Genomic DNA, 57,671 nt, shown 5'->3' on the forward strand with positions numbered 1-57,671 from the left:
ACTACCACAGAAAAAAAGATGAAGGCAAGCATAGTATGGCTGTACTGAATGCAGTCAGGAACAAAATAATACTTAGAGTAGCTGCTGTTGTAAAAAGCCGAATGCCTTTTAAAAATAATTATAAAATAGTAGCATAAAAGTTGTTTTGATCATAACAATCATCTCGACCGAAGCGCAGCGTAGTGGAGAGATCTTTTCCGATCATTTTACATCGTTCAAAGATTTCTCGGCTTTGCTCGAAATGACGATGGATTTAGGCTATCATGCTAAAGATTTGTTCCTTGCCTTTCCTTCAGCCAAAGCACGACCATCATTCACTCAATCAAAGCGTTGCTGCTTCATCCGGCAAGCTCCCACGGCCCGTCATTCCTACCGTAGCGTAGTGGAAAGATCTTTTTCATTTGTTTATATCATTCAAAGATTTCTTTATTCCACAATAATAAAAACAAAGAAGCACTTTATCTCGCATTTAATTTCTCGTTTTCAAGCTTGCGAAGGCCAATTATTCTGAATGTTATAAAAAAGTTAAAATTTCTTTAGGAAAAAATTAAACTTTTAGGCACTGATATATAAAAGGCAAACAACAATGGTTGATAGAAGTAAATTCAACGCAGAAGATTTCCTTGTCGATTCTACATTTCAGCAATATTGCGCTGGAACCGACAAACTTTGTGTTGGATATTGGGAGAAGTACATTAATGCCCACCCGGAGCAGGCGAAAGTAATTGCCGAAGCGATGAAATTATATGTGATTTTGAGTGGAAATAAACGCCAGTTAAATTCACAAGTAGAATCTTTTAAGCAAGAGATGTTTCCACAACAGGTGATAAGTACTAAAATAAGGTCTTTTTTATGGCTAAAAATTGCAGCGGCAATTGTGGTAGTTTTAGGGGCCACTTTACTTTATTTAAGCTATCGTAATCTTAAGAGCGGCGAATCCACACAGGAAGTGTTCACCTGGGCAACAAAAAGCGGCGAAAGAAAAAAAATCAAGCTACAGGATGGAACGGTGGTTCTGCTAAATGCAAAAAGTACACTTTCAATTCTTAAAGGATTTAATCATGATAGAAGAGAAGTAACCCTAATCGGGGAAGCTTTTTTTGATGTCGTTCATAATAAAGAAAAACCTTTTAAAGTACATACTTCCGATTTTGATATCAATGTTTTGGGTACAGCATTTAACGTTAAATCTTATCCAGATGAAATCACTTCCGAAGCGACTTTGATCCGCGGTTTAATTACAATGGAAGCCGCAAATGGCAATGGAGGTACAATTACTTTGAAACCAAGCCAGAAGGTAACGTTTTACAAAACCCAACCATCGATTGAAAAAACCAAGTTATCAAAGCCGTCGCTGGCACGGCCAGAAATCGCAATAAACCATTATACCGTTATAAAAGACAGCACAATTGTAGAAACCGCCTGGACTAAAAATCGCCTTGAAATTTACGATCAGGATTTTGACGAAATCAAAACTGTTTTGGAAAAATGGTACAATGTCAAAATCAAGTTTACCAACAGCGAAATTGAAAAGTATCGTTTCACTGCTACATTCAGCAACGAGACCATCGAACAAGTTCTTTCAGCATTACAAAACGTAGAATATTTTAAATATGAGATAAAAGGAAATGAGGTGATCATCTCAAAATAAGAATAAAAAAAGGACGGTGTTGGAGCACCGCCCTTAATATTTCTTCTTTGATTAATTAATGGCAGTTTATGCGCAAACAGATTGCTGCCAATAACTTATGCAACCAAAAAAACAAAAATATGATTAATTATTACTTACTGCAAGGGCATCCGCTTCGACGGAAGCTCTTAAAATTCATTTTGCTAATGAAATTGGCCTGTATTATGGTTTTCATTACTTGCCTGAATGTTTCTGCATCGGTGTTTTCTCAGGAAAAAATATCCCTTGATGTAAAGAAAACGAAATTAGGTAAGGTTTTACAGATTATCGAACAGCAGAGCAGCTACCATTTTGTGTATAGCGCCTCTTATGTCCCGGTAAATAAAGATGTAAGCATCACCGTAACCAATACTTTGGTTACTGATGTTTTAGCCGCTATTTTAAACAGAACAAACCTAAAATATTCTGTTTCTGATGGCGGTTTAATCGTCATTAGCAGGAATAAAGAAGTACCCATTACCGGTACAATCAAAGATGCTTCAGGAGGTGCATTGCCAGGTGCAAGCGTTCGCGTTAAAGGAACAGGAATTGGAACCTCTACCGATATTAATGGCAAATTTACTTTAAATGCTCCAGAAAATGCTCTTTTAGTCGTTTCTTATGCGGGGTTTCAAACTAAAGAAGTTGCTATCGGAAGCCAAACGACAATCAGTATCACATTGGTTGAAGATACCAAACAACTTACTGATGTAGTGGTAACTGCATTGGGTATTAAGAAAGAAAGAAGGGCACTTGGTTATTCGGTTACGCAGCTTTCTGGCGAAACTTTAACGCAAGCCAGAGAAAATAACATCACCAATTCGTTAGTAGGTAAAGTTGCGGGTTTAGATATTGCCGGAACTTCGGGAGGAGCGGGAGCGGCTACCAATGTCACTATTCGTGGTGTTTCGAGCATGGGTCCTTCAAGTCAGCCCCTTTATGTGGTGAACGGGATACCGATGGAAAACTCTCCGGTAGGATATAAAAGCACCATTGGCATTGGAAACAACGGCGGGCAATACGATAATGCACCAGATTTGGGAGATGCCATTAGCAACATCAATCCTGATGATATCGAGAGCATTTCAGTATTAAAAGGAGCTGCAGCATCAGCGTTATATGGTAACCGGGCTAAAGCAGGTGTAATCTTGATCACCACAAAAAGTGGTAAAGGAAACAGCATTGAGTTTAGCAGTAATTATGTTGCAGAGCAGGTAATGGACAGAACCAACTGGCAATATGTTTACGGGCAGGGGGTAAACGGACAGAAACCCACCACACAATTGGCTGCGGCTTCTACAGGAAGCTCAAGCTGGGGTGCGCCTCTTGACGGATCAAGCGTCATTCAGTTTGACGGGGTAAGCAGGCCGTATTCAGCGCAACAGGATAATATCGAAGACTTTTACAGAACTGGTGGCAGCTGGACAAACACTTTGGCTTTGAACAAATCGTTTACAGGTGGAATAATTCGTTTATCTGCAAGTGATTTAACGAATCGTTCGGTGGTGCCAAATTCAGGTTTAAACAGACAGAACTTTACGTTGTCGAGCACATTCGATCCGATTAAAAACCTGGTGATTGATGCCCGTGTAAACTACATTTTAGAGCAGGCAAAAAACCGTCCGATGTTATCAGATGGGGCAGGTAATGCCAATTACAATGCAGCATTTTTGCCAACCAGTGTAAACATCGCCACATTACAACCAGGCAAAAAGCCCGATGGAAATGAACTTTCTTACAATACAGGCAATCCGTATGCTACAAATCCTTGGTTCGCTGCAAACGATTTTATACATGATACCAATAGGGAACGTTTGTTAAGTTCGGTAAGTGCGAAATATACTTTTGATAATGGATTGTTTTTGCAAGCCAGAGCCGGAAGAGATTCTTATAAAGATACCTACATTGCAGTTACGCCATCTGGCACCGCTTATGATGTTGATGGAGGATATACCGAACAAAACAGTAAATTTTCTGATATCAACGTGGATGGTTTAATTGGTAAATCATTCAAAATTGATGACATCTCTATCACGCCCAATATTGGCGCCAGCTACCGCAGAACGCATAGTGAAGGGATAACCAATAGTGGTGCGAATTTCCAGCTTTTCGGAATTTATACTTTGGCCAATACGGGTGGAAAATCTGTTTCTGCCTATAAACAAGATCAGGAAACACAATCCATCTATGGTACGCTGGAAGTTACTTATAAAGATATCTTATACTTAACAGGAAGTGCCCGCAGTGATTGGTTTTCTACATTGGCAACTCCTGGAAGAGACAATAAACTAAACACCGTTTACCCGGCTGTTAGTGGATCATTTGTTTTTTCGGAATTATGGAAACCATCTTTCTTAAGCTTTGGTAAATTAAGAGCAGGTTATGCGATGGTTGGTCAGGCTACCAGTCCTTTTCAAACGCAATTGTATTACAATTTACGGAGCGAGTCCATCAACAATAATCCGCTGGGTAATATTGTTAACGGCGCAATTCCGAACGCTTCTTTATTTGCATCAAGTGCAACCGAGTTAGAAATTGGAACGGAGTTGAGATTTTTCGGAGATCGTTTAAATGTTGATTTCACCTGGTATAACAAAAAATCAAAAGATGAAATTATCGATGTGCCAACTTCGACCACAACAGGATACAATGGTGCGGTGTTAAATATTGGTCAACTAAGAAATCGGGGTATTGAAGCATTGGTTTCTGGAATAATATTAAAAAATCAGGATTTTAGCTGGACATCAAGCATCAACGGATCTCGTAATAATAATATGGTACTTACGCTTGCTCCTGGAACGGCATCGCAGCCCTTGGCAACGTCACGCAGTAACGTTGGTTTTCTTCAAAATTTAGAAGGTAAGCCTATTGCACAAATTATGGCTTACGATTTTCAGTACGATGCAAACGGAAATATTGTAAGAGATACGAATGGTGTTCCACAACGTGGAGAATTAAAAGACTATGGTTCGGCATATCATAAATGGACTGCTGGCTGGAATAACGAATTTAATTATAAAGGCGTAAATCTCTCTTTCTTAATTGATGGGAAATGGGGCGGTAAAATCTTCTCAGCAACAGATTATTATGGCTATGTTTTTGGTTTACACCAAGCTACCTTAGAAAGCCGTGATCAATTAGGTGTTGGTGCAGCAAATTATTACGGCACTTATGCCAACAATGTTTCTAAACAGTTTGTGCAAGATGCCAGTTTCATCAAGTTCCGTCAATTTATATTGGGATATAACTTTCCAGCAAAGGTTTTTAATAACAAAATTAAAGGCTTAAACGTAAGTTTTGTAGGGCGTAATCTGTTCATCTTAATGAAGAAAACCGATAATATCGATCCCGAATCCAGCTATAACGCAACCATTCCTGGGATGGAACTGGGTGGCGTTCCACCAGTGCGTACCTATGGTTTAAATTTAAGTGTTAAGTTATAATCTTTAAAAAGAATTGAAAATGAGAACGATCATAAAATTATACGTACCACTTCTATTATCAGGCCTGGCGCTAATAACAAGCTGTACTAAAAACTTCGAAAAAATTAACACCGATCCTTTATCGGTAAATCAAGAACAATTTAACCCAAATTATTTATTATCAACAGCCCAATTGAATTATACTGGCAGTGTAGATTTTGCTTATGAAACCTGGCGTGGTAACCTGATTTATGCCTCAACAATGATGCAGGGCATGTCATCAGTAATTGGCTATTGGGCTGGTGATAAATACATGCTGAATGAGGGCTACACCGCCGCCTATTGGGAAAAAGCTTATCCTGATCAAATAAAATATGCAGCAGATTTGGTTGAGTTTACCAAAGGGAAAGCGCAGTATAATAATGTACACCAAATTGGTAGAATCTGGAAAGCGCTAATGTTTCAACGGTTGACGGATTTGTATGGCGATATTCCGTATTTCGATGCTGGTAAAGGATATTACACAGGAAATTTATATCCAAAATATGATGCACAACAGGCCATTTATGCGGATCTCCTGAAGGAAGTTGATGAAGCAGGAACAGCGCTTACAGCTGGTGGTGATGCAGTAACGGGCGATTTGATCTATGGTGGTGATGTAAACAAATGGAAGCGTTTTGCTGCCAGTTTAATGTTGCGCATGGCAATGAGATTAACGAAAGCTGATGCAACTTTAGCACAAAGTTATATTACAAAAGCTGTTGGTAAAACCATGACTGGCGATGCCGATAATGCCCTATTTAAACATGATGCAAATGGCGGCAGGGTTACCCAAAACAGAGCCGCACAGGTGTTATTGGGCGATGGTGGTCAGGAGAATTTTTATACCCGATGGAGCAGTACTTTCATCAATTATTTAAAAGCCAATAACGATCCGCGTTTGGGTAAAGTTGCAGTAACGAAGCTTTATTTAACAGATGTAACAAAAGCGCAAAACTCTGCTTTTATTACAACTGCATCTGTTCAAAAAGGGATGCCAAATGGTAAAGATTTAAGTGGTATTGCAGGCAGAGATGTCCGTCAGGATGCTTCTTATACTGATTTTACCGATTATTCTTCTCCTAATCCAGGCATGTTAAAAAGAGATGGAAATACCATTATTCTTACCTATGCAGAAACTGAATTACTTTGGGCAGAAGCCGCACAACGCTTCAATATTGGTGGCTCGGCAGCTGCACACTATAATGCCGGCGTTACCGCCGCTATGACTTATCTATCTCAGTTTGATCCATCCATGGCTTTAAATGCCGGCGATGCTGCTGCCTATTTAACTGCTCATCCCTATGTTGCAGCTAATGGTTTAGAAATGATTTCTACGCAATATTGGGCGCACACCATTACCATGTTGGATTTTTACGAAACGTGGTCGAACTGGAGAAGAACCGGATTACCTGCACTGGTTCCAATTGTTTACCCAAATACCAATACAGGCGGCTCAATTCCGCGGAGGTTCCCTTATCCTTTAATAGAAGGCGTATCTAACGCTGCAAATTACAAAACAGCGTCAGCAGCGGTTCCGGGTGGCGATAAATTGGTTGGAAGAGTTTGGTGGGATAAATAAACAGCTTTGAAAGCTTTTAAAACCGGTGTCATTTATTTTGGCACCGGTTTTTTTTGAGTAACATTTCTAATGAGGTTTTTGATTAACGGCAGTTTAACTTGATATTTATGAACCAAACTCAACTAAATGAAATCCAGATTTTTACTAAGCATTTTTTTACTTTCAGGCATAGCTACTTATGCTCAGCAAAGCCCGAAAAGAAACCAGTCAAAAGAAACTGTTACCTCAACTCAGGTTACAGTAAAAGAAGAGCCTAAATCAATAGCTAATGAACGGACTATAAAGGTCGAAAGTTCGGTGATTACCAATCATTCTGTAAATATCGATGGCAAAGCAGTTCCTTACAAAGCAACTACTGGTACCCTTCCCGTTTGGGATGAGGATGGAAAACCCATAGCAGGGTTATTTTATACCTATTACGAAAGAAGTGATGTTTCTAACCGCGATAAAAGACCGTTGGTAATCTCTTTCAATGGTGGCCCCGGCTCTGCCTCAGTTTGGATGCACATCGCTTATACTGGTCCGGTGGTGTTAAACATTGATGATGAAGGTTACCCGGTTCAGCCATATGGCTACAAAGAAAACCCTTACTCTATTCTGGATGTTGCGGATATCGTTTACATCGATCCGGTAAACACGGGTTATTCTCGGGCAGTAAGTAAAGATATTCCAACCAATAAATTTTTTGGTGTAAAAGCCGATATTAAATATCTGGCAGAATGGATCAACACCTTTGTAACCAGAAACAACCGCTGGGCATCGCCGAAATTTTTAATTGGTGAAAGCTACGGAACCACCCGTGTTTCAGGTTTGGCTTTAGAGCTTCAGAATAACCAGTGGATGTATTTAAATGGGGTAGTTTTAGTTTCGCCAACAGAACTGGGAATAGAGCGTGGCGGGCCAGTTGAAGCGGCTTTACGTTTGCCTTATTTTGCCGCAACTGCATGGTATCACAAATTGTTGCCTCAGGATTTGCAATCTAAAGATTTAACGGCAATGTTGCCTGATGTGGAAAATTTCACTATCAATGAGGTGATTCCCGCAATTTCTCAAGGCAGCATGTTGAGTGCTGAAAAAAAGAAAGCTATTGCAGCGAAAATGGCCCGTTATTCTGGCTTATCAGAAAAAGTAATAATAGACTATAACTTGAATGTGCCAACAAATTTTTTCTGGAAAGAACTGATGAGAGACAAGGGATTTACTGTTGGCCGTTTAGATTCCCGCTATCGCGGAATCGATAAAATGAGTGCTGGTGAGGGGCCGGATTATAATGCAGAGCTTACTTCATGGCTGCATTCTTTTACGCCAGCCATTAACATGTACATCCGGACCGAGCTTAACTACAAAACCGATTTAAAGTATAACATGTTTGGCTCGGTTTATCCCTGGGATCGAAGTGGCGACCAAACCGGTGATAACCTTCGCCAGGCGATGGCGCAAAACCCTTATTTACATTTATTGGTGCAATCGGGTTACTACGATGGTGCTTGCGACTACTTCAATGCAAAATACAGCATGTGGCAATTAGATGCTGCGGGTAAATTTCAAGATCGCATGAGTTGGGAAGGCTACCGTAGCGGGCACATGATGTACCTGCGTAAAGAAGATTTGAAAAATTCCAATAATCATATCAGGGAGTTTATCAAAAAAGCATTGCCAAAAGCAGGTGAAGCGGCGAAGTTTTAACCAGGATTTTTAGGTTTTAGGGATTTTAAGATCATACGCAGATCAAGTATGAATTCTCAATCGCTATATGCAAAGTTAGTCTTCGAGATAACATTATTTGAAGCGCAAAGTCAGTACAACTATTTATGTTGGTCCTGCTTTGCGCTTCAATCTTTTTTGTGTAATTGTTGTGGAAAATCGAACAGAAACCATCAAAAAAGTATTTTCGCTTCAATCAGGGCTAGTAAAGTTTGGCCAGTTAATGTCGAGCTTTCAGGGATATTATTCAGCGAAATTAACAGTTAACCTTACCATATGCTTCGAAAGCAAATAACCAATTCACTTTTCCTTGTAAGGGTAAGTAAGTGAACATCAGATAACTGTTTCTTGCTACCTTCTCGTCCCAGCGGGACGTTTCCTCGGTAGCAAAATTAGGTGTGATAATTATTTTGTTCCGTAGGAACGTTTCATGGTCTTCGTCGATCTTTATCCAGGTGTTGCCACCTAAACCTGATCGGCCGGATACCGATTCTTCATCGGTAGGAGATAGAGCAGGGCGGGACCAAGACGATTATTTACTGTCATTGCTTTCCAAATCATAATCAAAATGCAATTCATCATCGCGTTATTTAGCTAGCAGGAGCGAAACAAAAAACTGTTGACCGCAAACTAAAAATAATTACTTATTTTTGTGGTTCAATTATGCAGCAAATAAAAACATCATTCGATTTTGAGAAACCTATTGCAGATTTAGTTCAGCAGATAGAAAAGGTTAAACAAGTTGCCGATAAAACAAAGGTAGATATGTCTGCCACGTTAGACGAGCTTGATGGCAAATTAGAAGAAACCACCAACAATTTATATAAAAATTTAACTGGCTGGAATAAGGTTCAAATGAGCCGTCATCCCGATCGTCCGCAAACACTCGATTACATCAGCATGATTTGTGATGATTTTATTGAGCTACATGGCGATAGGACAGTTAAAGATGATAAGGCAATTATCGGCGGTTTTGCTACCATAAACGGTCAAACGGTAATGGTTATCGGGCACCAAAAAGGTAAAAACACCAAAGAACGCCAGTTTCGTAATTTCGGTATGGCCAACCCTGAAGGCTACCGCAAAGCTTTACGTTTAATGCGTTTGGCAGAGAAGTTTAACAAACCGGTGGTTTCTTTTATCGATACAATGGGTGCGTACCCTGGTTTGGAAGCTGAAGAACGTGGTCAGGGTGAGGCAATTGCCCGCAACTTATTAGAAATGTCGGTGCTTCGTGTGCCCATTATTTGTATTGTTGTTGGTGAAGGTGCATCTGGCGGCGCTTTAGGTATTGGTATCGGCGATAAAGTTTATATGCTTGAGCATACTTGGTATTCGGTTATTTCACCAGAGTCTTGCTCTTCAATTCTTTGGAGAAGCTGGGATTTTAAAGAGAAAGCTGCTGAATGTTTGAAGTTAACTTCTGATGATATGTTTGGCAACAAATTAATCGACGGTATTATTCCAGAACCACTTGGAGGAGCTCATCAAGATCCTGAATTAATGGGTCAAACGCTGAAAGAATACCTTATAAAGGATTTGGCTGCTTTAGGTAAGCTGAAAACGGATAAAATGATTGAGCAAAGAATTGAAAAGTTCTGTGAAATGGGCGTTGTAAATGAATAATCATTAAAAATAATTTTTGAATCCCGTTTAGCATCGCTAAACGGGATTTTTTTTTGGATTATTGGTTTCATGGATACCTTCGTTTTGTTGCCATGCCCACACACGCTCACGCTCTTTTCCAAACGAGTGTGTAAATAGGCAATCGTATATTACGATGGAATCGTAAAGCTATAATGCGCTCGTTAGAAACGAGCGCAGGCGCTAAAAGATAAGAATGCTACCTTTTGGGTGCCCACGCTCGTATCCAAACAAGCGTGTAAATAGGCAATCGTATATTACGATGGAATCGTAAAGCTATAATGCGCTCGTTAGAAACGAGCGCAGGCGCTAAAAGATAAGAGGGCTAGTCTTCATTTGCCCACGCTCGTTTCCAAAGGAGTGTGTAAATAGCTAATCGTATTCTACGATGGAGAGTGCTCGTTTCCAAATGAGCACAAGCACAGGATAAATGGAAGTCGATTAATAGACTTCTAATAACTCAATATCAATAATTCCACTTAACCCTGAATAATTTGAGGCTGAACTGTATATATAATGTTCCGGCTCTGAAACTATTCCAGCTTTAACCGGATTTTGGTGAATATAGTTAAGCTTTTGATAGGTGAAATCATTCGACGTCAATTCAACAGCATGGTATCCATCCTGCCAAACTTTGTAATTTTCAATCCGCTCTAAGTATTTGCCTGCAAACTCAAACTTGTTTAACAACCATTTCTTACGACTTTCTTCCCCATTTTCTATTTCCTTAATAAGTGCTCGACTAGTAAATTTTTTAAAGTCCCTTATAATTGCAAATAATTTATCTTTTCCTGATGTTGACGCAATAAGATGGATATGATTTGTCATTAAACAGAATGCGAACAGCCTCAATCCTTTATATGATTGACAATACCTCAAAGAATCCATTATGATTTCTTTATAAGATTGTCGTGTAAAAATATCAACCCAATCTACAATGGTAAAGGTCAAGAAATAAATCCCGTCAGGATCTCGAGCAGTATATTGATCAGACATATACTTAAATCTATAAATTTTTACGATAAAATTTTAAAACAAAATATAGCTCCATGCCCACGCTTTTTTCAAACGAGCGTGTATATAGATAATCGTATTCTACGATAGAATCGTAAAGCTAGAATGCCCTCGTTAGAAATGAGCGCAAGTGCCTAGAACGTAATTTTTACCGTGCACGCCCACGCTCGTTTCCAAATTAGTGTGTAAATAGCTAATCGTATTCTACGATAGAATCGTAAAGCTAGAATGCGCTCGTTAGAAATGAGCGCAAGCGCCTAGAACGTAATTTTTAAAGTGCACGGCCACGCTCGTTTCCAAACGAGCGTGTAAATAGCTAATCGTATTCTACGATAGAATCGTAAAGCTAGAATGCGCTCGTTAAAAATGAGCGCAGACCTAATAACCACTCGACAATCCATAAAAAAAGCAGCTACAATTAAATGCAGCTGCTTGAAAGTATTTTGAGAACTAATTTACTGTGGCGCTTGTTGCGAATAGTAAGCTGAGAATTTCGCCTCTAAACCAGTGAATATCTTCTCCAGCTGTGTGCTCACTTTGGTTTGTCCATTTGCTTTAGCTGTCCTAATCATTCTATCCAGATAGTATAACCCAGTTTGCACATTTTGTGATCCTGTTAAACCTTTCGATGCGGAAAGATCCGCTAGATAGGTTAACTCTTTATTGATATAATCGCCAGATTGAGTTAAGATTTCTTTGGCCCTTGCGGTTTCACCAAGCTTGTACAAGTTTTCGGCCATGTAAAATTTAACAACAACTGTACGAATGCCATAAAATTTCTGAGGCATTACTTCATAATACTTATCTACCACTTTTTTAGCTTCGGCGGTTTTACCTTCCTTAATCAAACTTCCAGCTAGGTTACTGAAAATATTAGTAAAGATAAAGGTATCGTCAGATGATTGTGGATCTAAATAAGTAGCATTTTTCATGTTACCCCATTTAAATTTAGTCATTACGTTGTTATACAATACAGGTGTATTCAATTGTTCTGCTCTCTCTTCCGCTGTTGTTGTATCAGGTTGTAAAGGCATTAAACGTAATGCTAAACCTTCACTATACAAATATTTATCTAAACCATTGTATTGTTCTGAAGGAACGGTCGAAGCAAAATAAATTGGACGTTTCCAATCGTTATGCGCCAAAATATCAAGCATCGCCAGTGTACCTTTTGTAACGTAACCTTTGTTGAAAGTCCAGGTCATTTCAGGAACAATTTTCGAAGCGTTGGCTGCGCTAACTGTACCTGTGCTTAACACTTGTTTAGGATCAATTGTAATTTTGAAGTTTTTAGTAGGCAAGAAATTTGATTTAGTGCCATCCTGCATCGCAACCTTATCATTATCATCATTTGATAATAAGAGATCCACAATGTTTTTCAATTCTACCGCACCAGCAATTTTATAATCATCGTAAGGCATTACATCACGCTCACCCTGAACATATTGCTCTGGTTTCATTGTAATTGGTAGCGGTGCAGATTCATTTTGTTTTTTTCTGGCGCCATTGATGTACCAATCGGTATCAAACAAACTTAGGTTTACTATACGAATATCAGGACGCACATTTTCTACTTCCTGGATATACCAGAGCGGATAAGTGTCATTATCGCCATAAGTAAACAGGATGGCATTTGGGGCACAAGATTCTAAGTAATCTAAGGCAATATCATGCGGAACCATTTTGGTAGAACGATCGTGATCATCCCAACCTTGTTGAGCCATAATTACGGGAGCGGCCAATAAACCAATTACGGTTGCCGCCACAGCGCCATTTGTTGCTGACAGCTTTTTAAATACCCATTCTTTTATGGCCAAAGCACCGAGACCGATCCAAATGGCAAAAGCATAAAAAGATCCTACGTAAGCGTAATCACGTTCACGAGGTTCTAAAGGCTTTTGATTTAGATATAAAACAATGGCAATACCTGTAAAGAAGAACAATAATGCCACAACGCCAGCATCCTTTTGGTTGCGTTTGAAGTGCCATAATGCCCCAATAATCCCCATAATTAATGGCAAAAAGAAGAAACGGTTATATGCATTGTTATCCACCGTAGATGGCGGTAAATTAGTTTGATCGCCCCTTAACATGGCATCAATTGGCTTAATCCCGCTAATCCAGGTTCCTTCGTGGCCACTGCCCTGGCCTTGTTCGTCGTTCTGGCGACCAGCGAAATTCCACATGAAATAACGCATATACATATAACCAATTTGATAACTGAATAAAAAGCCTACGTTATCAACCAAGTTTGGAACTTTAGCATCATCTAAACGCATCCATTCTTTATAAAAGGCAGCATGTCTGGCGTCATCGCTATACATACGCGGCAATAAAGTGTTGTTATTGTACTCATAATCGGTTTTTACACCAGCTTTCTCGTATTTTTCGTTTCCTTTTCTCCAAATTGTTTTTCCGCCTTCTTTAATTCCAGTTCGTTCCGAATTATAATTTGGACCATAAGCTAAAGGTCTATCGCCATATTGCTCACGATTTAAATAACTCAAAAAGGAGAATGCATCTTTCGGAGCACTGTTATTTAAGTTCGGGTCTGCTTTTGCTCTGATGATAATCATTGAGAAAGAAGCATAGCCGAAAATGATTAATACCGTAGAAATTAAGCCTAAGTTTAATAACTTTTTTTGGTGTTTGATGGAGTAACGAATCCCCCAAACCAAGGCCGAAATCACTAAAATAGCGAAAAATAGAACACCAGTTCCGAAGCCTAATCCTAAAGTATTCACAAAGAATAAATCGAAGTAAGCACCAAATGAAACCAGGTACTGGATAATTCCGTATTGGATCACCGCCAAAATTAAAATCCCAACTACCAGAGTTTTTATAATTCCAGAAGTTGTGGCTTTGCCTGTTCTTTTAAAGTAATAAATAAAAGCTAAGGCTGGTATGGTAAGTAAGTTTAATAAGTGAATTCCGATTGATAAACCCATAATATAGGCTATGAAAAGCAGCCAACGGTCGGCTTTTGGCTCATCCGCATGAGCTTCCCACTTCAAGATTGCCCAAAAAACGATTGCTGTAAACAATGAAGATTGCGCATAAACTTCAGATTCAACTGCCGAAAACCAAAAACTATCAGAAAATGTATAGGCTAAGGCACCTACAGCACCAGCACCCATAATACTGATCAGTTTTCCAGTGGTCAGTTCATCTCCTGCTTTTAAAACTGTTTTCTTGGCCAAAGCGGTGATGGTCCAGAATAAGAATAGGATGGTGGCGGCACTACAAATAGCCGAGCCAATATTCATCCAGTAAGCAATTCTGGTTAAATCGCCTGCGGCGAAAACAGAAAAGAAGCGTTGAATCATCAAAAATAATGGTGCTCCTGGTTGGTGAACAACCTGCATTCTAAATGCTGAGGCGATAAATTCACCGCAATCCCAGAAACTTGCTGATGGTTCAAGAGTTAAAACGTAAGTTATTGTGGCAATTAAAAAGCAGATCCAGCCGACTATATTATTGACTTTTGAATAATTCATTGGGTTGTTTGATGATATTAAAAAATGTTTTCACATAAAAATGCTGCCGAAATTAACTATTCTAGTCGATAAAACAGGTAAATTATTGGATTGATTTAACAAATTTTAACGGCTTAGCTATCATTTGCATTCACTATATTAATCTACTTTTAATTTAAATAAATACAAAAACCCATAAACTGGATTGAATATCTCGTTTACGGGTTCAGTTTTGAAAGATGAGAACCTAACTTGAAGCAAATGGACTAAAACGACCGATTAGATTATTATATTGATTTTCTAGTTTTTTGCTTAATTCCTTTTGTTTAAATGTTTCTGTCAACCGCACCATCTGTGCAAGATAGGTAAGGTAAATGCGAACATCTTGCTCAGATACGAGTTGGCTTTTGCTTTCAGAGACATCAGCTAAATAAGCGAGTTCCTTATTAATGTGGCTTGCTGATTTATTGATCATCTGATTTGCTCTGTTCAAATCGTTCAATCTATAAAGGCTTTCCGTAATATAAAATGAACTTACTACCTGGCGCATGGTATAAAATTTTTCAGGAATGACCTCAAAATATTTGTTCGCCACCTGGGTGCCTTCGATGGTTTTGCCTTGATTAATCAGGGTGCTTAACAAGCCACCAAACATATTCGAAACATAAGTAACATCATCTGCCGATTGTCTATCCAGGTGGTTGGCGTGTTTAATGTTACCATAGCTATAAACGCTTATCAAATTATCAAACATTGGCTTTGGATTGATTAATTCATCATTTTCGGTTTCCAAACGCTTTGGTTTTAATGGAAGCAATCGCTTATTAAGCCCTTCGGTGTAAAGGTATTTGTCTAAACCAATGTATTGATCTTTCGGCATGGCAGTTGTAAAATAGATCGGCCGTTCCCAATTGTTATGCGTTAAAAGATCGAATAAAGCCAAAGTTCCTTTACTTACATAATTACCCTCATAAGTCCACTCCATGGCGCTTGCAATTCTACCCGCATCTTCTTTTGGCACTGTTCCGGTATCTAAAACCTGCTTCGGATTAACAGTGAGTTTTAAGTTTTTAGTTGGCAATATATTGTATTTCGAGCCATCACTCATGGTTGCCTTGTCATGGTCATTATCAGAAAGCAAAACTTCCAAAATATCTTTTAGTTCTACCGGGTTTGCAATTTTATAGTCTTGGTAATACATTACATCCCGTGTTCCGGCTACATACTGTTCAGGTTTTATAGTTAACGGCAGCGGTGCAGATTGGTTCTGCTTCCGTTTCATTCCATCTATATACCAATCGGCAGTAAACAAACTTAAGTTTACTACCCGTACATCGGGACGAACATTTTCTACCTCTTGTGCATACCAAACCGGATAGGTATCGTTATCGCCATAGGTAAAAAGAATAGCGTTTGGCGCACAAGATTTTAAGTAATTCACAGCCATATCATGTGCTACGTGGCTTTCAGAACGGTCGTGGTCGTCCCAGCCTTGCGAGGCCATGAGTACAGGAACGGATAAAAGGGCAATTAAAGAAGCGAAAATGCTTGCCTTGGTTGGCGAAAGCTTCTGGAAAACCCAATCTTTCAAACCAAATACGCCGAGTCCGATCCAAATTGCGAAAGCGTAGAATGAGCCTACATAAGCATAATCTCTTTCACGTGGTTCGATAGGCACCGAGTTGAGGTAAATTACAATGGCCACGCCTGTGAAAACGAAAAGCAATCCAATAATGCCAGCGTCTTTCTGGTTTCGTTTAAAATGCCAAATGGCCCCGATTAAACCAATAATCAATGGTAAAAAGAAGAACCTGTTGTAAGCTTTGTTTTCAGTAATTGAAGGGGGCAAATTGGTTTGATCACCCAATCTTAATGCATCAAGCGGTTTAACCCCGCTTAACCAGGCACCATTTCTCCCGCCCAACTGCCCATCTTGATTATCTTGTCTACCCACAAAATTCCACATAAAATAGCGCATGTACATTTGGCCGGTTTGAAAAGAGAACATATAACTTAAATTATCGCTCAAAGTTGGCTTATAGGAATCATCAAAACCCATGTAGTTTTTGTAGAAGTTAGCATGTTCTGCTTTATCGCTATACATCCGCGGAGCCAATGTTTTATCAGCAAAAACATATTCTGATTTAGTGCCGGCAGATTCATATTTATCTTTCCCTTTTCTGTAGAGCTGCCCGGTTTCTTTGATGTCGATTTTCTCAGAGTTGTAATTTTCGCCGTAAAGTAATGGGCGATCACCATATTGAGATCGGTTTACATAACTCAAAAAGTTAAAAGCATTTTCTGGATTGGTATTGTTAAGGTTTGGTTTCGCATGTGCTCTAATGATTAAAATGGCAAATGAACTGTAGCCAAAAATCAACAGCGTGGTAAAAAGCATTATTAAGTTCATTGCTCTTTTTTGCTTGCGGATAGCGTAAATTATCCCATAGCTTAAACTACCAATAACTAAAATAGCAAAGAAAAAGATACCGGTGCCGAAACTTAAACCGAGGTTGTTCACAAAGAAATAATCGAAGTTTGCCGCAGAGGAGATCAGGTATTGGATAATTCCAAATTGAACAAAGGCCAATGCGCAGATTGATATTATCAAAACTTTAATGATGCCTTGCCAGCTTGGCTTTGGATATTTCTTGATGTAATATACTAAGATTAAAGCAGGAATGGCTAAGAGATTTAACAAGTGTACACCAATAGAAAGCCCCATGATATACGCCACGAACAGCAACCACCTGTCTGCTTTTGCGTCCTGGGCTTGCGATTCCCATTTCAGAATTCCCCAAAAAACTATCGCTGTGCATAGCGATGACATGGCATAAACCTCAGCCTCTACTGCCGAAAACCAAAAACTATCTGAAAATGCATAGGCTAAAGCACCAACCAAACCAGCGCCAATAATGCTGATGGTTTTTGATGTAGTGATTTCTTCGCCGTTTTTGATGATAGTTTTTTTAGCCAAGGCAGTAATTGTCCAGAATAAAAATAAAATGGTGCCGGCACTTGCCAATGCAGATGCTAAATTCATGAAATATGCAACCATCGTTTTATCGCCGAAAGCGAGGGTAGAAAATAGACGTTGAATCATGGAAACGATGGGGGCGCCAGGTTGATGAACCACTTGCATCCGGAAGGCAGAGGCGATGAATTCGCCACAATCCCAAAAGCTTACCGATTGATCTAAAGTTAGAATATAGGCTGTAGCGGCAACTAAAAAGCATAGCCAACCCGTGATGGTGTTAATTTTAGCGTAGTTCATAGTAAAATTTAGTCTTTGATAATAAATGATTTAAGTGGTTCTCACTTAAAAAAGTCGTAGAAAAAAATAAAATGTTGCATGCGATATGATGATTTTTTTATCTTTGCAACGCAAGAAGGAACAGTAGGAGAGAAATTAAAAATATTTTAAAATCACTCTTGCAAAATTAAAATAAGGTTCCTACATTTGCATTCCCTTTCGAGGATTCGTTCTCGAGAAAGATTGTCCGATAGTATAAGGGTAGTACAACGGTTTTTGGTACCGTTTGTCTTGGTTCGAATCCAGGTCGGACAACGAAAATTTTAATGTCGGATCGTGTTTGTAAAATGACATGATCCGATTTTTTTTAACCGTAAACTACACGGATCATGCCATTGCAGTTTAACCCGGTAAAGTTATTTTCCGGAACAGGTTCAAGAGGACTATCACTTAAAATTGCTGAAAGTTACGGCAAACCACTTGGTGATGTTACCATTCACAAATTCAGTGATGGCGAATTTCAACCTTCTTTTGATGAATCTATCCGCGGCTGCGATGTTTTTTTAATCCAATCTACTTATCAGCCCAGCGATAATTTAATGGAACTTTTGCTAATGGTTGATGCCGCTAAAAGAGCTTCAGCACATTATATTACTGCAGTTGTTCCTTATTATGGTTTAGCCCGTCAGGATAGAAAAGATAAACCTCGTGTAGCAATCGGTGCGAAATTGGTAGCTAACTTATTAAAATCTGCAGGTATCCACCGCATCATGACGATGGATTTACATGCAGCACAAATACAAGGCTTCTTTGATATTCCGGTGGATCACTTAGATGGATCGGTAATTTTTGTTCCTTATATCAAAAGTTTAAATCTACCTAATTTAACTATTGCATCTCCAGATATGGGTGGTTCATACCGGGCCCGTACTTTTGCGAAATTTTTTAATGCAGAGGTAATTATTTGCGATAAACGACGTAAACGTGCCAACGAGATCGAATCAATGTCGATTATTGGAGATGTAACCGGGCAAGATGTAGTGTTGATTGATGATATTTGCGATACAGCCGGAACCTTATCAAAAGCTGCTGCTTTGATTATGGAAAATGGTGCCGCAAGTGTGAGAGCGGTTTGTACGCATGCAGTACTTTCTGGTAAAGCAGTTGAAACGGTTGAAAATTCGGTGTTAACTGAATTAATTGTTACGGATACTATTCCTTTAAGAATTGAAAGTCCGAAAATTAGAGTGCTAAGTACAGCAAGTTTATTTGCAAGAGCAATTGCTAATGTAAACGAACATGGCTCGATTAGCGACTTGTTTAGAGTTTAGCGTTGCGGTAAGCGTGAAAACGCCAAGCGGCATGCGCCAAACAATAGAAAGAGTTTAATAAATAAATATAAATAAAATGAAAACAATCGCAATTAGCGGTTCTCCAAGAGAGAACGTAGGGAAACGCGATGCCAAGGAACTTCGCTACGAAGGTAAGGTTCCGGCGGTATTGTATGGTGGAAAAGAGCAACAACACTTAGCTGTAGTTATTGCTGATTTAAGAGATGTTATTTATACCCCGGAAGTAAATTTTGTGGAAATTGATGTGAACGGTGCTAAAACTAAAGCTATCGTTAAAGATACTCAATATCACCCACTTACTGACGTGTTAATGCACATCGATTTTCTTCAGTTATTCGACGAGAAAGAAATCGTGATGGAAATTCCAGTTAAATTAACGGGAACTTCTCCAGGTGTTAAAATGGGGGGTAAATTAATTCAGAAATTACGTAAACTTCGCGTTAAAGCTTTACCAGCTAACATGCCACAAAACGTTGAAGTAAGCTTAGATAAATTAGAAGTTGGAAGTTTATTCCGTGTTCGCGACTTAAAAGTTGACGGATTCGTAATTACTAACACTCCTGAAGATACTATCGTTTCTGTTGCAATGTCTAGAGCATTAAAACAAGCAGAAACTGAAGCTGCTAAAGGTAAAAAATAATCAAGTTCTCTTGATTTTAGGAAACGGCTCGATGCAAATCGAGCCGTTTTTTTTTGCCAGATTTTTTATGTGATCGAAATGCATCTTGCTGAGGGTTAATTTATCTCGTGAAATTAATATAGATGCCTTTAAGAACGGTCTTCATTGCCTACCTGCAGCAGGCAGGCGAGGTACGACGCAATCTCATTCGATAGATTAATACAATAAATAAGACTCTTCAATCGATAAAAAATCGATTTCACCAGCCTGCCGCAGGCAGGTAAGGAGGAATAATAATGTCAATAGTAGGATGACGACTTTTCATGGTCGATGGAGACACCGACCATTAGAGAAGAATAAGATGACGGCCATTTATACAAACCGCTCATGATTTGGAACCAGCAAGCAGTATCGCACAGCCACGTCGTCATTCCCGCGCAGGCGGGAATCTTAAAGCGGTGTAAAGGAAATAAGATTAAGATCCCCAGGCAAGCTGAGGATGACGACCGTTTATAGAAGCCGTTAATGGTTTGTAGAGCTAACAAGCATTAAAATCTGGTCGTCATTGCCTGCCTGCGGCAGGGAGGGAGAAATGGGAAGTCAAGAAAGTCAATGGTAATTGGGTTCAACATCTTTTCGATGAATTTTGAGTAGTGAAGATCCTGAAATAAATTCAGGATGACGCTTGAGAGTAGGACTTTCAACTAAACGCTCCGAACTCCCAAATTTCTACCTTTTTTTCTACCTTTGCCGCTATGAAATATCTCATCGTTGGCTTAGGAAATATCGGACCAGAATATGCTCATACTCGTCACAATATAGGTTTTGATATTGCCGATGAATTGGTGAAGAGCTTAAATGGTAGCTTTGACAACATCCGTTTAGCTTATTATTCGGAAGTAAGTTTTAAGGGGAAAAAGCTTCATGTAATCAAACCCACTACGTTTATGAATTTGAGTGGGAAGGCAGTAAACTATTGGATGAAAGAACTAAAGATTGCTCCAGAAAATGTTTTGGTGATCGTAGATGATCTTGCGCTTCCCTTAGGAAAATTGCGACTTAAACTTCAAGGTTCGAGTGCTGGCCACAACGGGCTAAAAAGTATTGAAGAAGTTTGTGGCGGACAAAATTATGCCCGCCTTCGGTTTGGCATCGGTAGCGATTACCCAAAGGGGCGTCAGGTTGATTTTGTGCTGGGTTTATTTGATAAAAATGAGCAGCTCGAACTCCCAGCCCTAATAGATAAAAGTGTAGACTTGATTAAGAGTTTTGTTACTATTGGGCCTGCTCATACGATGACGGCTTTTAATAAATAGAAAAAAAAATCTTATGACAGTGTCTGAATTTAAGCAGTCTCTCGCAACCGATCAACCGCCAGTGCAACTAAATGTTGAGTTGACAGCACTCTGGTATGATGGTAAAGGAGATTGGGATAATGCGCATAAACAAGTCGATCACCTTAATAGTGCGTCAGCATCTTTGATACACGCATATTTGCATCGAAAAGAAGGTGACATCTGGAATGCAGATTACTGGTATGCAAGAGCCAAAGAAACTCGTCCAGATATCTCTTTGGAAGAAGAATGGAATCAACTAGTTACTCGATTCCTTAACTAATTTCTCTGGCCAGATCTCAGTAATAGTATTGCTCAATAGTTATTATTGGAGATGAAGGTGAATTTTTCCCAAAAAAAAGACCATCTTTCGATGGTCTTTTTGATATATTTTTTATTAATGATTACTTCACTTGTTCCTGAGCTCTGGAAATATAAGCATCAATCATTTGTGCTTCAGCGCTTTCGGGATATTGTGTTTTGATTTTTGTGTAAGCATCAACAGCGCCCTTAAAGTCTTTTTGGTTTTCTGCAACCAGTCCTAATTTTTTAAGAAACATTGGAGAAGTAAACTTGCTTGCTTTGTCTGAAGCTTTCTTGTAGTAGGTAGTAGCCTGTTTGTAATCTTTCAACTCACTGTAAGCATCTCCAAGTAATCCTAAAGCCAATGGGTCTGCAACTGGGCTACCAGTAGCGCTATATTTGCTTAACGATTCAATGGCTTGTTTGTAATCGCCTTTGCGCAGATAAATTCCACCTAGGTATAAATTGGCTAAATTAGCCGATTTTGTATTGTCGTATTCTTTAGCAATTTGTTCTAAACCTGGATATCCACCTTCACCTTTAATGGCTTTGTTTGATAAAGAATCTACACCGATAAATTGTTCAGCTTTAAACATTTTGCTTGCAGCTTCTTCAGCACGGTCTTTTAAATACACACCTTGGTACCAAAGATATACTAAGATTAATAAAACTACAGCACCTGCTATAAATAATAAGCTCTTAGTGTTTTCCTGTAAAAATGAACCTTTTTTAATAGGTTGAATTGTCTGGTTATCTGTTGTAGACATGTTTGTTTAAAAAATTTAAGATTGCAAAAATACATTTTTCAATCAAAGAATCAATCTTTATTTTGAAGTATTTAATTAAACATTAGTTATTTAGAGGGTAAAAAACGGTAAATTGCGCCATATTTATGTGGTTAAAGAATATTACGCTTCTAAATTTTAAAAACTATAACGATGCCGATATCCAATTTTCGGATACGGTAAACGTTTTCACAGGTAATAATGGCTCGGGCAAAACAAATATGCTCGATGCGATTCATTATCTGTGCCTATGCAAAAGCTACTTTAATCCAATTGATGGGCAACAGATCAAAACTGGCCAGGAAATTTTCATGATTCAGGGAGATTTTGATCGCAGCAGCAAAAATGAAAAGATTTCTTGCGGAGTAAAACGTAATCAGAAAAAGCAGTTCAAGCGCAATAAAAAGGAATATGATAAGCTGGCTGATCACATTGGCCTTTTTCCGGTGGTGATGGTATCTCCTTATGATGTAAACCTGATTATGGAAGGGAGCGAGGAACGGAGGAAATTTATCGACAATGTGATTTCTCAAACCGATTCGCATTATCTGGATCAGCTGATTTCTTACAATCGAATTCTTTTAAATAGAAATGCATTTTTAAAACAGATTGCCATCAGCCGCAAATACGATCCAGCTTTATTGGAGATTTTAGACGAACAACTGGTAACGGCAGGCGATAAAATTTTTGCTATCCGTAAAGCATTTATGGATCAGTTTATCCCGCTATTTAATCAATATTATATCTACCTTACAGAAAATAAAGAAACTGTAGAGCTCAATTATCAGTCGCAATTAAACGATGCCAGTTTTAACCATTTGTTGGCAAAATCAGTAGAAAAAGATCGGGTTTTAGAAAGAACGACTACTGGAATTCATAAAGATGAATTGGCTTTCGTAATCAGCGGGATGCCCCTGAAAAAATTCGGTTCACAAGGACAGCAGAAATCTTTTTTGATTGCTTTAAAGCTGGCGCAATATGCTTACCTGGCTAAAAATAAAGGTTTTAAACCTTTGCTTTTGCTGGATGATATCTTTGATAAATTGGATGATAGCCGGGTACAAAAATTGATGCAAATGGTTTCTCACCACGATTTTGGTCAAATATTTATTACCGATACGGGTAAAGAAAGGGTGAAATCGATTTTTGAAAACATAGATGTTGATGTAACTTTGTTTGAAGTGGAGGAGGGACAAATAAAAAATGCGTAAACCTAATGATTTAACTATGAAAGATGCCGTTAGCAAAATGCTCGACGTGTATCGCTTACGCCGTAAGTTTGACGAAACTTCTATTTTAGCTGTTTGGCCAGAAATAATGGGGACAGCTATTGCCAATAGAACCACTCAAATTTATATTCATGATAAGAAACTATTTATTAGAATCGAATCGTCGGTTATAAAAAATGAGTTAGTAATGGTGCGCCAAGGGATAATTCGAAAACTAAATGAGCATGCAGGTAGTCAAGTGATTACCGAAATGGTTTTTCTTTGAAAATATGTGATAACAAAAAGGGCTGGCAAATTTAATTTACGAGCCCTTTTTGTTAAGCTTTGACTTAGGCCTCTGGACTTCAGACTCAAGACTGAAAACTAGCTCCTTCCGCCGCCAAATATTTTGGCAAGAATCCAGATGAGTAGTGCAACCACTACTACAACTATAATGACACCCGACCAAACGCCGGCTTTAAATATACCTCCAACAAGTTCACAACTGCTTAAGGTAGTGCATAAAAATGCGATTAGTGCTATAGGTAATATCTTTTTCATATTGATGTTAATTATGTATATCCTAACATCAATCATTACATAAAGTTTTAATTAAGGCTATTTACCGTTAACTTTTAACAATTCTACCTCAAAAATTAAAGCACTATAAGGTGGGATATCTGCTCCTGCACCACGTTCGCCATAAGCCAAGTGATAAGGAATGAAGAACTTATATTTAGAACCAGCAGGCATTAATTGAACACCTTCAGTCCAGCCTGGAATAACTCTGTTCAAAGGAAAACTAATTGGCTCACCTCTATCGTAAGAACTATCAAATTGTTTACCGTTTAATAAGGTTCCTTTATAATGAACTAAAACTGAATCGGTAGCTGTAGGTTTTACGCCAGTTCCGGCTGTTAAAACTTCGTACTGTAACCCACTGGCAGTTGTTTGAACGCCAGCACGTTTTTTGTTTTCTTCTAAAAACTCTTGTCCTTCTTTTATCATGGGTGCAAATTTAATTTTGTTAGCTTCATTTTCTGCCTTGGTTTTTACTGCTGATGCTTTTGTGATCGCATCATTAATATATTGCTGCGCTTGTTGTTGCGTTAATGCCACTTTGGCGCCTGCAAAAGCGTCTTTCAAGCCTTTTAGTAAGGCTTCGTAGTTTAAAGTTGATAAACCAGTAGATTTTAAACTAGTGCCCATCGACGTTCCAAAAGCATAACTGGTAGAATCTAAACCAGATTTTAATGCTATTGTTCCCGGAATGGTTTTCGAAGTGGCTATGGTTTTTTTAGCTACGGGCTTTTTTGCTACAGTCTTGGTTTGCGCATTTGCCGAAATAGCGATACCTGAGATACATACCGCCAATAAAAATTTTTTCATTATGGAAATTGTGTTAATATTCCAACGCTGAGTTGGATGGATTATTTTAAGGCTGAAAGATACAAAATAGATAAAACAATAAAACCCCGAAAAATCGAGGTTTCATTATAATATTCTCTTTTTCTAAAAACTAGAAACGTTCGTCTGCCTTGAAGAAGAAGTTACCTTCAATTTCTGCGTTCTCGTCAGAGTCCGATCCGTGAACTGCATTTGCATCAATTGATTTAGCATATTTTTGACGGATAGTTCCTTCAGCCGCTTCAGCTGGATTAGTAGCACCGATTAACTTTCTAAAATCTTCAATTGCATTATCTTTTTCTAAAATAGCAGCAACGATAGGGCCTGAAGACATAAAGCTTACCAAATCCTTGTAAAACGGACGTTCAGCGTGAACAGCATAAAACTGGCCAGCAGTTTCATCAGTTAGCTTAGTATATTTTAATGCGATGATTTTGAAACCTGCATTGGTAATGTCATTTATGATCGATCCGATGTGGCCGTTAGCAACAGCATCAGGCTTGATCATTGTAAAAGTTCTGTTAGTGCTCATTGTATTGTTATGAAATTTTCTGCAAAAATACGTTTTAATTGATGAATATTAAAAGGATAACGTTAAATACCCGATATTAATATTAATTTTTACTTAGCTTTGCAACGCAAAAAATATATGTTAACATTAACTGAATTAAAATCCCTGTTGGCTACGCCACAACGAATTGTGATTACAACGCATCACAAACCTGACGGCGATGCGATGGGCTCATCATTAGGTTTATACGGATATTTGATTCAAAAAGGACACCATGTTAGAGTGGTTACACCAACAGATTATCCAACTTTTTTGCATTGGATGCCAAATAATGGCGATGTAATTATTTTTACCGAAGAGCAGGAAAAGGCCGCCAAATTAGTAGATGAAGCTTCGATCATTTTTTGTCTTGACTTTAATACTTTAAGTCGCATTAACGAACTTGGCGAATTAGTTCGGGCTGCAGGGGCTAAAAAGGTAATGATTGATCATCATTTAGAGCCTGAAGATTTCGACGATTACCGCCATTGGGATATCAACGCTTGCGCCGCTGCACAACTCGTTTACGATTTTATCGTCAATCAACTCGAAGATAAGGCAGGAATTAATAAAGATGTGGCTTCATGTTTATACACGGGCATCATGACTGATTCTGGTTCATTTCGTTTCGAATCGGCAACATCAAATGTTTATCGCATAGCAGCAGATCTGATCGATCTTGGAGCCGAACATTGGAAAATTCATCAGGCAGTATATGATAATGCAAGCGAAGATCGCTTACGTTTTCTAGGTTATTGCTTATCTAACAAATTAGAAGTAATTAGAGAATACAATACCGCAATTATCTCGGTTACTAAAGAAGAACTGTCGCGTTTTAAAAGCGAAACTGGCGATACTGAAGGCGTAGTAAATTACGCGTTATCGATAAATGGCGTTCGTCTGGCTGCTTTAATTGTTGAAAGATCAGATAAGGTAAAATTATCAGTAAGATCAACAGGCGATTTTCCGGCCAATGAAATTTGCAAAAAATATTTCAATGGCGGCGGACATAGAAATGCTGCTGGCGGTGCTTCAGAAAAACCTTTGGACGAAGTGGTGAATGAGTTCAAATCGATATTAGAAGAATATAAAAATCAATTAATTGCATAAAGCAAGAAACCAAATAAAAACAAGTTTAATTATAAAAATGAAAAAAGGAATAATTGTTCTTTTAGCAGCAACTCTAGGTTTAGCGGCTTGTAACAAAGAAAAAAAAGGTGCGGGTGGTTTATTATACACTATTCACCATTCTGAAGGAAAAGAAAAAATTAAAGAAGGTGATATCGTTAAAATGAATTTTATTCAGAAAAACGATAAAGATTCAATTTTAGGTAGTACTTATGACATGGAGAATCCTCAGGTTTTTCCTGTACAGAAAAAAATGTACGCTGGTGACATGAATGATGTTTTAACTATGTTCGGTGAAGGTGATAGCGCAACATTTAAAGTGAATTTGGATACTATGGCTTTTTATAGCAAACAGCCTAAGCCAGAGCAATTCAAAAATGATAAATACCTTACGTTCACAGTAAAAATCGAAAAAGTATTTGCTAAAAAAGCTGGTGAAGCCGATTCTACTTTCAACAAAAGAGCTGGTGAATTTTTTCAAGCTGACTTCAAAGCAAATGCTGATAAAAAGAAAAATGCTGAAGAAGGTAAATTAAAATCTTACATCGCTGATAATAACTTAAAAACTACTACATCTGCAAGTGGCTTGCAATACATTATCAAAGCACCAGGAAACGCTGAAAGAGCTGCTCTGGGTGATACTGTTACCTTAAACTATACGGGTAGAGTAACAAAGAAAAATAGCAAAGGTAAATATCCAGTCTTCGATACAAGTGACGAAAAAACGGCTAAAGAAGAAGGTAAATTCCAGGCAGGCAGACCATATGGTCCAACTAAAATGGCTATCGGATCAACAATTCCAGGTTTTACTGAAGCGATTCAATTGATTGGTAAAGGTGGAAAAATCATGGCTATCATTCCTTCGAAATTAGGTTATGGCGAACAAGGTGCACCACAAGTTGGTATTATGCCTTACAGCCCAATTGTTTTCGAAATCGAAATTACTGATATTAAAAAAGGTACAGCTCCTGCACCAAGTGCACCAGCAATGCCTGCAGCTCAATAAAAATTAAAAAATTATTATTCATAAAAATCTTGTTCATCATATTGGGCAAGATTTTTGTGTTTAAACGCGGTATCAAAACTAGGGAAGGTTGCATTGGCACCATCAATTTAATTTATCAATGAAAAAAGGATTAGTGATTCTATTTGCAGCCGTTTTAGGTTTATCTGCTTGCAATAAATTTGAAAAGGGCGAAGGCGACATGACCTATAAAATTTACAAAAATGAAGGGAATCCCAAAATTGAGGAAGGGGATTTAGTAAAGTTCAACGTTATCCAAATGATTGATACGAAGGATGGCGATTCTACTTTAGTAAATACTTATGATAATGAGCGTCCGCCGTTTTTTACGGTAACAAAATCCAAATTTAAGGGGGATTTAGTAGCTGCGCTAAAGCTTTTAGGCGAAGGAGATAGTGCTTCGTTTAAATTAAATTTAGATTCATTAGCCAAATACAATGACCAACCCAAGCCATTAGCAGCTCAAAACAATTACGCAACCATTACAGTGAAAATTGAAAAGGTCTTGCATAAGGTAGCGAATGAAACCGATTCGGTTTTTGAAGATAAAAAAAGAGCGTTTTACAAAGCAGAATATGAAGGTTTGGTTCAGCGAAATAAAGCAAATGAATCAGCAAAAATTGCAAAGTATATTGCAGATAATGATTTGAAAATGAATACAACTCCGTCTGGATTAAGCTATCTGATTGAAAGACCTGGAAATGCAGAAAGGGCAGCGCCATCGGACACTATCTTGGTAGATTATACCGGTCAGTTTACAAATAAAAAAGCTGACGGTAAACTCAATGTTTTTGATACTTCAAATGCCAGAATTGCGAAAGACGCGGGGATTTACTCTCCATCTGCACAATATGCTGCCCGCCCTTTGGTGTTAAATCAATTACCTGTTGGTTTTGCTGAAGGCATTAAGCTAATCGGCGTAGGCGGTAAACTCAAGATAATCATCCCGTCTAAATTAGGCTATGGCGAAAACGGGGGTGGGTCTATAAATCCTTTCACGCCATTAGTTTTTGATATTGAGTTAAAATCAATAATTAGGCCTAATAATGGAATTTCATCGGCGCCACTTTCCAGATAGATAACGCATCAAGATCTTTGGAGTCTCTTAGAGATAAAACAAAAAAATCCGCAACATTTACATGCTGCGGATTTTCTTTTTTAATTTGAAGTTTAGGCCTGAGCTTCTAAATATTGTGCGTAGCAATATCCTTCTTCACCATCTTTGGGGCGTACAAGCCAACCCAAATCGTTGCTTTTCTTAACGAGTGTAATAATTTCATCATGTGCCGCTTTTCCAACAATTGGTTGGTCTGTTCCAGGCCCCTTTACGTATATTTAAATTTCTACTCTGCGTGATCACTTTCGCATGCGTAACTGCTGCATCTATGCTCACATTTACGTTTGAAACTAAATCACCGGAGGTAAAATTAGGATTGATTTCGTTGTACACTTCCCATAATGATCTTTTGTTGCGCCATCAGCTGCTGTTCCATCGATGTATAAGATTCCATCTTGTTCGCGAACAGCCAAATCAGTTATACCAGCTGTGGTTCCAGCGTCGGTTAATGCTTTATATTTATCTTCTAATGCCATGGTAGAATTAATTTACAGTTAATTTGCTATCGATTTTTTTAGGTTTTAATGCGCTTAGGTATTGCATTAATGTAATGAGTGATGCCTTTTTGATTTTGCCTGTGAGCAAAACCACACCATCTTTAACTTCTGCCTTTACCGTTGGAAAATCTTTTGTGGCATTAGCAACATTTTAAGTTAAAATTGATCTTCAGCAATTACAACAGGCTTTTCTTGTTTAATTGTTAAACTGTTGATTACCGATTTCACACCTTTTTCTGCTTTGGCAATCTCTTCTGCTTTTGCTTTCGCAGCATCATCAGCAACTTCGCCCGTTAAAGTTACATCGCCTTTTGCCACAGCCACGGTAATGCCGGCAGCTTCTTTGGTTTGGATTGCAGCCTGTAAATCTGCATCTTTTGGTTTACACCCTACAAAAAACAATGTAGTGGCGATAACCATAGTCATCAAAAATTTAGTTGTTTTCATCCTTATTTAATATAATGTTTAACATTTTTTATCGTTGAAACCGGAAATTTGGGATGTCCGCTTTCTGAAATTAAACAAGGATGATTTTTGTAAAAACGAGTATGGTAATAGCGTTTAATTGAAAGAAAAATTATGAATTTTATTTTTGAACATTAATTTTCCAGAGTTTAAATGGGTGTTTAGTTAGATTTGAATTGTAATATTTTTTCTCCTGGGTAACTTCTTCAGCTACCCATTCTGGTAATTCGAACTTCTCGTCTTCTGAATCCAATTCTATCTCCGCCACAATTAATCCATTGTTGTCGCCTAAAAATACATCAACTTCCCAAAGTTTGTCCTGGTGATGAATTTCATATCTTAATTTTTCGAGTTCTGCTTCGGCGAAATTATCGAGTAGTTCCAATCCTTCCCCTAATGGAATTTGATATTCGTATTCTAATCTGGAGGCACCGACAGAAATACCCTTAATGGTTATCCACGCGTTGTCATCAGTGGTACGTACCCGAATGGTTTTGTTGGGGTCGCTAACTAAATAACCTTGTCTCAAATGTTTTCCGCCTGGCTTGTCAAGTTTGGCCCATTCAGACTCCTTGATCAGGAATTTTCTTTCAATTTCTCTGCCCATTATCTGCTCCTTTTTTGCAATTCTGAGATTGGCATACTGATTAACCTACCCACCGGCTCCGTACCTTTGTAGGTAATAATACGAAGCATACTAGCATCTTTCGGTGGGGTTAAAGCCCCAGTGTATTTTGGGTAAAAGCGATCAGGACTCGAGTTATCAAAACTATAGTAAATGTCCAGCCCGTCGATCTCTGGTGTAAGCTCAATAATCAGTTGTTTATCAGCACTTCGTTTTACTGTAAAGATGGGGTCGTAAATGGCAGGAGAGTATTTGATTTCTGCAAGATCAAGGCGCTTAAAATGTTCTTCAGTACGATAGATGAAATTTGTCCAGTTCTTCTTTTCAATCGGGCTCCAAACTGATTCGGAGATTGCAAAAGCACGTGGCCATAGCATATATTGTACCTGGCGGAAATTGAATATCTGCTCCGTCCACAGGTTTGCTTGCCCACCAATAATGTATTTAGGATCGGCTCCGGCAGGAATAGGGTTAAATTGGTAAGCTTTGTTTAACCTTAAAGAAGCATAAACTTTCGGTTCGGTAATTTGGTCTGCCTGCATGTAATCCAGATAGGCAAAATCTGTTGGGCTCATTACTACATTGTGTTTATCTTTTGAGGCTTCAATGCCATATTTTAAACCTCTCCAGCTCATAACCGAAGCTGTTGGCGAAACACCACCCTCCAAAATTTCATCCCAGCCCATAAATTTTTTGCCTTTCGAAACTACAATTTGCTCTACACGTTTTTCAAAATACGCCTGAACTTGTGGAATGGTTTTTAAGCCTTCACGCTGCATCAAAGCTTTCACCTGTTCGTTCTTTTCCCAAAAGTTATGAGGGGCCTCGTCTCCTCCCATGTGGATATATTCAAAGGGGAAAAGCTTTGCAATTTGCGTAATCACCGAATCGAGAAAAACATAAACTTTTTCGTTTGCAGGGCAAAGTGTATTATCTACTAAAGCGGTTGGTGGTGCGCCGCGACTCCAATCCATTATTTTTTCTCCCGATCGCACTTTATAATTCACTGCATCGGGTGTACAAGAAAGGTCAGGATAAGATGCAATTGCCGCTAAACTGTGCCCTGGAACATCTATTTCGGGCATAATATTTACAAACCGATCTTGTGCATATTTAACCAGGTCTTTGATATCTTCCTGGGTGTAGAAGCCACCATAAGTTCGTGGTTCATTTGCCGCTGGTGGAATAAAATCGCCAAAAGTACCAGTTTTTTGAACACTCCAGGCCCCAACTTCTGTTAATTTCGGTAAGCCCTTAATTTCTATTCTCCAGCCTTCATCATCTGTTAAATGAAAATGTAGCAAATTGAATTTATAACGAACCATTTGATCAATAAACTGTTTGACTTCATCTTTGGTAAAAAAGTGACGGGCTACATCAAACATCAGGCCTCTCCAGCCTAATTTTGGATAGTCAACAACATCAACACAGGGTAGTTTCCACTTTGTGTTTTTCGTCAATTCCTTGCTTTCAATTTCAACAGGGAAAAGTTGAATTAGAGATTGGATACCCCAAAATATACCCGCAGGTTTGTTGGCCGTAATCACAATCTGAGTTGGATTAACATTTAGCTTATAGCCTTCAGTTCCGAGTTGATTGTCATTTTCGGTATTGAGAATTAACTTAATTGTAGGGTGATTTGCCGTGGTGACATTGCTGACAAACTTGCCTGTAGCAGTTTCAATTCTTTCGGATAATAAAGCAATGGATTGTTGCAAACCTTCGCTTTTTGATGCTAAAATACTGACATTTTCCGGTAGTGTAAAGGTTCCTGCCTTTTTCATCAAAGAAACTGGTTCAGGAATAATGGCAATTTGAGCCTGTAAAATCGGACTATCGCCCTCAGAAACTTCAGGTTCACTTATAATACTCTGAGCGTATATATTTGTTGCAAAAACGATGACGGAAACGATAAGGAAAATCTTTTTCATTAATAATAAATTGCAGTTTAACCGAATAAGTGTTAATCCGCAATTTATTAAAAAAGATTTTTACTAGCAGTATTATTTAATACAATTTATACGCTATCCTCTCAAATGATACCCTTTTGATTATCTATGGTTAATATTTAGTTTAATTGCAGTAATGAATGCCTCATGTAAATTTTTGCTGAAAGGACTTTGCTGATCCTTTAATCTTTCTGGATGCCATTGGATAAAGAGAAGAAATGATTTTCCTTCAGGATCAAATCTTTCCATAGCTTCGGTTACACCATCAGGAGATATGGCGCTAACAACCAAGCCCTTTCCTGTTCGATCCGTACTTTGGTGGTGATTGCTATTTACCAAACCTTTATCAGTATTTATAATGCCACTTAACCATGAGGAGGGATTAACGATGACTTCATGATAACGGTCGCTTTTGTCAGGCATTTTCGAATGGTTGAATTTCCCCCAAGTCGTTATATCCGGAATTAAATTTCCGCCAAAAAATACGTTTCCAACCTGCATTCCGCGGCAAATTCCTAAAACTGGGATACCGTTTTTTTCAGTGTATTCCAAAACCTTAAATTCAAACTCATCGCGTTGCTCATCAATATCATCTTCGTAACAATAGGGGTAATACTCTGGCATATTGTAAAATCTCGGATGAACATCTTCACCGCCGGTTAGTACAATGCCGTGGCATTTTTCTATTTCCTCAAAATTATTCAATTTATAACCCAGCTGGATGACTTGAACATTTTCATTGTAGGATAAAACCCAGTTGCTGTAAATATCGAATTTGCTACAATCTGTAACACCTATAATTATTTTATCAGACATAAATATTTTTTTACCACAAAATAAAGAGGAATAATAATCAATAGTGGAATTGGTTTAATGTAGCAATTTTTATTATTTAAAATTAAAATTCGACTCAAAAAAAAGCTTCAGAATATATCAGTGTGTGTGTTTAAAAAGATATTCGTTTAACAAAGGGAAAGTGCCATGCTGCTAAAGAAATTTTAGCATTTATTACAATTGATTATCTTGTAGGCATTAAAATATATTTCATGTTGGAATACGCACTCAAACCGTCTGAAAATTTCAGAAAATCAGCTGTTAGATCAGTTTGGGCAATCGCCTTATTTGTATTTACCTATGCTTTCTTAATTTTTATTTCCATAGCGCTCACAATAGTTTGCGGTTATTTAGGGGTAAAATTGATTGAATTTTATGTAAATATCTTTACGCTAATGTTAGGATTAGGTATGATTGGTTTTGGCTTCTTAATCTTGTTTTTCTTAATCAAATTTATGTTTAAGGGCAATAAAATGGATCGATCGCATCTGGTGGAAATCACTCGAGATGAAGAGCCGCAATTATTTAAAATGATTGATGAAATAGTAGCGGATGTTCATACTGATTTTCCGAAAAAGGTCTATCTATCGAGCGAAGTAAATGCATCAGTTTTCTACGACTCTAACTTTTGGAGCATGTTTTTTCCGATTCGAAAAAACCTGCAAATCGGTGTCGGTTTAATTAATACAACAACTGTAGATGAATTGAGGGCGATATTAGCACATGAGTTTGGTCATTTTTCGCAAAAAAGCCTAAAAATTGGAAGCTATGTATACAATGTGAATCGCATTATTCATGATATCTTGTATGACAATGATGGTTATAACCAGGTGGCCAGAAAGATAGCAGATTCAACCTCGTATTTTGGGATATTTGTTTTGCTATCTGATAAAATTGTTGGATTAATGCAGCAAATTTTGGTTTGGGTTTATGGCGTACTTAACACAAATTATTCTAAACTTTCTCATGAGATGGAGTACCACGCAGATGCCATAGCCGCTCATGTTGTGGGTTCGAAACCCTTAATTGATTCACTGCTGCGTATGCAGTTGGCCAATCAGGCGCTGGATATGGTATTGAGTTACTATGATAGAAAAATCGAGGCAAATATTAAAACAACTAATGTGTTTCCGCAGCAAATACTTGCAATGAATTTTTTGGCTAAACTGAATAAATTGCCCGTTAAAAACGAATTTCCAGAGGTAGATCTCCGTTACTACAATAGGTTTAATAAATCAAAACTCAGTTTTAGTCACTTGTATTCGTCACATCCAGAAACTGAAGACCGAGTAGTTAAACTGGCGCAAATTAACGGTCAGTTAAAGAATAGCCAAACAGGGCTTGCGATAAATTTGCTGGTAAACAAAGACCAGATATCGGCTCAGCTAACCGATAAAATGTTTGTTAATGTGAATTATTTGGAAGAGCCTATTGATCAGGTAAAGGAAGATTTTGAGCAAGATTTTATAAGCCAAACCAAACAAAATTCTTTCCCAGATTTATTCAATGAGTATTTCGATTATAGAAATCCTTATATAAAGTACACCGAAAGTGATTTCAAAAAATCAATAGCTGATACTGATTTAAGTTTTGATCTCCTGTTTGGAGATAAGAGTTTGACTCTAATTTATGAACTGAATGCCCTTGAAGCTGATTGGAATACAATTGATAGAATAGATTCTGGTTTAATTGATATAAAGACCTTCAATTATAATGGCCAAAAATATTCGAAAGCTGATTGTAGGGCTATGATTGATTATTTAAATTCGGAGATTGAAAATAAGAAGATAGAACTAGAGAATTTGGATATGAAAATTTTCGAGTTTTTCCGCCATGAGGCTTTTAGGCAAAATCTTACTCCTGAATTCCAGGTTTTAGCAATATGCTATCAAAGAACAGCCGAAAAGTTCAAACTCCAACAGAATGTTTATGCTGATTTGGCAAATGCAACCTCGTTTATGCACAGCACCACACCGTTTAATGTGATTAAAAAGAATATGGTTGTGGTAAAAAATGAAGAGAAGAAATTTAAGGAGAGCATACTTTCCATTCTTGCTGATGAAGATTATGTTGACGGTTTCAGTGAGGAAGTGAAGCTTCGCTTTGAAGAATATTTGAAGTACGATTACAAATATTTTGGTGCAGATTTATATTTCGACGAGGAGCTCAAAGTACTGTTCCAGGCGATGGCTGATTATGCTGACGTGATCACCGACATTCACTTTAAGGCAAAAAAGAAATTGCTGGAATTTGAAGCCCAATTGGGTACTCCGGTTTTAACTTAAATTAAAAAGCGCCGAACTTTTTAGGTATCGGCGCTGTTAACGAGTTAATGCAAATCCTGACTTTTGGTAAAAATTTGGCTGTCTCTCGTGTTTTTCTGTACCGTTATGGCGCCAAATAGCGAAAGCAGAAAGGCAAAGGCATAAAATCCTTTCTCACTGGGTAAAAGTGTGGCGTTCCATAATCCAATTACCAATAAGGTAATGGTTAATAGTGTTGAAAACCAGCTTAAACCATAGTAGATTTCCGTTACCGGAATACCTTCCAATTTATCGCGAACAGCTTTTTGTAATGAGATTACAGCGAAAAGACCAAACATCAATACGGTAAAATAATATCCTTTTTCATTAAGAAGCATGTCAGAACGCCATAGGCCAACAATGAAGCCTATCATTCCAATGCCCAATGCAATCCAGGCCGCAGCCACAAATGCATTCGATGGTTTTTGATTCATTTGATTAGAGTTTAATTTAATTCAATGGAAAACGCTAAAGTTTGTTAAAAGGTATCTGCGCCTGTAATTATCTTTTTACCAGGTTATTAAATAATCAATCAAAGCCGAAACTTTTTCATTAGCGCTTATAATGGTATATTAGTTATATGCAAACACTGCTTACTTCTGCCCAAATGCGCAAGGCTGATGAATTCACCATTGCCAACCTTCCAATAGCATCGATTGATTTAATGGAGAAAGCTGCTCGTGCTTTCGTCCAAACCTTTTTAAGGGACGAGTTTGATGCCAATAAAAGTATCGCTGTATTTTGTGGTAAGGGTAATAATGGAGGTGATGGATTGGCGATAGCGCATTTGCTTTGCAATAACGGATGCGAAAATGTACGTGTTTATATTGTCAACTTTAGCAGTAAGCAAAGCCATGATTATGCAATCAACCTGCAGCGTTTAGATGAATCGAAATGTAGGAAAACAATCATTAACACCGCGGCCGATATAAGAAATGTAAAAGCTGATATTATTATTGATGCCATTTTAGGGTCTGGCTTAAACAAACCTTTGGAGGGAGAATATGCCGAACTGGCTAAAAGTATTAATAAACTCAATAAAAAAATCTATGCTGTTGATGTTCCTACAGGGTTCCCGGCAGAGGGGAAAATTTCAGTAGATTACCGAGGAATCAGGGCTTATAAAACCATTTGTTTTCAGCGGCCAAAAATCAATTTCTTTTTCCCAGAATCAGCTTTAGCTACAGAAAAATATGAGGTTGTTGATATTGGATTGGATGAGGGTTTTATTCAAGGCCAAGATTCTGATTTCCATTTGTTGGAAGAGAAAGATATCCGGGCAATTGTTAAGCCCAGGAAATCATTCAGTCATAAAGGCACTTACGGACATGCGCTAATTATTGCTGGAAATGTTAACACAATGGGTGCAGCAATACTCTCATCAATGGCTTGTTTGTATGCTGGAGCGGGTTTAACTACTGCATGTATTCCACAAAGCGGATTGATCGCCCTAAATTCGGTATTGCCAGAAGTGATGGCTTTACCAAGAGATGAATATACACGAATTGAAAATCCGGCTAAATACCAGGCCATTGCGATTGGACCAGGCTTAGGTATTTCTACAGAAAATGAACGACTGCTGGAAAGTTTAATTGCAAGTAACCAGCCTTTGGTTATAGATGCCGATGCCTTGAATATTTTAGGTGAAAGGCCCGATTTGATAGATAAGTTATCTGAAAATAGTATTTTGACTCCTCATATGAAAGAGTTCGATCGGCTATTTGGAGATCACGAAACTTGGTGGGAACGTATAGAAACAGCTAAAAATAAAGCGCAAAAAGGTAAGATAATCATCGTACTCAAAAATCAGTTTACATTTATTTGCCTGCCTGATGGCAAGATTTATATTAATCCCACTGGCGATTCTGCTATGGCACAAGGGGGTATGGGTGATATTTTAACAGGAATTGCTGTAGCTTTTATTTCTCAAAAATACACATCTGCCGATGCCGCAATTTTGGCCTGCTACGTTCACGGTTTAGCGGGAAGCAGTTTAGCTAATTCACGGATTGTAGTTACCGCCTCGCAGGTGGCCATGCAAGTACCTAAAGAAATAAAATCGCTTCTGTTATAATTATCATCCCTTTGGCTTAAGAATTGACTAATTCTAAAAATAACCGAATGATCAAAATAAATAAATCTAATCACTAATGGAAAAAAGAGAATACACCCTTAATGAGCTTATACAGGAATCAGCAGAGAACCCAAATGAAAATGATTTTTTCGAATTGGAAAAGCCAGCAATGCTGGAGGTAAACTTAAAAAATCAAAAAATTATGGCCAAGGCGGGCTCAATGGTAGCCTATATTGGGAATGTAGATTTTAAACGCGAAGGTTTGTTAAGTAAAGGCCTTGGTGGATTGCTAAAGAAAGCCATTTCTGGAGAAGGTACATCCTTGATGCATGCCGCAGGTACAGGTAAACTTTATTTGGCCGACGAGGGTAAAAAAGTTAAGATCATTAAACTTCAAAACGAGTCGATTTTTGTGAATGGCAACGATGTTTTAGCCTTGGAAGATACCATCAAAAATGAGATTAAAATGCTGAAAAGTGTGGCAGGGATGATGAGTGGAGGCCTTTTCCAGGTCAAATTATCTGGGAGGGGTTATATTGCAATTACCACACACGGCGAACCAATTTTGTTGCGTGTAAGTGCTAATCAACCTGTGTATACCGATCCGAATGCAACCGTAGCCTGGTCAGAAAATTTGTCACCTAATATTAAAACGAATTTAACTTTTGGTTCTTTTATCGGGAGGGGAAGTGGAGAATCGTTTCAGCTGGAATTTTTTGGTGAAGGTTGGGTTTTGGTACAGCCTTACGAAGAAGTAAAGTATGCTCAAAAATCTTAGTTAACAACAAAAAATCCCGGCAATTTTTGATTACCGGGATTTATATATTTTTTAACGAGATTTTATTATACTCCACCCATTACAGCTAGTTTTTCCATAGTTGGGTTAACGCTTCCGCCCATTGGTTCAAGTGTTACCGCAAAGGCTTGAGCATCTTGTATGGCCTGCATTTTCTGTAAAGCTTCTGTTGATGTAGAATCTGTTTTTCCAAATACGCCTAAGCTCACTGGCTTGCCATTTACTAATGCCCAAAGCTGATATTCGTGTTCAGCGTCGGCTTTTGGTAAATCCATAGCAACATAGTTGATCAATACACTTTTATCCTTTTTGTTCCAATAAACATTCATTTTAGATTTAGGACTAAAAGCCTGTCCAGCCATTCGAATGGTTGCCCATTCTTTACTGTCGTTCATGGCCACCATATTATCCAAACCTTTGTTGTCAAACTCAAGCTTACTTACTACGCCGGCAAATTTTTCTTTATCAAGATTTAAACTGGCTATTTGATCATGAGCGGCATTTAACTTATTATAGGTGATGAAAAGTGCTCCAGTGCTAATCATCAATAAAGCAACACAAGCAACCAATGCAAAACGTAATGTTCTAACTTTACTATCACTGTTATCCAATTTAACTACCTTGGCTTCTTCAGTGTAGGCTGGGGTTGTAGATATCGCTTCTACTTCTTCATTTTTTCCTAATCCTAATTTTTCAAATAGTTTAGTTTCTATATCTGCAGATGGCGCTACAGCATTTTCCATAGCATAATTTTCCATGGCAATCTCAATGGCGGTTAACTCACTTTTAACCTCAGGATATTGAGCTGCCATTTCCTCTACCTGTAACGCTTCCTCAGGCGATAAATCACCTAAAACGTACAACTCAAGTACTCCAGATTCGATATATGCTTTTAAATTTTCCACGTTCAATTAAAACTCCTTCTCAATTCTATAATAGCCAGGCGAATACGGGTTTTCACCGTACCTAATGGCAAATTTAACTTTTCTGCGGCTTCCACATGCGTGTAACCTTTATAATAAACTAAATTGAGAACTGCTTGTAAGTCTGGTTTCAGGTTCTCTACAAGTTGCTTTACTCCAAGTACGTCTGGGTTAAAAGTCACCTTGTTTTGCTCATCAACGAAACTTACGTTATTTTCTATATCTTGGTTTTTAAGTGAATTCTTAAAGTCTTTAGAACGGAGTTTATCAATAGATAAGTTCCTGGCAATATTCATCATCCAGGTAAACAAACGTCCTTTGGTATTGTCGTAGTGTGCTGCAGATTGCCATATCTTCACAAAAGTTTCTTGTAAAACATCTTCCGCTAACTCAGTATGGGTAATAATACGTGAAATAACGCCGTAAAGTGCAGAGGAGTACATGCTATACAAGGTCTTCAACACCGCAGGATCTTTCGATTGCAGGGCGAGAACAAGTTCAGGCTCGGTTAGGGTTAATTTTTTATATGCAGTCACTATTGGTTACTAAGATACAATACAGAACAGCAAAACCAAAAAAATGTTTTTATAATTTATTCCCGCAAGGAATGCTATTTTGGAAAGATTTTTTGAGCCTGGCATAAACCTGATACTAGGCAATTCCTTCAATAGGGAAAAGATGTTTTTCAGCATGATAAGATGAACGAACCAATGGGCCGCTTTCTACATACTTTAAACCTTTGGCTAAACCAGCTTCTTTATACATGGCAAACGTATCAGGGTGAATCCAATCAACAACCGGGTGATGGTTGCGGGTTGGTTGCAAGTATTGACCCAGCGTTAAAATATGAACACCATTAGCAACTAAATCATCCATGGCTTCAAAGATGTCCTCCTCAGTTTCACCTAGCCCAAGCATGATGCCTGTTTTGGTTCGTAAACCGAATTCTGAAATTCGTTTCAGTGCTTCTAAACTTCTATCGTATTTCGCTTGAATACGCACTTGTCGCGTTAAGCGCTTTACCGTTTCCATATTGTGCGACACCACTTCAGGACGTTGTTCCAATACGCAGTATAAATTATCCCACTGACCTTTAAAATCAGGAATTAATGTTTCTAGCGTTGTAATCGGGCTTTCCTTACGGATGGCCTGTAATGTTTCTGCCCAGATAATTGAGCCACCGTCTTTTAAATCATCGCGATCTACTGATGTGATAACGCAATGTTTTACGCCCATTAGTTTTACGGAATTGGCCACACGGTTAGGTTCATCAACATCAACCGCTAAAGGCCGGCCGGTTGCAACCGCACAAAAAGAGCAGCTTCTGGTACAAATGTTACCCAAAATCATGAAAGTTGCTGTTCCGGCTCCCCAACACTCACCCATATTAGGACAATTTCCGCTTTCGCAGATGGTGTGCAGCTTATGTGTATCTACCAAACTGCGAACTTGTGCATATTCTTTTCCAACAGGCAATTTTACACGCAACCAATCGGGTTTACGTTTAACTTCAGTTACAGCAGGTACTACCGGTAAATCAATCATATCGCAAAGTTAAGGATTAGGATTGAAATGTTGTAATATCGAAATGTTGTTCTGTTGTAATGTTTGGTTGCAAAGCAAGCAATTCAGGAAAGGTTTAGCTATTGACATTTAAATTTTCAGAATTCAGCACTTGAAAACATCTTAAAATTGTTTTACCACAACGACTTTGCCTTATCCAATAACTCGCTACCCTTATTAGTGATTTCCTTTTTACCGTTTTCAATGGTAGATGGTTGAGTATATTGGCTTACCGCATTAGACATTTCTTTGAATTTATTGATGTTCGCGAAGATTTCCTTTGTGTGTGGAACATTGTTTTCTCTCATCACTTTCTCCCAATCAATTTTCGCTAATACTGAAATCATATACTTTGAAGCCAGCCTGGCCATGAATGCTTTGTCGTAAACGCCTTTCAACGCAGCATCAGGCTCTCGATCTTTAACATAATCGATGGTTTTTTGGATGGCCTCACGTTCACTGTCGGAAAATAGAGGACTGGTTTTTAATTTTTCTAAAGCCGGAATTGCCTTCTTCGGCTTTTCTCTTTTCAAATTCAGATAGGCATCCGCCAACCAAACTAATTCGGTTTCTAAGCCAAGTTTGTTCATATCCTTAACAAAAGAGTCAAAATCTGCCAAAGATCTTTCTTCATCAACTTTTCTTTCCATTCGCATTCTATCAAACCCTCTAAAAAGGTAATTCATGCCATGGAAAGCGGTATGTGCTTGTGAGTCGCTCAAATTTCTCCAGCCAAAAAAAGCTTTAGTATAAGGCATGGGAATACTTTCATTTTTATCGAGCCATTTAATATTGCGGGATAAACCGTCTTCGGATAAGTAATAAAGGTTGTTGCCAAAGAAAAGGAAGCCTCTAACAAACTCCAACAGCGTTTTAATCTCCGAATCGTCTAAAAGCTCTGGTTGTGTTTTTGAACATTCATACAGGGCAAACGGCTGACCTAAGTCTCTTGTGGTTAAAACTGCCATGCTTAGAATCGCGTGTTCGATATTCTGAACACGTGTTTTCTCTTTGGCATCAACAGCATTCATGTCAACTTTTGGCGCTCCATACATTACATTAAAACCTTGTACTAGGCTAGGAAACACATCTTCGTCGGTAGTTTTAACCAATTTTTTTACTTTACGATAATCATTATAAAGTCGCAGCGCCTCCATTACAGAGATACTTTTTTTATTAGTATCGAGCTGATCCATCGTTTTCAAGATGTTTCGGGTTTGTGATGAAAACTTTTGGTATTCCTCCATATTGGTATCGAGTACGGCATTTGAACGTACCGCTATTTTGGCAAACTTGTAAAACACGATCTTGTCGTAATTAATATTTTCCTCAAGCTTTTCTTTATCCAGTTGAAGTAAAACCTCGTCGGTTTTTTCTCCGGAACAGCCAGCGAATACAATGATACAAATCAGTAGAATTAAATTTTTCATCTTAAACATTCCTTTAAGAGAAGCAAACGCTTCAACTAAATAAAAATATACTTTTATAGTGGGATGTTTTTTCCGGATGACTATTCGCCTACAATATCTAAATTTCTGCTGCATTTATTTTATTATTCGTGTGTAATAGATGCAGAACACATTGTTTAATGGGTAAAAACAAACCAATTGTTTATCGGGTTATGATTTCTAATACAATCCTAATGAAGATTTAATAATTTCGCTATAAAAATCAACGTTTTCAATTTAATTATGCTAATTAATGCTACCGGTTTCAAATAAAAATACATTTTTTAGCAATTTTTTAGTTTTCATATGCGAAAATTCGTTTCATGTTTAAAATGATCCTAAATTTGTAACTCCTTTAAAATAAGATGACAAAAAAGATAAAGACAGTTGGTAAAACTGACGCAGATGTGATTTTAATTGGCGCTGGAATTATGAGCGCAACACTTGGTGTTTTATTAAAAGAATTAGAACCCAATTTAAGTATTGAAATATATGAAAGATTGGATATTGCAGCAGCAGAGAGCTCTGATGCCTGGAATAATGCCGGTACCGGACATTCTGCTTTTTGCGAATTAAATTATACGCCTGAAAAAAAAGATGGAACGGTTGAAACTAAAAAGGCGGTTCAAATTGCCGAACATTTTGAGGTTTCAAAACAATTCTGGTCTTATCTTATCGAAAAAGGATTAATCTCCAACCCCGAGAATTTTATCCGAAAAATTCCACACATGAGTTTTGTATGGGGCAAAAAGAATGTAGATTATTTAAAGAAACGCTACGACGCTTTGCAGCAATGTGATTTGTTTAGCGACATGGAATATACCGAAGATCCGGAAGTGGTGAAGAATTGGGCACCATTGATTATGGAAGGCCGTAAAAAGACTGATAAAATTGCCGCCACAAAAATGGATTTAGGTACCGACGTTAATTTCGGCTCGCTAACCCGCGACATGTTTAATCATCTTAAAGAACAACCTAATGTGAGTCTTTATTTCAATCATGAGATTCGTGATTTGCAGAAGAACAAAGAAGGGAACTGGGTTATAAAAGTTAAGGATTTAGAAACAAAAGAGAAACGCAAACGCGTTGCTAAATTTGTTTTCATTGGTGCTGGTGGCGGTTCATTGCCATTGCTCGAAAAATCTGATATCCCTGAAGGAAAGGGTTTTGGTGGTTTCCCGGTAAGTGGCCAATGGTTAAAATGTACTAACGAAGAGATTATTAAACAACATCATGCTAAAGTATATGGTAAAGCCGCAGTTGGCGCTCCGCCAATGTCGGTACCGCATTTAGATACCAGGATGATTAATGGTAAACAGGCCTTGTTGTTCGGTCCTTACGCAGGTTTCTCAACCAAATTTTTAAAAAATGGATCGTTTTTAGATTTACCAAAATCTATCAAATTCAATAATATCCGCCCGATGTTATCTGCAGGTTTGCACAACCTCGATTTAACAAAATATTTGATTGAACAGGTAAGGCAATCTCCTGAAGATAGATTAGAAGCTTTAAAAGAATATTTGCCAACAGCCCAACTTAAAGATTGGGAACTGGAATATGCTGGCCAACGTGTTCAAGTAATTAAGAAAGATGAAAAACAAGGGGGAATTTTAGAGTTTGGTACCGAAGTAGTGAGTGCTGGCGATGGTTCTATTGCGGCATTATTGGGCGCTTCTCCAGGCGCATCAACAGCCGTGTCAATCATGATTGAATTACTGAGTCGTTGTTTCAAAGACGATTTGGCAACTGACGAATGGCAAGCTAAAATGAAGGAAATGATCCCTACTTTCGGTAAGGAACTGGCTAAAAATCCTCAACTTTGCAAAGAAACCAGAGCGAGAACATCAAGAGTTTTAGAAATAGAAAAAGCCTAGATAAAATTTGTCATCCTTCCCAAATTGGAAATGACACATATTTCTAAGTAAAAATTGAGATAAAAAAAGGGGCGCAAATTTTAAATTTGCGCCCCTTTTTCCTGATATATTTTTTAATTATGCTGCAACAATTACCTCAGCTACTTCTTCTGCAGAGATATCACTATGTGATGCTTCCAAAACACAATCTCCATCTTTAATTAATAAAATTTGTGGCGATTGGTGTGTAACCTGAAAAAGATGTGCAACTTCAGCAGAAATTTCCCGGTAGGCAATTAAATCCAAAAAATAAAGTTTTGTATCTTCCGGAATCACATCCCAGCTAAATTCAAAATTTCTTTTGGCCATCGAACTAATTGAGCAACGTGTACTGTGCTTAAAAATAAGGCTGTATCCGCTTGCTGATTTTATTTCATTAAGCTGATCTTTCGAAGTTAAGTTAACCCAAGTCATAATAATATTGTTTTATACATAAACACATGCAGCTAAATAAAGTTCTGCAGATGACTGTAAAATGAAATTCTAATGTTTTAAACTTAGTTTCTTCTGCGTTTACCTTCAGGGTAAGAGCTGTAAGCAGGACAAAGTTTTGAAGAGCATGACTCTAAAATGGTAATGGTGCAAAACACCGCCAATAATAAGATGGCAACTTTTTTCATTAGATTGGGGGATTAAAGCGCTAAGGTACAAATAGTTTCTTAAAACACAATTTTAAATATTGGCAGAAAAGTCGGCCATTTTAATTGCGGTTATAGCCGCTTCATCGCCTTTATTACCATGTTTGCCTCCAGCACGATCTTGGGCCTGCTCCAAATTATTAGTGGTTAAAACACCAAAAATAACAGGTTTACTATATTTAATACCCACATTGGTCACGCCCTGGGCAACAGCATCGCAAATAAAATCGAAATGTTTTGTATCCCCTTGAATTACACAACCCAAGCAAATTACGGCATCAATGTCGCTTCTTTTGCTTAGCAAAATTTCCGCTCCAACTGTTAATTCAAAACTCCCAGGCACTGGTAACGAAACAATATTTTCTTCAGCTACGCCATTTTCCAATAAAGTTTTTAATGCACCATTGTACAAAGCGCCAGTAATTTCGGCATTCCACTCGGCAACAATGATTCCAAATTTATAGTTCGCTCCATTCGGAACAGTGGTATGAGAGAAATCAGAAAGATTTTTTAGTTGTGTAGACATGTGACAAATATAATGCTAAGCATTTAATGTTAAAAGGGCTTACTGTTTAAATGTTGTAACTTTAATTTAAGTCAATTTTGTGCCTCCGTTTTCCAGGAGTTACATAGATCATTTCAAATGGAAAAAAGAAATATTTTGATTGATTTGGAAAGCAAAACCAGTATTTCAATCAAATGTTCGTCCCGCTCTCCGTTTTACTTACCCGATAAAAAGAATCGGGTTTCGTGTTCACTGCGATCGGGTTTAAAATGCTTAATGCTTTGCTACTATTTAAGCCTTCGGAAGCAAACTGCCAAAGTTTCGCTTAAATATTTTCAATTGATTGTTCAAAATTCTCTATACGCTTTCAGCGAAACTTACTAAAGTGAGAAGTGCAAAATTCATTAGTTTAGTAAATCATCAGATATATGTTTAAATAATTTATGGAATCCATTTTAATATTCCATCTAAAGTTTAAATCCCCGGTTATGAAAAAAACGCTACCAATCTTATTGCTAATCATTTCTTTTTGCTTTTATTCCGTATCCGTTTTTTCCCAAAAGAAGCAAATTTACTATAAGTCAGCTTTTAAAACTATAGATTCTCTCGCTCTCGCAACAAAGCCGAAGGAAGCCATTCCAATCTTAAATAAGTTAATCGAAAAGGCCCGAAAAGATCAAGAAACAGCTGTCATCATTAAGGCAACAATGTATCGAATGTTATTTCAGGGTTACCTGGAAGAAAATGCCTTTGCAAAAATAAATAAAGAGCTACAACAAGATATTCTTACTGCCCGCCAACCCGCCAAAAGTATTTTACAATCATTACTAGCCGAAAGTTATTGGAAATATTACGATCAGAATCGATTCCAGTTGCTTAGTCGCACCAGTGTCCAATTAAATCTGAGCGATGATATAAAAACCTGGCCAGCCAGCAAATTTTTAGAGAAAACTGCTAAAAATTATTTAGCATCAATTGCAGAAACTAAAATTTTGCAAAACACAAAAATTAATAGTCTGAGCGAAATGATGATTGGCAATGAACAAAATAGGTTTTTAAGGCCTACACTTTATGATTTGCTAGCACACAGAGCTATAGATATTTTGTTAAATACACAGATAGAAGTTACCAAAAATGATGATGCAATCGATTTTAATAATGTGAAATGGTTTGATGATGATAAGGCATTTTTAAAAATTGAGCTTCCGACTAAAGATTCGACTTCATTCTCATCAATGGCATTAGCCATTTTTCAGAAACTTATCCGCAGCCATCAAGAAAGTAATAATGTCGGTGCTTTAGTTGATGTGGATTTGAAACGGTTAAATTACGTTTATTCCAGAAGCACCCGCGAAGATAAAATGGCGCTTTATAGTGCAGCGATCCAAAAACTCGCCAATTTCTCCAAATCCTCAGAACTGTATGCCGATGTGCTTTTTGAACTGGCGTCGAAAAAATACGAGATGCGAAATCTTCAAATTCCAAAACAGGATATCGATTTAAAGGAGTTGCTAGCGATGGGCAACCTGGCTATTGAAGCCTACCCGAAAAGTACTGGTGCCAAAAACTTCGAAAAGTTAACTGCTGATATAAAAAGTAAAATGCTGGAAATTAAGATGAATCAATTTTTAGTGCCAGGAAAACCAGCACAAATACGTTTTAGGTATAAAAATACGAATAAAATTTCATTACAGCTTTTTAACGTAAGCAGAATTACAAACCGTTTTCACCTTGGCAATCTAGAAGATTTTGAGAAATTCATCACTACAAATAAAATCCAAAAGGAATGGATGGTTAGCTTGCCTGAAACTGATGATTACAGGGAGCACACCTTAATAGACAAATTGGATGGTTTGGAGAAAGGGCAATATGTTATCATCGCCAATACTACCGGCAATAATGCGGTTTTTAATTACCTAACCTTTCAAGTTACAGATTTGGCTGTAACCAATCGGATCACAGACATCCTTAATCATCAATATTTTGTTTCCAATAGCTCCACTGGAGAGGCTATAGTAAATGCAACTATAAATGAGGAAAATAATGAATATGCGGGTGGAAAATATGTATATAAACCCAGGGGAACTTTAAACACAGATAAAAATGGATTTGCAGAGAGTTCGCTAAATGCATCGGTAAACCGCATAGAAACCATCTATGGTAATGATACGGTTGTAATGGATATTAATCAGCGATTTTATAAATATATGTCTGCAAAGTCGAAGGTGGTTTTATTTACCGATCGGCCAATTTACCGGCCAGGGCAAACCGTTTATTATAAAGGAATATATTTTGAATTTGAAGATGACAAGAACCGGATCGTAAAAGAATCAACTATCGACATCACTTTTAATGATGCCAACAGAAGAGAGATTGAAAAAACTTCAAAAATTACGAATGAGTTTGGCACTTTCCACGGTTCGTTTACGATCCCAATGGGTAAATTAAACGGCAGGATGAGCATAAATACAGCTTATGGTAATGTTGATGTTCAGGTAGAGGAGTATAAGCGACCTACTTTCGAGGTTTCATTTAATCAATTAGATGAAAAATACAAGTTGAACGATACGATACTTGTACAAGGAAAAGCAATTGGATTTGCGGGTTATGCCGTTTCTGGTGCAAAAGTTAAGTATGTTATTACCAGAAATATCCTCTCGTCCAATGATCGCGTTTATGGTTACAGTCCGAGTAAGCAAGTAGCTATTGGAACAACCGAAACGAAAGCTGGGGGTGTATTTGACCTTCGCTTTTTTGCGGCAGCAGAGAATCCTAGTATTAGTGCATATTCCTATCAAATCAATGTAGATATCACTGATTTGAATGGTGAAACAAGAAGCAAATCTCAGTTTATTAATGCTGGCAAAAGTGACATTTTACTCAATGTAGATATACCCGCTAACATTTTTACTACGAACTTGAAGGATAATTTAGCTTTCGAAATTACCAATTTAAATAAGGTGCCAATTAATGGCAAATTAACTGTAGAGTGGTACAAACTAGAATATCCGGGTAGAGTGGTTTATCCAAATACTTTAGGTAGAGCGGAAAAATACAACCTGAGCAGGGCCGAATTTGTTAAGCAATTTCCTTATGATGAATATGAGAATGATGCAACTCCTGAAAGTTGGCTGACAGGAAAAATCAGTTTGGTGCAGCATAAAAAAGTAGAACTGGGTACTGGTATTTTAGAAATGAAGGCAGTTAAACTTCCTTCAGGATATTACAAGGTGAAGTTTAAAGCACTCAATGAGAATCTGGATTCCATTATTATAGAAAAAACTGTTCGAATTTACGAAAGTCCAAGCGAGAAAATATTACTGGCAAAAGAATGGCTTGTAGTGGAGAAGACTGTTGTGACACCTAGTGAATCGGCTGTTTTTAGGTTTGCAAGTATTTTGCCAAATGCCAGGGCTTATTATGAAGTATATTATAAAGACCAGGTTATAAAGAAGGTTTGGTTAAATCTAAGCCATAAGCAGGAAGTAATAAACATCAAGCCTGAAGCTCAATTTGTAGAAGGCTTCGCTGTTCAATTTACCTTAATTCAAAATGGTAGAATATTCCAATCTATGAATGTAATTACCATTGTAGATGAAAGTAAAGAGTTGGATATCCATTTTACAAGTTTCAGGGATAAACTACAGCCAGGTGAAAAGGATATATGGAAATTAAAAATCACTAATAAAAAGGGCGAAAAACAAATGGCTGAAATGGTGGTGTCTTTATATGATGCATCGTTGGATGATTTAAAAACCATGAGCTGGAATAAAATCTTTTCGCCTAAATACAACTACAATATTTACAGCTGGGGCTATAATCTCACTGCGATACAAACGGCGAATGAGATTTGGCACAAAGATCGATATCGTGGTTATTACGACATACGGAAGCGAGAATACGAAGCAATAAATTATTATGGCTTCGATTTCAACACCTACAATTTAAAATATAATTATACGCAATATTTGGCTGGAGTAGAGGCTAATAATCGAAAATTTAACAGCGAAGTGGCGACCAAAAAACTTGCTTCGTTAAAATTATCTGGTTTGGTATATGGTATTGTAACCGATCAGTATGGTTATGGCGTGCCCGGAGTTGCATTAAGAGTTGGTAAAAAGGGATCAACCACTGATGCCTATGGTATTTATAGTATTGATGCTAAAAGCGGAGATGAGTTAACCGTAAGTTATATCGGATATCACCGAGCAACAGCCGAAGTTAAAACAGCTAAAAGAATCGACTTTAAGCTGATAGAGGATAGACAAGGACTAAACGAGATTGTTGTTACAGGCTACGGAGCCCAACAAAAGAAAAATATAACCGGTAGTGTATCCAATTTAAGGGAGGAGGTTGAAGTGTTGGCCGCGAACGAGCCTGTAACAACCATCAAATTACGGGGAACAAACAGTGTGGCGTATGATCGGGCTGGTGCTCCTGCTCCTGAAATGCTTAGAGAGGCCATTGCTGTTGATGATAATAACGTTTACGATTTTGTGAGCATTGAAGGCTACGATCCGAAGACGGATACCTACATCATTAATGGTAAACCTGTTAAAAAGGCTAAAGTTATTCCACGGACAAATTTTACTGAAACCGCTTTCTTTTATCCGCAGTTGAAAACCGATGAATCAGGACAAATTGAAGTAGAATTTACAATCCCACAATCTTTAACGCGATACAAAATGATGGGTTTTGCGCATACTAAAGATTTTAAAACCAAAACCATTACCAAAGAATTGGTTACGCAGAAAAAGCTTTCCATTTCGGCAAATGCACCACGTTTTTTTCGTGAAGGAGATACTATTTTGTTTAGCGCTAAGCTCAATAACCTCTCTGGTAAACCAATTGGCGGTTTAGCCTTTCTAGATTTGACAGATGCCATCACAGGAAAAAAGATTTCTATTATAAGCAATAAAGATGCGGTTCAGCAAAAAATTCAATTGGAAAATAACCGGAACCAAGCATTAAAATGGTCTCTGATCATTCCTCCAGGCATTGGAGCAATTACATATAAGCTTACTGCTCAATCAGAAAATTATGCTGATGGAGAGGAAATGACCATACCGGTTTTACCGAATTCTATGTTGGTAACTGAGAGTATGCCGATAAACGTACGTGGAGGTGTTAAAAAAACTTTCATTATGAATAAATTACTGCATGCGGGAGATTCGAAAACATTAAGAAACCAAGCCTTAACTTTTGAGTTTACTTCCAATCCGATTTGGTATGCGGTGCAGGCTCTACCCTATCTAATGGAATATCCTTATGAATGTGCCGAGCAAACATTCAGCAGGTTTTACGCCAACAGTTTTGCAACTGGCATCATCAATTCATCGCCCAAAATAAAAATGGTTTTCCAATCCTGGCAACAAATCAACAACGGCGAAGCTTTAGTATCCAATTTGGAGAAAAACTCAGCCTTAAAATCAATTTTATTGGAAGAAACGCCATGGGTGCGACAAGCTAATAATGAAACCGAGCGGAAGAAACGCTTAGCTACTTTGTTTGATTTAGACAGGATGACTTATGAGCTTAAAGCGAATTTCGAGAAACTGGAGAACATGCAGTTTAGCAATGGTGCATTTCCATGGTTTACAGGAATGCAGGAAGATCGATACATCACGCAATACATTGCAATGGGTATCGGGCAACTGAAACACCTTAAATTAATCGACGAAAAAGCTTTTCCAAAATTGAATCAGATGCTTTCGAAGGCTATTAGCTATTTGGATGTTAAATTGATTGAAGATTATACTTTAGATCTTAAGCTTAAAAGACAAGGATTTAATTATTTAACTCTTCACTATTTATATGCCCGCGGTTATGTAAATCAGAAAAATGATAATCCTGATTATATTAGATCAGTTAACTACTTCTTGAAAATACTTACTTCGAAATGGAAATATTTAGATCCCTATCAGCAAGCACAGGCAGCCATCGTTTTCTATAGAAATGGGAGTGAAGCTGAGGCATTGAAAGTGATTGGATTACTAAAACAAACGGCACAGCATCATGATGAACTGGGTATGTATTGGGCAGATAATAGGAACGGATATTTGTGGTATCAAAATACCATTGAAACGCAAGCTTTGCTAATAGAAGCCTTCGATGAAGTGGCAAAAGATACGCACTCGGTGGAAGAAATGAAAATTTGGTTGCTAAAAAATAAGCAGACTAATGACTGGAAAACTACAAAAGCAACGGCTGCTGCAAGTTATGCTTTGCTGATGCGGGGTTACGATTTATTAAATGAATCAGCAGCACCGGAGATTGTGATCGGCGGTAAATCATTCGCAGAAATGGGCATTGCAGAACCCGAAAAAGAGGCAGGAACAGGCTATCAGAAAATAGCCATTGCCGGGCAAAATGTTAAACCCGAAATGGCCAGGGTAGAAATTACAAACAACAATAAAAGTATGGCCTGGGGTGCATATTATTGGCAATATTTTGAGCAGTTGGATAAAATCACATCCGCTGCAACGGGGGTGAAAATAAATAAACAACTATTCCTCCAAATACAAACAGATAAAGGAAATTTGCTTACCCCATTAACAAGTTCAAATCAATTAGCTCCAGGCGATTTATTAAAAGTGAGGATTGAAATTTTTTGTGATAGAGATATGGAATATGTTCATCTAAAAGATATGCGATCATCTGGTTTTGAACCGGTTAATGTGATTTCTCAATTCAAATATCAGGATGGTTTAGGTTATTATGAAAGTACGAAAGATGCTTCAACTAATTTCTTTATCAGTTATTTACGCAAAGGAACTTATGTTTTTGAATACCCGCTAAGGATTACGCATGCCGGCAACTTTTCTAATGGAATTACGACGTTGCAAAGCATGTATGCACCAGAATTCACTACACATTCTGCAGGGATTAGGGTAACAGTTAAACCTTAACTATAGCAGTTGAATACCGGTGTAAGTTGCCCCAATCGGAATTATTTTTTCTCCTATCCAAATTTGGCTGCGGTCAAATTTGGATATTTTGTTTTTAGCTACAATAAATGCCCGATGGCAACGGATGAAATCCGTTTTAGGAAGTAGTTCTGCCAAATCATTAATGGTAATCCTTGAGCTCAAAAGCTTGTCTTTTAATTGAATCTGGGTGTAATTTCCTGAAGCTTCCACATACAGGATATCATCTAGTTCAACTTTAATTTGTTCATAACCATCCTTCACAAAAATATATTCATTTTTTGCTTCCTGTTTTTGTCCACGCAGATTATATAATTCATGTGCCTTGTTGCAGGCCTTTAAAAATCGTGAAAGTGAAAAAGGTTTTAACAAATAATCAACAGCATCAAGTTCAAAACTCTGGACCGCATGTTCCGTGTAGGCGGTTGTAAAAATAACCATCGGCGGATTGCTCAAACTCTTCAAAAAATCTATCCCGCTGATGTCGGGCATTTTAATATCCAGAAAAATTAAATCGACTTTGTTGTTTTGGAGGTATCCAATTGCCTCAAAAGCATCAGTAAAAGTTTGCTGTAATTCTACAAAAGGAACTTTTGATGCATGGGAGCTTATAATCTCAAGTGCAATGGGTTCATCATCTATAGCAATAGCAATCATCTTTTTTGCGTTTGTCAGGCAGAGCGTAGTCGAAGCCTAATGTTTTTGGTAGTTTTTATGGCTGCTCATATTCTTGCAAAGGGATAATTCTTTTAATTGTTCCCAATTTGAACTAATGAGCGCTTCCTTCTTTTTTCTTGACCAGCCTTTTATTTGTTTTTCAAAAGCTATTGCGTCGTTTATATCCTTAAAATGTTCGCAAAATACTAAAATTAATGGTCTTCTTTTTGCAGTATAGCTTTCGGGATTGATTGCATTTTGGTGTTCATAAAGTCTTCGGTCGACATCGTTGGTAACGACAGTGTAATACGATTTGTCAGAACAAGCTAAAATATAAACGGTGTATTGCTCCACTTTTTGAGTTGTTTGGTAATGAAGATACAAAACCTTTTTTGAAATAATGATTGCTATAGCTTCTGTTTGTTGATGTAAGAAATGGCGCTTCGACTACGCTCAGCGTGACCCTCGTACGAAAAAACAAATCAAAACATATTCTAGATTTAACCTTTGAATCATCCTGAGCGTAGTCGAAGGATTAATCCAAGTGCAAAGTTAAATGCACAAAGAACTCATTTGCACTTTCGCGGATAATTAATTCGTGTTTTTCTGGATACAGTAAAGCCAATCTTTGCTTAACATTTTCTAAACCGATGCCACTTTTCAATTTTTCCGGATCGTTGTCTGCTTTGATGTAAATGCTGTTGCTCACATCAAAAAACAAAGTTTTCTCTTTGGTTTGCAAAGTCATTTTGATATATGATGGTTGCTGTAAACTAATGCCGTGTTTAAAAGCATTCTCGATAAATGGAATTAATAACATCGGTGTAATCTGCAAACTATTCAATTGCTCTTCAATATGCGCTTCAATTCTTATGTCGCCAGAACGCGATGTTCTGAGTTTTTGCAAATCGATGTAGTTGTTCAGGTATTCAACTTCCCTCGTCAATGAAATTTTATCTTGTGTATTTTCATGCAACATAAACCGCATCATGTCGCCCAGTTTCTGAATGCCTTCACCCGTTCTTTCTGCATTTTCTTGCAGTGCGGTACCAAATAGTGTATTTAAGGCATTAAATAAAAAGTGTGGGTTAATCTGCGATTTGAGAAAATTTAAACTTGCATCCGATTTTCCTAGCTCAGTTTTGAGCATTTGGATTTCCGTTTGTTTCTCAAATTTATGTTTATAAATGTACCATGCCAATGGCGTAGTAATGCAAACAAGACTAATAGAAGTAAAAATCAGTGCTATTGGTAACGCATCGCCATTTCTCATGAAGGCTGCAAGCATGATCAACAGTAATAAAACGATTAGTATGGAAAGAACAACATTCCCCCAAAAATACCGGCCAAATCTTTTGCCCTTTTTCCGAAGGCCTGGAATGATCTCATAAATTGAATAGAAAGCCAATAAGATATTTACCGGTGGAGCAATTAACCAGATCACCACAAATTCATAATCGCGTGTTGGAGAAAAAACAACTGCAAACACCATTAGCGTAATTAGCCATATTTTGGCCGATGTGAAAATCTCCAGCAGGATATCAGTTTTGAAGCGCTTCAAAAATGGAATCTTCTCCAATAATGATTTTCCTCTCTCTTTGAAATAAGCATAGATGTTGAACAGTAAATAGAGTAAAAAAATATAGGTGAAAGCTTCTCCAAATAAAATAGCGTAAGCATGATTAATATCGGCCTCTTCAATCAATCGATCGGCTTGCGAATAGGTATTTGCAACCATCCAGATGATTACGGAAACTCCGGTGACCATTACAGTAAGAATGATATTTAAAACTACATTGTTCTTTCTCGCAAGCTGGGGCATAAAGCAAAAATTAATCAGTAAGAAACTGATATAAAGAATGCTTATTTTGAAAATTTCTGGCAAGAAGAAATTAGTTAATCTACTGTATTCCAAATGATTTTCGATAAAACGATAAGCGTTTGCAGTGCCATAACTTGTGGACGTACATATGCCAATTAGTGCCAGAACGTAAAGTGCTGTCGAAATCCAAAATTCCAGTTGATTGATGCTTTTAGTTTTCATTGTCGTGTCTTCGCCAGAAAGAATAATCATAATGTGTTGTAGTTTATACCACAATGTTACTAACTCTTCTCACTTCAATTTTTTAAAATGTGATGGATGGGGGTAAAAATGTGATGAACTATTTACGTTGTACGTTTTACGTGGAAAGTTATACGTAATGCGTTTTAAATTGGGCGATTTGGCTTTTAAATCTAAAACTTATTACGTACAACTTACAACACTTTATTATCTTCGGCATTCCAACTTCACTTAAAATTTAGAACGCAAATGATTGTTTACGGAATCCCAAATTGTAATACAGTAAAAAAATCACTCGATTGGTTAAAGGCTCATCAAATTGATTTCGAATTTCATGATTTCAAAAAGAAAGGAATCAATGCCGAAAAGCTAAATTCTTGGAGCAATACTTTCGGTTGGGAAACGGTGTTGAATAGAAAAGGATTAACCTGGAAAAAATTGTCGAAAGAAGAACAAACTGCGATTGATACGCAAGATAAGGCGATCGCCTATCTAATGGAAAATACCAGCGCAATTAAACGCCCGATTATAGAGAAAGACGGTAAAGCAATATTAATTTCTTTTGATGAGGATCGCTATGAGCAAACACTTGGCTAATCCAGTTGTTATAGTGTTAAAGTTTGTTAAATAAAGCTTTGAAACATTTTAATACTTACTTTTGATATATGTATAAGCTGATTATTTTTCTTTTAATTGCCCTTCCTATTGGTGTTTTTGCGCAAACTGTTACCACTGGTACTGTATTCGATTACAATAAAAAATCGCTCACTTTACCCGGTGTTTCTGTTAGAAATTTAAATAGCAAAAAAGTAACCACCACCTCAAGTACGGGTAAGTACACCATTCCTGCTTCTGTAGGAGATTTGATTGAGTTTTCTGCCGTTGGTTACCATACCGATACTCTTTACTTAACCAGCTTGTTGAATAGAAGCATTTATCTTCCGGTAAAATCGACCAGCCTAATGGATGTTGATGTAAAAGGGGTGAGAATGAATAGCCAGATTACAGATGCAAAAGACCCATTGGCAGAAAAATACACGCTACTTAATACCGGCGGTAATTTAGGTAGAAAGCGCATGAAAGATAAAGTTGGTGGTCTAAATCTGAATCTTGGTTACGGAAAATACAAGCGGGAGCAAAGAAAAGAAGCCGAGTTAGAAGAGAAAGAAATGTACCAGGAAGAAATTGACGCTGGATTTAGTGAGAAAACAATTACCGATTTAACAAAGCTTCAAGGCGAAGATCTCAAACATTTTATGATCATTTATAGGCCGTCAATAGAGTCTGTTAAAGCAGAACGACCTTTCAGATATGATTATCACATCTCAAAAGCCTTTGTTGCTTGGCAAAAATTAACTCCTCAACAAAGAAAACTACAAGATTTGCCGAAGTTAAAGCCAAATTAGTTCGATAATACTTTCATGTATCAATATTATAACCACATATAGCGCTATATGTGGTTATTTTTTATCTTTACGATCAAATAACAACTTATTAAACTCATGAAAATTAATAAATTATTCACTTTGTGTGTTGTTTGTTGCGCTTTTGTTATTTCGGCAAATGCTCAGCAAACCGCTCCTGCCACAAATTACAATCCTGCTGAAGCTTTCGGGCCTTTGTTTTACACTCAAAACGGAAACGAGTTTCGTTCAGCAATGGGAATCCCAGGGCCAAAGTATTGGCAAAATCGCGTTGATTATAACATTACAGCCAATTTGGACGAAGCAAAAAGTTTGATTACCGGAACAGTTACCATAACCTATAAAAATAACAGTCCGGATAAGTTACCGTATTTATGGTTACAATTAGATCAGAACACATTTAAGGAAGATTCTCGTGGCAAACAAGTTACTCCAGCCCGTAGTCGGTATGGTGCCCAAGGCGAAAAATTTGACGGAGGTTACAAGATTCAAAATGTAAGTGTATCTCAAAAAGCTGCGGCAGTAAAGTTCACTTCTATTGTTGAAGACACCCGTATGCAGATTCGTTTGGATCAGCCGATGGCTGCCAATGGCGATGTGGTAACTATTAAAATGGACTATTCTTATACTGTTCCGAAAGAAGGATCGGATAGAACTGGTCATTTAACTACTAAAAACGGCGAGATTTATGCCATTGCACAATGGTTTCCACGCATGTGTGTTTACGATGATGTAATTGGCTGGAATACTTTACCATATTGGGGCGGTGGAGAATTTTACTGCGAATATGGCGATATTACTATGGCTTTAACAGCACCAGCAAGCCACATTTTAATGGCGTCTGGAGAACTCTTAAACCCACAAGAAGTTTTTACAGCACAACAATTGCAAAGATGGAATGCTGCAAAAAATAGCGATGCAACAGTTCACATCCGTTCTGAGGCAGAGGTTACCGATCCTAAATCTCGTCCGGCGAAAGATAAATTAACCTGGAAGTTTAGAATTTTAAATGCCCGCGACGCGGCCTGGGCTTCATCAAAAGCTTTTGTTTTAGATGCTGCTCGTATCAACTTACCAAGTGGAAAAAAATCATTAGCGGTTTCTGCGCAACCTGTAGAAAGTAATGGAGCTGATGGTTATGGCCGCGGGGTAGAATATGTTAAAGCCAGTATCGAACATTATTCTAAACAATGGTTCGAATATCCTTATCCAATGGCAGTTAACGTTGCTACAAATATTGGTGGTATGGAGTATCCAGGGATTGTTTTTTGTGGTTGGAAGGCTAAAAAAGGCAGTGCCTGGGGCGTAATCGATCACGAATTTGGTCATACCTGGTTCCCGATGATTGTTGGGTCAAACGAACGCAAATTCGGTTGGATGGATGAAGGTTTCAATACTTTTATCAACGGCATTTCGGCTAAAAACTTCAATAATGGAGA

Annotated in this window: 45 protein-coding genes (1 of these 45 running past the window's edge); 22 read left to right on the forward strand and 23 right to left on the reverse strand. The window is 37.7% G+C overall.

Annotated elements, in window-relative coordinates; translation table 11 throughout:
* Positions 1–586 precede the first annotated feature (586 nt).
* The 5 genes from ASE92_RS20105 to ASE92_RS20125 all read left to right on the forward strand — a co-directional run bounded on the left by ASE92_RS20105 (position 587) and on the right by ASE92_RS20125 (position 10,042).
* Positions 587–1,651: a FecR family protein gene (locus ASE92_RS20105; protein WP_056851924.1), complete on the forward strand. Its 1,065-nt coding sequence runs from the start codon at positions 587–589 to the stop codon at positions 1,649–1,651.
* Between the two features lie 185 nt (positions 1,652–1,836).
* Positions 1,837–5,112: a SusC/RagA family TonB-linked outer membrane protein gene (locus ASE92_RS20110; RefSeq protein WP_235527408.1), complete on the forward strand. Its 3,276-nt coding sequence runs from the start codon at positions 1,837–1,839 to the stop codon at positions 5,110–5,112.
* Positions 5,113–5,131: 19 nt separating this feature from the next.
* Complete coding sequence (locus tag ASE92_RS20115; protein WP_235527409.1) at positions 5,132–6,712, forward strand: SusD/RagB family nutrient-binding outer membrane lipoprotein; 1,581 nt, start codon at positions 5,132–5,134, stop codon at positions 6,710–6,712.
* A gap of 126 nt (positions 6,713–6,838) precedes the next feature.
* Entirely contained in the window at positions 6,839–8,398 is a 1,560-nt protein-coding gene (locus ASE92_RS20120; protein WP_056851926.1) for a S10 family peptidase, read from the forward strand.
* A gap of 681 nt (positions 8,399–9,079) precedes the next feature.
* The gene (locus tag ASE92_RS20125; protein WP_082455145.1) at positions 9,080–10,042 is read left to right on the forward strand and encodes an acetyl-CoA carboxylase carboxyltransferase subunit alpha; all 963 of its coding nucleotides are present in this window, start codon (positions 9,080–9,082) and stop codon (positions 10,040–10,042) included.
* Between the two features lie 459 nt (positions 10,043–10,501).
* Here the strand turns inward: ASE92_RS20125 and ASE92_RS20130 are convergent, their stop codons facing one another.
* The 3 genes from ASE92_RS20130 to ASE92_RS20140 all read right to left on the reverse strand — a co-directional run bounded on the left by ASE92_RS20130 (position 10,502) and on the right by ASE92_RS20140 (position 17,824).
* Positions 10,502–11,056, reverse strand: a complete 555-nt coding sequence (locus tag ASE92_RS20130) for a transposase (RefSeq protein ID WP_056851927.1) — start codon at positions 11,054–11,056, stop codon at positions 10,502–10,504.
* Positions 11,057–11,529: 473 nt separating this feature from the next.
* The gene (locus ASE92_RS20135) at positions 11,530–14,571 is read right to left on the reverse strand and encodes a DUF2723 domain-containing protein (RefSeq protein ID WP_056851928.1); all 3,042 of its coding nucleotides are present in this window, start codon (positions 14,569–14,571) and stop codon (positions 11,530–11,532) included.
* A 226-nt stretch (positions 14,572–14,797) separates the two neighbouring features.
* Positions 14,798–17,824, reverse strand: a complete 3,027-nt coding sequence (locus ASE92_RS20140; protein WP_056851929.1) for a DUF2723 domain-containing protein — start codon at positions 17,822–17,824, stop codon at positions 14,798–14,800.
* Between the two features lie 368 nt (positions 17,825–18,192).
* Here ASE92_RS20140 and ASE92_RS20150 point away from each other — a divergent pair, with 368 nt between their 5' ends.
* The 4 genes from ASE92_RS20150 (at position 18,193) to ASE92_RS20165 (ending at position 21,391) form a co-directional block, all read left to right on the forward strand.
* Entirely contained in the window at positions 18,193–19,134 is a 942-nt protein-coding gene (locus ASE92_RS20150) for a ribose-phosphate pyrophosphokinase (RefSeq protein ID WP_056851930.1), read from the forward strand.
* A 76-nt stretch (positions 19,135–19,210) separates the two neighbouring features.
* On the forward strand, positions 19,211–19,795 hold the full coding sequence (locus ASE92_RS20155) for a 50S ribosomal protein L25/general stress protein Ctc (RefSeq protein ID WP_056851931.1): 585 nt from the start codon (positions 19,211–19,213) through the stop codon (positions 19,793–19,795).
* A gap of 734 nt (positions 19,796–20,529) precedes the next feature.
* Positions 20,530–21,090 (forward strand): aminoacyl-tRNA hydrolase, encoded by a 561-nt coding sequence (gene pth, locus ASE92_RS20160; RefSeq protein ID WP_056851932.1) that lies wholly within the window; start codon positions 20,530–20,532, stop codon positions 21,088–21,090.
* Positions 21,091–21,103: 13 nt separating this feature from the next.
* The gene (locus tag ASE92_RS20165) at positions 21,104–21,391 is read left to right on the forward strand and encodes a hypothetical protein (RefSeq protein ID WP_056851933.1); all 288 of its coding nucleotides are present in this window, start codon (positions 21,104–21,106) and stop codon (positions 21,389–21,391) included.
* A gap of 121 nt (positions 21,392–21,512) precedes the next feature.
* Here the strand turns inward: ASE92_RS20165 and ASE92_RS20170 are convergent, their stop codons facing one another.
* On the reverse strand, positions 21,513–22,178 hold the full coding sequence (locus tag ASE92_RS20170; RefSeq protein ID WP_056851934.1) for a tetratricopeptide repeat protein: 666 nt from the start codon (positions 22,176–22,178) through the stop codon (positions 21,513–21,515).
* Positions 22,179–22,303: 125 nt separating this feature from the next.
* On the opposite strand from ASE92_RS20170, the gene ASE92_RS20175 reads away from it, so the two are divergent.
* Together ASE92_RS20175 and ASE92_RS20180 are read left to right on the forward strand one after the other, a co-directional pair.
* On the forward strand, positions 22,304–23,407 hold the full coding sequence (locus ASE92_RS20175) for a DNA replication/repair protein RecF (protein WP_056851935.1): 1,104 nt from the start codon (positions 22,304–22,306) through the stop codon (positions 23,405–23,407).
* A complete protein-coding gene (locus tag ASE92_RS20180; protein WP_056851936.1) occupies positions 23,400–23,690 on the forward strand; it encodes a DUF721 domain-containing protein in 291 nt (96 codons plus the stop codon). The genes ASE92_RS20175 and ASE92_RS20180 overlap by 8 nt, the downstream gene beginning before the upstream one ends.
* A 98-nt stretch (positions 23,691–23,788) precedes the next feature.
* Here the strand turns inward: ASE92_RS20180 and ASE92_RS21415 are convergent, their stop codons facing one another.
* From ASE92_RS21415 to ASE92_RS20195, 3 genes are all read right to left on the reverse strand, one after another.
* A complete protein-coding gene (locus ASE92_RS21415; protein WP_200926476.1) occupies positions 23,789–23,965 on the reverse strand; it encodes a hypothetical protein in 177 nt (58 codons plus the stop codon).
* Positions 23,966–24,022: 57 nt separating this feature from the next.
* Entirely contained in the window at positions 24,023–24,613 is a 591-nt protein-coding gene (locus ASE92_RS20190; RefSeq protein WP_369817440.1) for an FKBP-type peptidyl-prolyl cis-trans isomerase, read from the reverse strand.
* Between the two features lie 310 nt (positions 24,614–24,923).
* Positions 24,924–25,343: a nucleoside-diphosphate kinase gene (locus ASE92_RS20195; RefSeq protein ID WP_025144153.1), complete on the reverse strand. Its 420-nt coding sequence runs from the start codon at positions 25,341–25,343 to the stop codon at positions 24,924–24,926.
* A 117-nt stretch (positions 25,344–25,460) separates the two neighbouring features.
* Here ASE92_RS20195 and ASE92_RS20200 point away from each other — a divergent pair, with 117 nt between their 5' ends.
* The 3 genes from ASE92_RS20200 (at position 25,461) to ASE92_RS20210 (ending at position 28,591) form a co-directional block, all read left to right on the forward strand.
* Positions 25,461–26,471, forward strand: coding sequence for a bifunctional oligoribonuclease/PAP phosphatase NrnA (locus tag ASE92_RS20200; protein WP_056851939.1), 1,011 nt, complete (start codon positions 25,461–25,463; stop codon positions 26,469–26,471).
* Between the two features lie 37 nt (positions 26,472–26,508).
* A complete protein-coding gene (locus ASE92_RS20205) occupies positions 26,509–27,495 on the forward strand; it encodes an FKBP-type peptidyl-prolyl cis-trans isomerase (RefSeq protein ID WP_056852018.1) in 987 nt (328 codons plus the stop codon).
* Positions 27,496–27,613: 118 nt separating this feature from the next.
* Positions 27,614–28,591: an FKBP-type peptidyl-prolyl cis-trans isomerase gene (locus ASE92_RS20210; protein WP_056851940.1), complete on the forward strand. Its 978-nt coding sequence runs from the start codon at positions 27,614–27,616 to the stop codon at positions 28,589–28,591.
* 329 nt (positions 28,592–28,920) lie between these two features.
* Here ASE92_RS20210 and ASE92_RS21570 read toward each other — a convergent pair whose 3' ends face one another.
* From ASE92_RS21570 to ASE92_RS20235, 5 genes are all read right to left on the reverse strand, one after another.
* Positions 28,921–29,106, reverse strand: coding sequence for a hypothetical protein (locus tag ASE92_RS21570; protein WP_235527410.1), 186 nt, complete (start codon positions 29,104–29,106; stop codon positions 28,921–28,923).
* 177 nt (positions 29,107–29,283) lie between these two features.
* Positions 29,284–29,574: a BON domain-containing protein gene (locus tag ASE92_RS20220; RefSeq protein WP_082455146.1), complete on the reverse strand. Its 291-nt coding sequence runs from the start codon at positions 29,572–29,574 to the stop codon at positions 29,284–29,286.
* Between the two features lie 139 nt (positions 29,575–29,713).
* Positions 29,714–30,199 carry a CYTH domain-containing protein gene (locus ASE92_RS20225; RefSeq protein ID WP_056851942.1) on the reverse strand — a complete coding sequence of 162 codons (486 nt, stop codon included), beginning with the start codon at positions 30,197–30,199 and terminating at the stop codon, positions 29,714–29,716.
* Positions 30,199–32,148 carry a beta-N-acetylhexosaminidase gene (locus ASE92_RS20230; protein ID WP_056851943.1) on the reverse strand — a complete coding sequence of 650 codons (1,950 nt, stop codon included), beginning with the start codon at positions 32,146–32,148 and terminating at the stop codon, positions 30,199–30,201. The genes ASE92_RS20225 and ASE92_RS20230 overlap by 1 nt, the downstream gene beginning before the upstream one ends.
* 120 nt (positions 32,149–32,268) lie before the next feature.
* A complete protein-coding gene (locus ASE92_RS20235; RefSeq protein ID WP_056851944.1) occupies positions 32,269–32,982 on the reverse strand; it encodes a gamma-glutamyl-gamma-aminobutyrate hydrolase family protein in 714 nt (237 codons plus the stop codon).
* A 230-nt stretch (positions 32,983–33,212) separates the two neighbouring features.
* Here ASE92_RS20235 and ASE92_RS20240 point away from each other — a divergent pair, with 230 nt between their 5' ends.
* On the forward strand, positions 33,213–35,285 hold the full coding sequence (locus ASE92_RS20240) for a M48 family metallopeptidase (RefSeq protein ID WP_056851945.1): 2,073 nt from the start codon (positions 33,213–33,215) through the stop codon (positions 35,283–35,285).
* A 44-nt stretch (positions 35,286–35,329) separates the two neighbouring features.
* Here the strand turns inward: ASE92_RS20240 and yiaA are convergent, their stop codons facing one another.
* A complete protein-coding gene (gene yiaA, locus ASE92_RS20245; RefSeq protein ID WP_056851946.1) occupies positions 35,330–35,737 on the reverse strand; it encodes an inner membrane protein YiaA in 408 nt (135 codons plus the stop codon).
* Positions 35,738–35,883: 146 nt separating this feature from the next.
* On the opposite strand from yiaA, the gene ASE92_RS20250 reads away from it, so the two are divergent.
* Both ASE92_RS20250 and ASE92_RS20255 read left to right on the forward strand, forming a co-directional pair.
* Entirely contained in the window at positions 35,884–37,377 is a 1,494-nt protein-coding gene (locus ASE92_RS20250; protein WP_235527411.1) for an NAD(P)H-hydrate dehydratase, read from the forward strand.
* 76 nt (positions 37,378–37,453) lie between these two features.
* On the forward strand, positions 37,454–38,155 hold the full coding sequence (locus ASE92_RS20255; protein WP_056851947.1) for an AIM24 family protein: 702 nt from the start codon (positions 37,454–37,456) through the stop codon (positions 38,153–38,155).
* Between the two features lie 65 nt (positions 38,156–38,220).
* Here ASE92_RS20255 and ASE92_RS20260 read toward each other — a convergent pair whose 3' ends face one another.
* From ASE92_RS20260 to ASE92_RS20275, 4 genes are all read right to left on the reverse strand, one after another.
* Positions 38,221–39,078 (reverse strand): anti-sigma factor domain-containing protein, encoded by an 858-nt coding sequence (locus ASE92_RS20260; protein WP_056852020.1) that lies wholly within the window; start codon positions 39,076–39,078, stop codon positions 38,221–38,223.
* 2 nt (positions 39,079–39,080) lie between these two features.
* The gene (locus ASE92_RS20265) at positions 39,081–39,632 is read right to left on the reverse strand and encodes an RNA polymerase sigma factor (protein WP_056851948.1); all 552 of its coding nucleotides are present in this window, start codon (positions 39,630–39,632) and stop codon (positions 39,081–39,083) included.
* Positions 39,633–39,747: 115 nt separating this feature from the next.
* A complete protein-coding gene (lipA, locus tag ASE92_RS20270; protein ID WP_056851949.1) occupies positions 39,748–40,641 on the reverse strand; it encodes a lipoyl synthase in 894 nt (297 codons plus the stop codon).
* Positions 40,642–40,793: 152 nt separating this feature from the next.
* A complete protein-coding gene (locus tag ASE92_RS20275) occupies positions 40,794–42,089 on the reverse strand; it encodes a hypothetical protein (RefSeq protein WP_056851950.1) in 1,296 nt (431 codons plus the stop codon).
* 383 nt (positions 42,090–42,472) lie between these two features.
* Between ASE92_RS20275 and ASE92_RS20280 the strand changes: the two genes are divergently transcribed.
* Complete coding sequence (locus ASE92_RS20280; RefSeq protein ID WP_056851951.1) at positions 42,473–43,981, forward strand: malate:quinone oxidoreductase; 1,509 nt, start codon at positions 42,473–42,475, stop codon at positions 43,979–43,981.
* A 117-nt stretch (positions 43,982–44,098) separates the two neighbouring features.
* On the opposite strand, the gene ytxJ is transcribed toward ASE92_RS20280, so the two are convergent.
* The 3 genes from ytxJ to ribH form a co-directional block, all read right to left on the reverse strand.
* Positions 44,099–44,434: a bacillithiol system redox-active protein YtxJ gene (gene ytxJ / locus ASE92_RS20285; RefSeq protein ID WP_056851952.1), complete on the reverse strand. Its 336-nt coding sequence runs from the start codon at positions 44,432–44,434 to the stop codon at positions 44,099–44,101.
* 83 nt (positions 44,435–44,517) lie between these two features.
* Positions 44,518–44,640 carry a hypothetical protein gene (locus tag ASE92_RS21625; RefSeq protein ID WP_255352363.1) on the reverse strand — a complete coding sequence of 41 codons (123 nt, stop codon included), beginning with the start codon at positions 44,638–44,640 and terminating at the stop codon, positions 44,518–44,520.
* 52 nt (positions 44,641–44,692) lie between these two features.
* Positions 44,693–45,184 (reverse strand): 6,7-dimethyl-8-ribityllumazine synthase, encoded by a 492-nt coding sequence (gene ribH / locus ASE92_RS20290; RefSeq protein ID WP_056851953.1) that lies wholly within the window; start codon positions 45,182–45,184, stop codon positions 44,693–44,695.
* A gap of 467 nt (positions 45,185–45,651) precedes the next feature.
* Between ribH and ASE92_RS20300 the strand changes: the two genes are divergently transcribed.
* Positions 45,652–52,071 (forward strand): alpha-2-macroglobulin, encoded by a 6,420-nt coding sequence (locus ASE92_RS20300; RefSeq protein ID WP_056851955.1) that lies wholly within the window; start codon positions 45,652–45,654, stop codon positions 52,069–52,071.
* Here ASE92_RS20300 and ASE92_RS20305 read toward each other — a convergent pair whose 3' ends face one another.
* The 3 genes from ASE92_RS20305 to ASE92_RS20315 all read right to left on the reverse strand — a co-directional run bounded on the left by ASE92_RS20305 (position 52,072) and on the right by ASE92_RS20315 (position 54,820).
* Entirely contained in the window at positions 52,072–52,746 is a 675-nt protein-coding gene (locus ASE92_RS20305) for a LytTR family DNA-binding domain-containing protein (protein WP_056851956.1), read from the reverse strand. It lies immediately after the preceding gene.
* 36 nt (positions 52,747–52,782) lie between these two features.
* Positions 52,783–53,100, reverse strand: coding sequence for a GIY-YIG nuclease family protein (locus tag ASE92_RS20310; protein ID WP_056851957.1), 318 nt, complete (start codon positions 53,098–53,100; stop codon positions 52,783–52,785).
* Positions 53,101–53,281: 181 nt separating this feature from the next.
* Positions 53,282–54,820 carry a sensor histidine kinase gene (locus ASE92_RS20315; RefSeq protein WP_056851958.1) on the reverse strand — a complete coding sequence of 513 codons (1,539 nt, stop codon included), beginning with the start codon at positions 54,818–54,820 and terminating at the stop codon, positions 53,282–53,284.
* Positions 54,821–55,057: 237 nt separating this feature from the next.
* Between ASE92_RS20315 and ASE92_RS20320 the strand changes: the two genes are divergently transcribed.
* The 3 genes from ASE92_RS20320 to ASE92_RS20330 form a co-directional block, all read left to right on the forward strand.
* Positions 55,058–55,405, forward strand: coding sequence for a Spx/MgsR family RNA polymerase-binding regulatory protein (locus ASE92_RS20320; protein ID WP_056851959.1), 348 nt, complete (start codon positions 55,058–55,060; stop codon positions 55,403–55,405).
* A gap of 68 nt (positions 55,406–55,473) precedes the next feature.
* Positions 55,474–56,214 (forward strand): carboxypeptidase-like regulatory domain-containing protein, encoded by a 741-nt coding sequence (locus ASE92_RS20325; protein WP_056851960.1) that lies wholly within the window; start codon positions 55,474–55,476, stop codon positions 56,212–56,214.
* A gap of 96 nt (positions 56,215–56,310) precedes the next feature.
* Positions 56,311–57,671, forward strand: the 5' portion of a protein-coding gene (locus ASE92_RS20330; protein ID WP_056851961.1) for a M1 family metallopeptidase. It continues 613 nt past the right edge of the window; 1,361 of the gene's 1,974 nt are visible here — the first part of the coding sequence; its start codon is at positions 56,311–56,313; the stop codon falls past the right edge of the window.

This window comes from Pedobacter sp. Leaf41, from assembly GCF_001422545.1.
Lineage (GTDB): Bacteria > Bacteroidota > Bacteroidia > Sphingobacteriales > Sphingobacteriaceae > Pedobacter.

What these genes read in the sequence shown, in the direction of transcription:
- ASE92_RS20255 (WP_056851947.1), top strand. Translation starts at nt 37,454, where the DNA reads ATGGAAAAAAGAGAATACACCCTTAATGAGCTTATACAGGAATCAGCA.
- ASE92_RS20250 (WP_235527411.1), top strand. Translation starts at nt 35,884, where the DNA reads ATGCAAACACTGCTTACTTCTGCCCAAATGCGCAAGGCTGATGAATTC.
- ASE92_RS20195 (WP_025144153.1), bottom strand. Translation starts at nt 25,343, where the DNA reads ATGAGCACTAACAGAACTTTTACAATGATCAAGCCTGATGCTGTTGCT.
- ASE92_RS20125 (WP_082455145.1), top strand. Translation starts at nt 9,080, where the DNA reads ATGCAGCAAATAAAAACATCATTCGATTTTGAGAAACCTATTGCAGAT.
- ASE92_RS20150 (WP_056851930.1), top strand. Translation starts at nt 18,193, where the DNA reads ATGCCATTGCAGTTTAACCCGGTAAAGTTATTTTCCGGAACAGGTTCA.
- ASE92_RS20190 (WP_369817440.1), bottom strand. Translation starts at nt 24,613, where the DNA reads ATGGGCACTAGTTTAAAATCTACTGGTTTATCAACTTTAAACTACGAA.
- ASE92_RS20225 (WP_056851942.1), bottom strand. Translation starts at nt 30,199, where the DNA reads ATGGGCAGAGAAATTGAAAGAAAATTCCTGATCAAGGAGTCTGAATGG.
- ASE92_RS20210 (WP_056851940.1), top strand. Translation starts at nt 27,614, where the DNA reads ATGAAAAAAGGATTAGTGATTCTATTTGCAGCCGTTTTAGGTTTATCT.
- ASE92_RS20120 (WP_056851926.1), top strand. Translation starts at nt 6,839, where the DNA reads ATGAAATCCAGATTTTTACTAAGCATTTTTTTACTTTCAGGCATAGCT.
- ASE92_RS20130 (WP_056851927.1), bottom strand. Translation starts at nt 11,056, where the DNA reads ATGTCTGATCAATATACTGCTCGAGATCCTGACGGGATTTATTTCTTG.
- ASE92_RS20230 (WP_056851943.1), bottom strand. Translation starts at nt 32,148, where the DNA reads ATGAAAAAGATTTTCCTTATCGTTTCCGTCATCGTTTTTGCAACAAAT.
- ASE92_RS21625 (WP_255352363.1), bottom strand. Translation starts at nt 44,640, where the DNA reads ATGAAAAAAGTTGCCATCTTATTATTGGCGGTGTTTTGCACCATTACC.
- ASE92_RS20300 (WP_056851955.1), top strand. Translation starts at nt 45,652, where the DNA reads ATGAAAAAAACGCTACCAATCTTATTGCTAATCATTTCTTTTTGCTTT.
- ASE92_RS20180 (WP_056851936.1), top strand. Translation starts at nt 23,400, where the DNA reads ATGCGTAAACCTAATGATTTAACTATGAAAGATGCCGTTAGCAAAATG.
- ASE92_RS20275 (WP_056851950.1), bottom strand. Translation starts at nt 42,089, where the DNA reads ATGAAAAATTTAATTCTACTGATTTGTATCATTGTATTCGCTGGCTGT.
- ASE92_RS20155 (WP_056851931.1), top strand. Translation starts at nt 19,211, where the DNA reads ATGAAAACAATCGCAATTAGCGGTTCTCCAAGAGAGAACGTAGGGAAA.
- ASE92_RS20175 (WP_056851935.1), top strand. Translation starts at nt 22,304, where the DNA reads ATGTGGTTAAAGAATATTACGCTTCTAAATTTTAAAAACTATAACGAT.
- ribH (WP_056851953.1), bottom strand. Translation starts at nt 45,184, where the DNA reads ATGTCTACACAACTAAAAAATCTTTCTGATTTCTCTCATACCACTGTT.
- ASE92_RS20105 (WP_056851924.1), top strand. Translation starts at nt 587, where the DNA reads ATGGTTGATAGAAGTAAATTCAACGCAGAAGATTTCCTTGTCGATTCT.
- ASE92_RS20200 (WP_056851939.1), top strand. Translation starts at nt 25,461, where the DNA reads ATGTTAACATTAACTGAATTAAAATCCCTGTTGGCTACGCCACAACGA.
- pth (WP_056851932.1), top strand. Translation starts at nt 20,530, where the DNA reads ATGAAATATCTCATCGTTGGCTTAGGAAATATCGGACCAGAATATGCT.
- ASE92_RS20325 (WP_056851960.1), top strand. Translation starts at nt 55,474, where the DNA reads ATGTATAAGCTGATTATTTTTCTTTTAATTGCCCTTCCTATTGGTGTT.
- ASE92_RS20135 (WP_056851928.1), bottom strand. Translation starts at nt 14,571, where the DNA reads ATGAATTATTCAAAAGTCAATAATATAGTCGGCTGGATCTGCTTTTTA.
- ASE92_RS20205 (WP_056852018.1), top strand. Translation starts at nt 26,509, where the DNA reads ATGAAAAAAGGAATAATTGTTCTTTTAGCAGCAACTCTAGGTTTAGCG.
- ytxJ (WP_056851952.1), bottom strand. Translation starts at nt 44,434, where the DNA reads ATGACTTGGGTTAACTTAACTTCGAAAGATCAGCTTAATGAAATAAAA.
- ASE92_RS20220 (WP_082455146.1), bottom strand. Translation starts at nt 29,574, where the DNA reads ATGAAAACAACTAAATTTTTGATGACTATGGTTATCGCCACTACATTG.
- ASE92_RS20165 (WP_056851933.1), top strand. Translation starts at nt 21,104, where the DNA reads ATGACAGTGTCTGAATTTAAGCAGTCTCTCGCAACCGATCAACCGCCA.
- ASE92_RS20140 (WP_056851929.1), bottom strand. Translation starts at nt 17,824, where the DNA reads ATGAACTACGCTAAAATTAACACCATCACGGGTTGGCTATGCTTTTTA.
- ASE92_RS21415 (WP_200926476.1), bottom strand. Translation starts at nt 23,965, where the DNA reads ATGAAAAAGATATTACCTATAGCACTAATCGCATTTTTATGCACTACC.
- lipA (WP_056851949.1), bottom strand. Translation starts at nt 40,641, where the DNA reads ATGATTGATTTACCGGTAGTACCTGCTGTAACTGAAGTTAAACGTAAA.
- yiaA (WP_056851946.1), bottom strand. Translation starts at nt 35,737, where the DNA reads ATGAATCAAAAACCATCGAATGCATTTGTGGCTGCGGCCTGGATTGCA.
- ASE92_RS20235 (WP_056851944.1), bottom strand. Translation starts at nt 32,982, where the DNA reads ATGTCTGATAAAATAATTATAGGTGTTACAGATTGTAGCAAATTCGAT.
- ASE92_RS20280 (WP_056851951.1), top strand. Translation starts at nt 42,473, where the DNA reads ATGACAAAAAAGATAAAGACAGTTGGTAAAACTGACGCAGATGTGATT.
- ASE92_RS20315 (WP_056851958.1), bottom strand. Translation starts at nt 54,820, where the DNA reads ATGATTATTCTTTCTGGCGAAGACACGACAATGAAAACTAAAAGCATC.
- ASE92_RS20115 (WP_235527409.1), top strand. Translation starts at nt 5,132, where the DNA reads ATGAGAACGATCATAAAATTATACGTACCACTTCTATTATCAGGCCTG.
- ASE92_RS20170 (WP_056851934.1), bottom strand. Translation starts at nt 22,178, where the DNA reads ATGTCTACAACAGATAACCAGACAATTCAACCTATTAAAAAAGGTTCA.
- ASE92_RS20320 (WP_056851959.1), top strand. Translation starts at nt 55,058, where the DNA reads ATGATTGTTTACGGAATCCCAAATTGTAATACAGTAAAAAAATCACTC.
- ASE92_RS20305 (WP_056851956.1), bottom strand. Translation starts at nt 52,746, where the DNA reads ATGATTGCTATTGCTATAGATGATGAACCCATTGCACTTGAGATTATA.
- ASE92_RS20110 (WP_235527408.1), top strand. Translation starts at nt 1,837, where the DNA reads ATGAAATTGGCCTGTATTATGGTTTTCATTACTTGCCTGAATGTTTCT.
- ASE92_RS21570 (WP_235527410.1), bottom strand. Translation starts at nt 29,106, where the DNA reads ATGGCATTAGAAGATAAATATAAAGCATTAACCGACGCTGGAACCACA.
- ASE92_RS20240 (WP_056851945.1), top strand. Translation starts at nt 33,213, where the DNA reads ATGTTGGAATACGCACTCAAACCGTCTGAAAATTTCAGAAAATCAGCT.